We start from the raw sequence: 55,128 nt of genomic DNA on the forward strand, positions 1-55,128 counted from the left end.
CCGCCCACCAGCGACAGCCCGTACTCCCGCACGAACGTCTCCTGCGCGTCGGCGAGCTCGGGAGCGGTCAGCGGATAATGCGCCCCGTCCTTCGTGAGCACCGGCAGGCCGGCGTTGGGCATGCAGGAGAGCGGGATGCGGGCATTGCGCGCCAGATAGCGCAGGTGCTCGCTCATCTCCGCCGGACCCGTCGCGCAGTTCAGGCCGATCATGTCGATGCCCAGCGGCTCCAGCGCCGTCAGCGCCGCGCCGATCTCCGAACCCAGCAGCATCGTCCCGGTGGTCTCCACCGTCACCGAGCAGATCAGCGGGACGGTGACGCCGAGCGCCTCCATGGCGCGGCGGGCCCCGATGACCGACGACTTCGTCTGCAGGAGGTCCTGGGTGGTCTCCACCAGCAGCGCGTCGGCGCCGCCGGAGAGCAGGCCCTCGGCGTTGACCTGGTAAGCATCACGGATCTTCGCGTACGTGATGTGACCCAGCGTCGGCAGCTTCGTGCCCGGGCCCATCGAACCCAGCACCCACCGCTGCTGCCCGGTGGAGACCGTGAACTCGTCCGCGACCTCACGCGCGATCCGCGCACCCGACTCCGACAGCTCGAAATTGCGCTCCGCAATGTCGTACTCGGCCAGCGCCGCGAAATTCGCCCCGAACGTATTCGTCTCGACGCAGTCCACACCCACCGCGAAATACGCCTCGTGCACCGTCCGCACAATGTCCGGACGCGTCACATTCAGAACCTCGTTACAGCCCTCCAGCTGCTGAAAGTCCTCCATCGACGGATCCTGCGCCTGCAGCATCGTCCCCATGGCTCCGTCGGCGACGACCACACGGGTGGTCAGCGCCTCTCGGAGGGCATCGGCCCGGGTCTGGGTGTCTGCGGGCGGGTTCGGCAACGAGGCCATGGGCGAGCTCCCTGGAATGCGACGGCTGTCGGCTTTGCACCCCTCCGTGTCAAGGGTGCACGCGGCCAGAGTAACCGCGAGGCCCCGGCCCCGGTGAGGCTGTCCCACGTGGCGGACTGCATTCTGTGCGCGGGGGTCCGTACGGGGTCGGGCCGGCCGCGCCGCCCCGGAAAGCGCCCACGCATGCAGAAGGTCGGCATCGGCCGATAGTGTTCAGCATTGTCGAACTACGTCAGCAGGAGGCTGCGCCATGGCACGGAACATCCAGTCGCTCGAACGAGCCGCTGCGATGCTGCGACTCCTGGCGGGCGGGGAGCGCCGTCTGGGTCTTTCGGACGTGGCCTCCTCCCTCGGCCTGGCCAAGGGCACGGCGCACGGGATCCTGCGCACGCTGCAGGCCGAGGGCTTCGTGGAGCAGGACCCCGCGTCCGGCCGCTACCAGCTGGGCGCGGAGCTGCTGCGCCTGGGCAACAGCTACCTGGACGTGCACGAGCTGCGTGCCCGCGCCCTGGTCTGGACGGACGACCTGGCCCGGGCGAGCGGCGAGAGCGTGTACGTGGGGGTGCTGCACCAGAGCGGGGTGCTGATCATGCACCACGTGTTCCGGCCCGACGACAGCCGCCAGGTGCTGGAGGTCGGGGCCATGCAGCCGCTGCACTCCACGGCCCTGGGCAAGGTGCTGTCGGCCTACGACCCGGTCGCGCACACGCAGGCGCTGGAGGTGGAGCGGGAGGCGTTCACCCCCCGTACGGTCACCGACGGCGCGGGCTTCGAGGAGATCCTCAGCCTGACCCGGGCACGCGGCTGGGCCGCCGACGTCGAGGAGACCTGGGACGGCATCGCCTCGGTGGCCGCGCCCATCCACGACCGGCGCCGGATGCCCGTCGGCGCGGTGGCCGTCGCGGGGGCCGTGGAGCGGGTCTGCACCGAGTCCGGTGAGCCGCGTCCGGCCCTGGTGGCCTCCGTGCGGGATTGCGCAAGGTCGGTTTCACGCGATCTCGGCGCGGGCCGGTTCTGAGCTTGACCTGAGCCATCCGATCCACCCAGTGGCCACCTCGTGTGCCATTTGGGTGGATTTTGTCGTTTTCTGATCGCCGACTGGCCTGATTTGGGCGATCGTCCCGAGTGGTAACGATCCGGTTCTTTGACCTGGTCGACCCTTGACGCGTTCTTCACCTAGGCGGAAAACTGCCGTTCATCGGTCGGCATTGTCGAACACCTACCGGCAATACGCGTTAGGGTGTGACGAGGCCAAGGACCGGTGCAGCACTCACCGAGTGCGAGGACCACCGGAGGGACCCGGTGTCCGCCCACCCCTGGACGTACGTAAGGAGTCGCGGGTGTCCAGCTCCGACATCTTCATCGGCGAGACCATCGGTACCGCCCTGCTCACACTGCTCGGCGGTGGCGTCTGCGCCGCCCTGACGCTCAAGAGCTCCAAGGCCCGCAACGCGGGCTGGCTCGCGATCACCTTCGGCTGGGGTTTCGCCGTACTGATCGCCGCATACGTGGCCGCCCCGCTCTCCGGCGCGCACCTCAACCCGGCCGTCACCGTCGGCCTGGCCATCAAGAACAGCGACTGGAGCGACGTACCGGTCTACTTCGCGGGCCAGCTGCTCGGCGCGATGCTCGGCGCGGTCCTGATGTGGATCACCTACTACGGCCAGTTCCGGGTGCACCTGGCGGACCCGGAGAACATCCGTGACGCCAAGCTCGGCCCGGAGGACCCGCACCCGCACGACCAGGCGGGCCCCGTGCTCGGGATCTTCTCCACCGGCCCCGAGATCCGCAACGTCGTCCAGAACCTCACCACCGAGATCATCGGTACGTTCGTCCTGGTCCTGGCCATCCTGACCCAGGGCCTCCAGGACGGCGGCAAGGGACTCGGCGTCATCGGCGTCCTGATCACCTCGTTCGTGGTCGTCGGCATCGGCCTCTCGCTGGGCGGTCCGACCGGCTACGCCATCAACCCGGTGCGCGACCTCGGTCCGCGCATCGTGCACGCCCTGCTCCCGCTGCCCAACAAGGGCGGCTCGGACTGGGGGTACTCCTGGATCCCGGTCGTCGGCCCGCTCGTCGGTGCCGCCATCGCCGGCGGTCTGTACAACATCGCGTTCGCCTGATCAGTTTCGGCCCGCTTCGTAAGATCCGCACCGCATCCTGATTCCGCCTACTCATAGACCTGCCAGGAGCAGCCACATGACCAGCAGCACCGGCCCCTTCATCGCCGCGATCGACCAGGGCACCACCTCCTCCCGCTGCATCGTCTTCGACCGCGACGGCCGCATCGTCGCCGTCGACCAGAAGGAGCACGAGCAGATCTTCCCGAAGCCGGGCTGGGTCGAGCACGACGCCGCCGAGATCTGGACCAACGTCCAGGAGGTCGTCGCCGGGGCCATCGCCAAGGCCGAGATCACCTCCGCCGACGTCAAGGCCGTCGGCATCACCAACCAGCGCGAGACCACCCTCCTGTGGGACCGCCACACCGGCGAGCCGGTCCACAACGCGCTGGTCTGGCAGGACACCCGCACCGACGCCCTGTGCAAGGAACTCGGCCGCAACGTCGGCCAGGACCGCTTCCGCCGCGAGACCGGCCTGCCCCTGGCGAGCTACTTCGCCGGCCCGAAGATCCGCTGGATGCTCGACAACGTCGAGGGGCTGCGCGAGCGCGCCGAGGCCGGCGACATCCTCTTCGGCACCATGGACTCGTGGGTCATCTGGAACCTCACGGGCGGCGCGCAGGGCGGCGTGCACGTCACCGACGTCACCAACGCCTCGCGCACCATGCTGATGAACCTGCACACCCTGGCTTGGGACGAGAAGATCGCCGAGTCCATGGGCGTCCCGCTCAACGTCCTCCCGGAGATCAAGTCCTCCGCCGAGGTCTACGGCCACGTCAAGGACGGCGTCCTGGCCGGCGTCCCGGTCGCCTCGGCGCTCGGTGACCAGCAGGCCGCGCTGTTCGGCCAGACCTGTTTCGCCGAGGGCGAGGCGAAGTCCACGTACGGCACCGGAACGTTCATGCTGATGAACACCGGCGACAAGATCATCAACTCCTACAGCGGGCTGCTGACCACGGTCGGCTACCAGATCGGCGACCAGAAGCCGGTCTACGCGCTGGAGGGCTCCATCGCCGTCACCGGCTCGCTCGTCCAGTGGATGCGCGACCAGATGGGCCTGATCAAGTCCGCGGCCGAGATCGAGACCCTGGCCTCCTCGGTCGAGGACAACGGCGGCGCCTACTTCGTGCCCGCCTTCTCCGGCCTGTTCGCCCCGTACTGGCGCTCCGACGCCCGCGGTGTGATCGCCGGCCTCACCCGGTACGTCACCAAGGCGCACATCGCCCGTGCCGTCCTGGAGGCCACCGCCTGGCAGACCCGCGAGATCACCGACGCCATGACCAAGGACTCGGGCGTCGAGCTCGCCGCCCTCAAGGTCGACGGCGGCATGACCTCCAACAACCTGCTGATGCAGACGCTCTCGGACTTCCTGGACGCCCCCGTGGTGCGCCCGATGGTCGCCGAGACCACCTGTCTCGGCGCCGCCTACGCCGCCGGCCTGGCCGTCGGCTTCTGGCCCGACACCGACGCCCTGCGCGCCAACTGGCGCCGCGCGGCGGAGTGGACCCCGCGGATGCCCGCCGAGCAGCGGGAGCGCGAGTACAAGAGCTGGCTCAAGGCCGTCGAGCGGTCCATGGGCTGGGTCGACGACGAAGACGCCAGCTGACCTCACTCAGCTGACGCTATCGACGAGGAGCTAAGAGAGATATGAGCAGCCTGCAGAGCGTGACCGCACTGGGCACGCACCCGACCGCCGGTTCGAACGCGAGCCGCGCCGAGACCCGTGAGCAGCTGGCGAAGGCCACGTACGACCTGCTGGTCATCGGCGGTGGAATCCTGGGCACCTCGGTGGCCTGGCACGCCGCGCAGTCGGGTCTGCGGGTCGCCATGGTGGACGCCGGCGACTTCGCCGGCGCCACCTCCTCCGCCTCCTCCAAGCTCGTCCACGGGGGCTTGCGCTACCTGCAGACCGGCGCGGTCAAGCTGGTCGCAGAGAACCACCACGAGCGCCGGGTGCTGGCCAAGGACGTGGCCCCGCACCTGGTCAACCCGCTCACCTTCTACCTGCCGGTCTACAAGGGCGGTCCGGTGGGTGCGGCCAAGCTGGGCGCGGGCGTCTTCGCCTACTCCGCCCTCTCGGCCTTCGGCGACGGCATGGGCAAGGTCATCTCCCCGGCCCGTGCCGCCGCCGACAACCCCGGCCTGAAGACGGACAACCTCAAGGCCGTCGCGGTCTACTACGACCACCAGATGAACGACTCCCGGGTCGCCGTCATGACGGTCCGCGCGGCCGTCGAGTCGGGCGCGGTCGTCCTCAACCACGCCGAGGTCACCGGCCTGCGCATGACGCGCGGCCGGGTCAGCGGTGCCGAGCTCAAGGACCGCCTCGACGGCACCGAGTTCGGTGTCGACGCGCGCGTCGTGCTCAACGCCACCGGCCCGTGGGTGGACCACCTGCGGCGCATGGAAGACAAGCACTCGATGCCGTCGATCCGCCTCTCCAAGGGCGCGCACATCGTCATGAAGCGCAAGTCGCCGTGGAAGGCCGCCATGGCCACCCCGATCGACAAGTACCGCATCACCTTCGCCCTTCCGTGGGAGGACCAGCTCCTCCTCGGCACCACCGACGAGGTGTACGAGGGCGACCCGGCGGACGTGCGTGCCACCGAATCCGACATCCAGCAGATCCTGGACGAGGCGGCCTTCTCGGTGAAGGACGCGGACCTCGACCGCTCGCTGATGACCTACGCCTTCGCGGGCCTGCGGGTGCTGCCCGGCGGCCCCGGCGGCGTCGAGAAGGCCAAGCGCGAGACGGTGGTCTCCGAGGGCGCGGGCGGCATGCTGTCGGTGGCCGGCGGCAAGTGGACGACGTACCGCCACATCGGCCGCGTGGTCATGGACAAGCTGGCGAAGCTCCCGGGCAGCCCGCTGACCGAGGACATGGAGCCGGTGAAGTCCCTGGTGCGCCGGATCGCGCTGCCCGGAGTCGCCAACCCGAACGCGGTCGCGCACCGGCTGCTGGTGGACCGCGAGCCCGGCACGCGGATGGACCCGCTGACCGCGCGCCACCTGGCCTCGCACTACGGCTCGCTCGCCTTCGACATCGCTCGGATAGCGAACGAGGACCCGGCGCTGGCCGAGCGCATCCACCCGGACGGTCCGGAGATCTGGGCGCAGGTCGCCTACGCCCGGGACAACGAGTGGGCCGAGACGGTCGACGACGTGCTGCGCCGCCGCACGACGGTGACCGTCCGCGGTCTGGACGACGAGGCCGTACGGGCCCGGGTCCAGGAGATGCTGAGCCACAAGGCATAGCGCTCACGCAGGTGGGGAAGAGGGGCGGTTCCGAGGGGAACCGCCCCTCTGTCGTGGGCTGTGGCCGACGTCCCTTCAAGGCTTAGGCTGACCTGTGTACGCAAGGGGAACTTCGGAAGGAGACCTGGGTGATCGAGCTTGAGGGCGTGCCCGAGCTGATCGACCCGGTCATGGTGGCCGCGTTCGAGGGCTGGAACGACGCGGGTGACGCGGCCTCCGGTGCGGTCGCACACCTGGACCGGGAGTGGAAGGGCGAGGTGTTCGCGGCGCTCGACGCCGAGGACTACTACGACTTCCAGGTCAACCGGCCGACGGTGTGGCTGGACAACGGGGTACGGAAGATCACCTGGCCGACGACGCGGCTGTCCGTGGTCCGGATCGGCGGCGCCAAGCCGCGGGACCTGGTGCTGGTGCGCGGGATCGAACCGTCCATGCGGTGGCGGTCGTTCTGCAACGAGATCCTCGGCTTCGCGCACGAGCTGGGCGTGGAGATGGTGGTCGTCCTCGGGGCGTTGCTCGGGGACACGCCGCACACCCGGCCGGTGCCGGTGAGCGGAGTCACCTCGGACGCGGACCTGGCGCGGACGATGGACCTGGAGGAGACCAAGTACGAGGGCCCGACCGGGATCGTGGGCGTGCTCCAGGAGGCCTGTACGCACGCGGGCGTCCCCGCGGTGTCGCTGTGGGCGGCGGTGCCGCACTACGTGTCACAGCCGCCGAACCCGAAGGCGACGCTGGCGCTGCTGAACCGGTTGGAGGATCTGATCGACATCCGGATCCCGCTGGGCGAACTCCCCGAGGACGCACGGGCTTGGCAGCTGGGCGTGGACCAACTGGCCGCCGAGGACAGCGAGGTGGCGGAGTACGTCCAGACGCTGGAGGAGGCCCGGGACACCGCCGACCTGCCGGAGGCGTCGGGCGACGCCATCGCGCGGGAGTTCGAGCGGTACTTGCGGCGCCGGGATCCCGCGGCGGGCCCGGCCGCGGAGCCGGGTGACCCGTCGAAACTGCGGGACACCTCCGGCGGGCTCCCCCGCGGCCCGAAGCGGCGGCCGGACGTCTCCGGCGAGGAACCGCCGCCGTCCCCCGACGAGGACGACAGCCCTCCGGAGGCCGAGGCCTGATCTGGCCGTCGCCCGCACCCCGGTCGCCGAGCGGACCCCCTGTCCCCGGGCCTCCTGTTCCCGAACCTCCTGTCAGGGAGCCGTGTTTCGATACGGGTCCCGCACGCAGGAGGGGCAGCGTGGCCCGCACGACGGACGCGCCCCGGTGGTGCCGGAGGTCGCGGACCTGGCCGGGACCGCGACCCCGCCGGACTGGCGGCGCCGCCCGGTTCGCCCGGTTCGCCCACCGTGCACGACTGCTCGGTGGGCGGGCCGTGACGCGGTGGAACGGCGAAGCGCGCCCCCGGCACCGGGCCGGGAGCGCGCTCCTTCGGAACTGCTCCGTACTGCTCCGTACTGCTTCCTACTGCCGCCGGTGCCTAGAGCGCCACGCCCAGCAGCGCGTCCACGGTGCGGGAGACCAGACCGGGGGCCGACTCGTCGTCGCCGTCGGTGGCGTTCTGGAGCTCCACCCAGCGGTCCACGGCCGCCAGTGCCGCAGGGGCGTCCAGGTCGTTCGCCAGGGCCTCGCGGACCTCCTCGACGACCGCGTCCGCCGCGATGCCGTCCGGCCGGGACACCGCCGCACGCCACCGCTCCAGCCGGGCCACCGCCTCGGCGAGGACGTCGTCCGTCCACTCCCAGTCGGCGCGGTAGTGGTGCGAGAGCAGGGCCAGGCGGATCGCCGCCGGGTCGACCCCGGCCCGCCGCAGCGCCGAGACGAAGACGAGGTTGCCCTTCGACTTCGACATCTTCTCGCCGTGCAGGGCGACCATGCCGGCGTGTACGTACGCCTTGGCCATCGGGAACTCGCCCGTCAGTGCCTGCGCGTGCGAGGCGCCCATCTCGTGGTGCGGGAACGCCAGGTCGGAGCCGCCGCCCTGGATGTCGAAGCCCATGCCCAGGTGGTCGAGGGCGATCGCCACGCACTCGATGTGCCAGCCCGGCCGGCCGCGGCCCAGCGAGCCGCCGTCCCAGCTCGGCTCGCCCGGACGGGCGGCCATCCACAGCATCGGGTCCAGCGGGTTCTTCTTCCCGGGCCGGTCGGGGTCGCCGCCCCGCTCCGCCGAGAGCAGCCGCATCGCCTCGGCGTCGAGGTTCGAGACCGAGCCGAAGTGCGGGTCGGCCTCGACCGAGAAGTACACGTCGCCTTCCAGCTCGTAGGCGGCGCCCGCGTCCCGCAGCCGCTCGACGAGCGGCACGATGCCGGGTATGGCTTCGACGGCTCCGATGTAGTGCTGCGGCGGCAGCATGCGCAGAGCGGTCATGTCCTCGCGGAACAGCGCCGTCTCGCGCTCGGCGAGCTCGGTCCAGTCGTGTCCGTCGCGCAGCGCCCGCTCCAGGAGCGGGTCGTCCACGTCCGTGACGTTCTGGACGTAGTGGACCTGCCGCTTGGTGTCGAGCCACACGCGCTGTACGAGGTCGAACGCGTTGTAGGTCGCCGCGTGACCGATGTGGGTCGCGTCGTACGGGGTGATGCCGCAGACGTAGATACGGGCGACGGGACCGGGGGCGAGGGTGATCGTCCCCTGGGTCGCGGTGTCGTGGATCTTGAGGTCGCGGCCCTTGCCAGGAAGGGCGGGGACCTCAGAAGCGGGCCAGGCATGCATGTGTCGAGCCTAACCGGACGGATGTTCCGGAAACGAACCGGACCTGCACTGTTGTCCTGATCAGTACTCTTGCGGTCTGGCCGGATCTGTGCGTACGGCTCGTGGCCGGTTCACACCGGCGGCCAGGGGATCGACGGCCACTGCCCGGACGGCTCCGGATGGATCCCGGTGCGCAGCAGCTCCGCCACCCGGCCCCGTACGGCGGCCAGCTCGACCGCGGTGATCAGCTGGGCCAGCCGGGTGGCGAGCGGGGCTCCCTCGGCCAGCTCGGCGGCCAGCGAGGTCAGTACCTCGCGCGCCTCGTCCGTCAGCGGCTCCCCGGCCCAGCCCCACAGCAGGGTCCGCAGTTTGTCCTCGGCGTGGAAGGTCACGCCGTGGTCGATGCCGTAGAGGCGGCCGTCGGGCCCGGGCAGCAGGTGGCCGCCCTTGCGGTCGCCGTTGTTGATCACGGCGTCGAGGACGGCCAGCCGGCGCAGCCGCGGGTCGTCGGCGTGCACGAGCAGGGCGGTGCGGCCCTCGCCCACGTCGGCGAGGGCGACGGGCTTCCAGCCCTCCCCCGCCTCCTCGCCCTCGACGAGCGCGAGCAGCCCGGCGCCGGGTTCCGTGCTCCCGGGCGTCTCGATCCACCGCTGGACCATGCCCTCGCCGTACGGCCCCTCACGGAGCACGGTGGCGGGCACCAGGCCCCAGCCGGTGGCCTCGGAGACCAGGTAGGCGGCGACCTCGCGCTGGGCGAGGTTCCCGTCGGGGAAGTCCCACAGCGGGCGCTCGCCCTTGACCGGCTTGTACACGCAGTCGGCGCTCTCGCCCCCGTACGTGACGGTGCACACCAGGACGGCGTTGGACGCCTCCCGGATCCGGCCGACGACGGTGAGCTCGCCCTCGGCGAGCAACTTCTCGATCTCCCCCGTGGCGGTCACACCTGGCGCCGGTAGCCGTTCTGGCGCGGGCAGACGTGTCCCTCCGGGTCCAGCGGCAGACTGCACAGGGGGCACGGCGGGCGGCCCGCGTTGACCACGTCCAGGGCCCGCTTGGCGAAGGCCCGGGCCTGGGCGCCGGTGAGGCGGACCCGCAGCATCGGCGGGCCGTTCTCCTCGTCCTGGAGCAGCCGCTCCTCCGCCTCGGCGAGGTCCTCGTCCGATTCGGCGTCGAGTTCGACGAGGGCCTGCGCCTCGACGATCATGCGCTGTTCCTCGCCGTCCCAGGCCAGCGCCATGGTGCCGACGCGGAACTCCTCTTCGACGGGTACGTCCAGCGGCGCGGTGTCGGCGGCCTCGGCCGGCGCGACGGCCGGGACCGGGGCGTTGCCGCCGGTGCGCCGTACGACCTCGTCCAACAGCTCGTCCATCCGCTCGGCCAGCGCCGCGACCTGGGTCTTCTCCAGGGAGACGCTGGTGACGCGGGGGCCGGAGGAGGCCTGCAGGAAGAACGTACGGCGTCCCGGCAGACCGACCGTGCCGGCCACGAAGCGGTCCGGGGGGTCGTAGAGGAACACCTGACGGGGCACGTCCGTCTCCAAGTCTCGGCGCAGGGCGGAGCCGCGCGTGTGCGGGCTCATCCACCCTACTGCGCCGTTCGATCACGCCGCGCCCGCGCCGCCCCCCACGACCGCGTTCCCGCCGTCCTCCACTGCTTTGTCCGGCGTCGCGGAGCGCGGCACGAGCGAGCCGAGGTCCCCGGTGTCGCCGAGCCGGAACACGAACGGCCGGGTGGGCGTGTACCGGACGGCGGTCACGGAGCAGGGGTCGACGTGGATGCGCTGGAAGAGGTCCAGGTGCATGCCGAGGGCGTCGGCGACGAGGGACTTGATGATGTCACCGTGGGAGCACATCAGGAAGACGGCGTCGCTCCCGTGCTCCTCCTCGACCCGCGCGTTCCAGTCCCGTACGGCCTCCACCGCGCGCGCCTGCATGGCGCGCATGGACTCGCCGCCGGGGAAGGCGGCCGCCGACGGATGCTGCTGGACGATCTTCATCAGGGGTTCTTCGGCGAGCTCGGAGAGTTTGCGGCCCGACCAGTCGCCGTAGTGGCACTCGCCGATCCGCTCGTCGGTGTGCACCTCCAGGTCCGGCCGGGCGGCCAGCAGTGGTGCGAGGGTCTCACGGCAGCGTTGCAGCGGGCTGGTGACGGCGGCGGCGAGCGGTACGCCCACCAGCCTCCCGGGCAGGGCGGCGGCCTGCTCGGCGCCGCGCTCGTCGAGGGCCACTCCCGGGGTCCATCCGGCGAGCAGCCCAGCGGTGTTGGCGGTGGACCGCCCGTGTCGTACGAGGATCAGCGTGGCCATGGCGCCAGCCTATGTGCTGGGGGCGGTGGTGCGGGCGGGCCGCGGGCAGAGGAGAATGCCCCGCGTGATTGTGGACTGCGCGATTTACCGGGACGGCCGCCGAACCGAGGGACCCGAGGACCTCTCGGACGCCCTGGACGAGGCACGGGCGACCGGTGACGCCTTCCTCTGGGTCGGCATGCACGAGCCGTCGGAGAAGGAATTCGACTACGTCCGCAGCGAGTTCGGTCTGCACGCGCTGGCGGTGGAGGCCGCGCTGACCGCGCACCAGCGCCCGAAGCTGGAGGTGTACGACGATTCGCTGTTCGTCGTCCTCAAGCCGGTGATGTACGACGAGGACACCGACACGGTGACCGCCGGCGAGCTGATGGTCTTCATCGGCGACTCCTTCGTGGTCACCGTCCGGCACGGCGAGGGGGCCCCGCTGGCCGCCGTACGGCGCCGGCTGGAGCAGGAGCCCGACGTGCTGCGGCACGGCCCGACGGCGGTGCTGTACGCGGTCTCCGACGCGGTGGTGGACCACTACATCGAGGTGGCGGCCGAGCTGCAGGCGGACCTGGAGGAGCTGGAGGCCGACGTCTTCGCCCCGAACGCCTCCGACACCAAGAACACCGCCTCCAGGATCTACGGCTTCAAGCGGCAGGTGCTGGAGTTCCGCCGGTCGACGAGCCCGCTGCTGCAGCCGATGAACCGGCTCGCCTCCGGGAGCGTGCCCTTCGTCCACGGGCATTCCCAGCCGTTCTTCCGCGACGTCGCCGACCACCTGACCAAGGCGAACGAGTACATCGAGGGCCTGGACCGGCTGCTGTCGGACGCGCTCGCCGCGCACCTGGCGCAGATGGGCGTCCGGCAGAACGACGACATGCGCAAGATCTCGGCCTGGGCGGCGATGGCGGCCGTCCCCACGATGGTGGCGGGGATCTACGGGATGAACTTCGACGTGATGCCCGAGCTGCGGCACGCCTGGGGCTATCCGGCGGTGATCGCGGTCATGGCGGGCGCGTGTCTGGGCCTGCACCGCATGTTCAAGCGCCGGGGCTGGCTGTAGCGAACGGCGTCCGGTCTCCTGCCTCCGCTCCGGCTTCCGGCCTCCGGCCTCCGGACCGGGGCTACGCGAACTCGGGCGAGGTGAGCGGCGCTCCGCCCAGGGCGTCGCGTCGTTCGGGCATGGTGAGGCTGACCATCCGGTGCCAGCGGCTGAACCGCTCGTAGGCGTACATCCCGCGGATGCCGGCGGCGAGCGCGGTCGCCTTGGGCGCGGGCCAGCGCAGCAGCCGCCCCATGTGGTCCATGACGGCGAGGCTCACGTCCCGGTAGACGGCGATCTCGACGAGCGCGCTCTCCCGCAGCACCCCCTGGATGGTGCGGCCGTGTCCCTCCCGGGCCAGGCGCAGCAATTCCTCGTGACAGTAGGCGAGGTGGTTGCCCTCGTCCCGGCTGATCATGCGGATGGCCTTGCCGACCTCGGGGTGGTCGCCGAAGTTCCTGACCAGCATGTCCATCTGGTCGGCGGCGCGCTGTTCGGTGACCCGGCTGTGCGCGAGGTAGACGACGATGTCGCGCTCGGTCAGCGGTTCGTCGCCGCGCAGCTTCTCGTGCGCGAGACCGATACCGCGACGTTCCAGCAGCATCGTGTAGTCGGTCTCGGGCGGTACGGGGACGGGCGGCAGGCCGCGCTTGCGGAGCAGCGCGTTGAAGATCCGCCCGTGCTTGTCCTCGTCGGCCCCGTGCCGGGTGATCTTGGGTGCCAGACCGCGCATCGAGTCGGGTACGAGGGCCGCGATCCGGGCGTTCTCCCAGCCGCCCTGGGACTCCCCGCTGGCGGCGATGGAGCAGAACAGCTGGAAGGCGTCGTCGTGGTCGACGATCTCCTGGAACAGGCTGCGGGCAGAGAGCATGCAACGAGTCAAACTCCGGTGACCGGGCCGGGCAACCGATGGGACGCGCTACTCGTCCGAATGAACGAACCCCCGGGATGGCCCACGGCGCGTAACCCGGGGGCCGCCCGTCGCGTTGTTGGCTGTGTCGGCCGTGGCGGGGAAGACCCCCCGAGCCCCCACCACGGCCGCAGACCTTCCTTCCCCGGCGCCGCCTGCGGGTTGCTCCCCGTCAGCGGGCTCCGGGATCCGGGATCAGGCGAGACCGGCCAGCTCCATGGCCTCCGTGCCGGCCCGCAGGGCGGCGATCCGCTCGTCCAGGGTGAATCCGGCGGGGGCCAGCGTGAGGGTGGTGACTCCGGCCTCCGCGTAGGCCCGCATGCCGTCCGCGATCCGCGCGACCGGGCCGAGCAGCGTGGTCGAGTCGATCAGCGAGTGCGGGACGGCCGCGGCCGCGCCGGTCTTGTCGCCCGACAGGTACTTGTCCTGGATCTCGGCGGCTTCCTTCTCGTAGCCCATGCGCTGGGCCAGCTGGTTGTAGAAGTTCTGCTTCCGGCTGCCCATGCCGCCGACGTACAGGGCGGTGTACGGGCGGAACACGTCGGCGAGCGCGTTCACGTCCTCGCCGAGGGCCAGCGGTACGGTCGGGCAGACGTCGAAGCCGTCCATGGTCAGCCCGGCCTTCGCGCGGCCCGCCCGGATGTGGGTGAGCGCGGTGGCCTCCAGGTGCTCGGCGGCCGGGAAGATCAGCAGCGCGCCGTCCGCGATCTCGCCGGTCTGCTCCAGGTTCTTGGGACCGATGGCGGCGATGTAGAGCGGGATGTGCTCGCGTTCGGGGTGCACGGTCAGCTTCAGCGGCTTGCCCGGGCCGCCGGGCAGCGGCAGGGTCCAGTGCTCGCCCTCGTACGAGAGGCGCTCGCGGCTCATCGCCTTGCGGACGATCTCGACGTACTCCCGGGTCCGCGCGAGCGGCTTGTCGAACTTGACGCCGTACCAGCCCTCCGAAACCTGCGGGCCGGAGACGCCGAGGCCGAGCCGGAAGCGGCCCTTGGTGAGGGAGTCGAGGGTGGCCGCCGTCATGGCCGTCATGGCGGGCTGACGGGCCGGGATCTGGAGGATCGCCGAGCCGACGTCGATGCGCTCGGTCTGGGCGGCGACCCAGGCCAGCACGGTCGGGGCGTCGGAGCCGTAAGCCTCGGCCGCCCAGCAGACGTCGTAGCCGAGGCGGTCCGCCTCCTGCGCGACGGCGAGGTTGTCGGCGTCCATGCCCGCACCCCAGTAGCCGAGATTGATGCCGAGCCGCATGTGTCGTCCCCTTACCGAATTTACCGATCAGTAACGTGCATGTCCGGGGACTGTAGCGTGCCAGGAGCCCATCCGTCAGCGCCCCAGTAGTCTCAGCGCTCATGGAGCAGAGGCATCTCGGCCGCACCGGACTGCGCGTTTCCCGGATCGGCCTCGGCACCCTGACCTGGGGCCGCGACACCGGCGAGGAAGCCGCCGCCGAGCAGGTGAAGACGTTCTGGGAAGCGGGCGGCACGCTCGTCGACACGGCCGACGTGTACGGCGGCGGGGAGGCGGAGTACCTCCTCGGGCAGCTGGTGGGCGGCCTGGTCCCACGCCGCGACCTGGTGATCGCGACCAAGGCGGGCAGCGTGCCGGATCCGGACCGGCGCTTCGACGGCTCGCGCGGGCACCTGCTGGCCGCGCTCGACGCCTCGCTGGACCGGCTGGGCACCGACTACGTCGACCTCTGGCAGGTCCACGCCTTCGACCCGGCGACCCCGCTGGAGGAGACCCTGCAGGCGCTGGACCTCGCCGTGAGCAGCGGCCGCGCCCGGTACGCCGGCGTGGCCGGCTTCAGCGGCTGGCAGTTGGCGAAGGCGGCCACCTGGCAGCTGGCGGTCCCGGGCGTGCGGACCCGGCTGGCCTCGACCCAGATGGAGTACTCGCTGCTCCAGCGGGGCGTGGAACGGGAGGTGCTGCCGGCCGCGCTGGACCTGGGCGTCGGGCTCCTCCCCTCCTCCCCGTTGGGGCGCGGGGTCCTGACGGGCAAGTACCGGGCAGGCACCCCCACGGACTCCCGGGGCGCCTCTCCGACCCTGGCCGCCCTGGTGGACCCGTACCTGGACGAAGCCGCGGGCCGCATCGTGGACGCGGTGGTGACGGCGGCCCAGGGGCTGGCGGTGACCCCGCTCCAGGTGGCCCTGGCGTGGATCCGGGACCGGCCGGGGGTGGTCGCGCCGATCGTCGGTGCGCGGACGTCGGCGCAGCTCGCGGCGGCTCTGTCGGTGGAGGCCCTTAGGCTTCCGGAGGAGATCTGCCGCGCACTGGACGACGTTTCGGCGCCCGTCCACCGCTACCCCGATCAGGACTGGAGCACGCTGTGAGTACGGACCGCCAAGCCGAGCACGCCACCTCGGAGGAACCGGCCGAGCCGCAGCCCGCCGCCGACGGCGCGCCCGGTACCGGCTCGGGCGAAGCCCCGACGGCCGGGCCGCAGGCCGCCTCCGACGGCGAGGCCGAGCCGGGCCACACCCGGGAGAACGAAACCCGGGAGAACGAAGCCGGGGAGGACGAAACCCCGGGGGGCGAAACCCCGGAGGACGGCGGGCAGGCCGCGGCTGATGCGCCGGAGGGCGGCGGCGAAGCCGGGGAGCAGGCTGCGGAGCAGGCCGGGGAGCAGGCTGCGGAGGCGGGCGCCGGGGCCGGGCTCAGCGAGGCGCAGGCCGAGCTGGCCGCGCAGAAGATCGAGCGGGAGCGGATCGCCCGGCGCAAGGCCGAGCGGGAAGGGCCCGTCGAGGCCGGGGCGAAGCTCAGCGGGAAGGCCGCGGACCTGCTCGCCGCCGTTCGGGCCGTGGAGAGCGGGGCGAAGCCCCCCGCCGTGTACTTCGACGAAGCCCCGGCCGCGCCGCGCAAGGCGGCCCCCGCGCCGCCCGCGCCGCCCCGCAGAACGGCGGAGGCCCCGGCCGCCGCCCCGGCCGCCGACACCGTCGACGGGGTACGGGCCGTCCTGGCCCGCGGCGGCGCGCCCGAGGCGCTCGCCGCCCCGGCCGCGGCCGCGCTCGGCGACGACGCCACCGGCCGGCTCGCCGGGAACCCCTGGCTGCTGCTGTCGGTCCCCGCCGTCCGCCCGGCCCAGGCGGACGGGTTCGCACGGGCCCTGCTGGGCCCCGAGACCGGTCCGGGCGACGAGCGCCGCACGGCCGCCCTGGTGGGCTGGCTGCTGGTCCAGGCCGGACTCAAGGGGCACACGGCGCTGGAGGCGCCGGTCCTGGAGAAGGCGCTCGCCCAGTACGGCGTACCGGAGCCCGCCGAGGCCCTGGAACAGGCCATCGCCGAGGGCTCGGTGCTGGTCTTCCACGAGCCCCTCGGCCCATCGGCCGGCGAGAACGGCGAGGACGGCGAGCAGCCCGTACGGATCCTCGTGGGGCTCGAGGGCGCGGCGATGGCCGAGGAGAGCCTGGCCGACGGCCTGGCCCGGATCGCCAGTACCTTCGACGCCCCGGCCGACTGGGAGACGGCCGCCACCGGCCCGGGCGCCGAGCTGATCCGCGCGGTCGCGGGCCACGGCCTGGTCGCCCACACCGGCGGCGAGGCCGCCCGCGCCGAACCGCTCGCCCTGCTCGCCGCCGCCCGGGAGTCCGGCCTGCGCGCCTGCCTGGCCGCGCACGTCCCCTCCGCCGAGGGCGTCACCGTGGCCGGGCTGCTCACCGGGGCGGAAGGGCCCGGCCGGGACGCCGACGGGCAGTTCGCGCTGGACCTGCTCATCGTGCTGGACGCGCCGCAGCTGGATGTGGAGGCCGCCGCCGCGCTGGTGGAGTGCGTCCCGGACGGCGCCCGGCTCGTGCTCTCCGGGGATCCCGCGGTGCTCGGCTCCGCCGGGGCCGGTCGGGTGTTCGCCGATCTGCTGGCGGCTCGTACCTGTCCCCAGGTGGTCTCCCGGATCCCGGACCCGGGCCCCCTGGGCGAGCTGGTCTCGGGAATCGGCATCGGGGAACTGAATCAGGTCGAGGCGCCCGGCAAGGAGGTCGTCATCGTCCCGGTGCAGGACGCCGGGGAGGCCGTGCACCGTGCCGTACAGCTGGTGGCCGAATCGGTGCCGCGGGCCTTCGGGATCCCGGCTGACAGCGTGCAGGTGATCACCCCGGGCCACGGCGGCTCGGCGGGTACCCGGGCGCTGAACGCCGCCCTCAAGGAGCGGCTGAACCCCGGTCCGGGCCGGTTCGGCGGCTTCGACCCCGGGGACCGGGTGGTCCACGTGCCCTCGCCCGGGCGGGCCCTGCCGGCCCGGGTGGTGTCGGCCGACGCGCAGGGCCTGCACCTGGACCGCGCGGGCGAGCGGGTGGTCGTACCGAAGGAGCTGGTGGAGTCCCGGGTGCGGCACGGCTGGGCGGTCACCGCGCACCAGGCGGTGGGCGCGCGCTGGCCCGCGGTGGTCGTCGTACTGCCGGGTGACGCGGCGCAGGCCCTCTCCCGGGACTGGGTGTACACCGCGTTCGGGCGGGCCGAGCGGCACCTGTCCGTGGTGCACGGCGTGGACCAGGCGCTGCCGCGCGCGGTGGCGGAGGTCCTGCCGAAGCCGCGCACGACCCGGCTGACGGGGCTGCTGTCCGCCCTGGCCACGGCGGGCGCACGGCCGGAGTGAACGGACGCGTGGTCCCCGCCCCGGCGGGGGCGGGGACCACGCGTCGGGTCAGGGGTCAGGGAGCAGGGAGCAGGGTCAGGGATCAGGCCCTGGTCAGCCCGGGCTCCGTGGTCTCGCCCGCGTCCTCGCCCTCGTCCTCACCGTCGTCGAACTCGTCGGCGTCCTCGTCGAATACGGTGCTGACGTCGAACCGGTGCAGCACGTCCTCCGGATCGGTGTGCCCGAAGGGCGAATTGAGCCACTCCCCCGGTTCCGCGACTTCCTCCGAGGCGGCGATCCACAGGGTGGAGTCGCCCTCCTCCAGTCCGAACTCCTTGTAGCGGGAGGCGATCTCGTCGGGCTCGTACTCCCCGAAGAGCACGCCCAGCGCACCGGCGGTGCCACCGTCGTCGACGAGTTCGGCGTCCCGGTCGTGCGCGGCGACCCGCTCGGCCTGGGCGATCAGCCGCGGCGGCTCGACCACGGCGTAGTCGCGGCGGATGAGCACGCTGAAGGCGGCGGGCTCGGCGGGACCGGTGTACGGGACGCCGTCCTCGGGGGTGGGGATCTCGAAGGGGGTGACCTCGTCGTAGCGGTCGTAGAGGAGTTCGTCGTACTCCTCGGCCGCGGCGGCGAGTTCGTTGAAGGCGGCGTAGACGTCCGGGTCCTCGTCCCCGGACCTGCGCTCGACCGCGGCGTGGTGGCGGTCGAGCGCGGCCTTGACCGCCTCGGCGGCGGCGCGTACCTCGGCAACAGTGGGCAGAGCGGCATCAGACATAGAGCAGACGCTATCCGTAGCAGGGCTCTGCCCGCACAATAGATGCGATGCCGGAATACGAATTCGTCGACGTGTACGTGCCCCGCGGCGTCCCCCGCAAGGAGGCGACCCGCCTGCTGACCGATCATGCCGAGTACGGGAACTGGGAACTCGACCGGCTGACCCTGCACCGGGACGGCAGCCGCCGTGTGCGACTGCGTCGCCGGATCATCCGCCAGGTCCGCGCGACCTGGTGACGCGGGCCCCGGGACAGGGGCCCGCGCCGTGAGCAGCCGTCAGGCGGCGTTGCGGGCGCGCCGGTAGAGCACGACGCCGCCCAGCAGGAGGCCGCCGGCGAGCGGGAGGCCCGCGGTCAGGACGTCACCGCCGCCGGTGGCGGCGAGAACGGCCGGCCCCGACGGTCCGGGGGCGACGGACCCCTGGGCGGGGTGCGTGGCAGGCGTGACGGAGCCCGAGCCCGGGCTGGTTTCCGTGCGCGGGGTGGCGGGCTTGCCCGGCGTGTGACCACCGGGCAGGCCCGGGGTGCCCGGGTTGTCCGGGTGGTCGTCGCACGGCTCGTCGTCGCCGCCTCCCGGGTGTCCGGGGTGACCCGGGGTGCCCGGGTTCCCGTGCTGACCCGGGGTGCCCGGGTTCCCGTGCTGACCCGGAGTGCCCGGGTTCCCGTGCTGACCCGGGGTGCCGGGGTTGCCGTGGTGACCCGGGGTGCCCGGGTTGCCGTGGTGGTCGGGCGTACCCGGCTGGCCGGCGTGGTCGGGACCGTTGGAACAGCGGTTCCCGAAAGCCGGGTTCAGCAGGCCGATGACGTCGATGGTGTTGCCGCAGACGTTCACCGGCGCGTCCACGGGAGCCTGGACGTTGTTCCCGGACAGCAAGCCCGGGGAATTCGCGGCCTGGCCGGAGGCTCCGGAGTCCGCGTGCGCGTACCCCCCGCCCATCGCGAGGACACCCCCCGCGGCCGCCATCGTGATCAGGGTCTTCCTTGTGACCTGTACCGGTCGTCGCATTGTGAACTCGTCCCCTGGTGTGTGCGTCGGTACTCCGGCTCCCCTGCCGGATGCGCCGAAGATGATCGATCGGGCCGAAAAAAGGCCAGCGGCCCCGGAGCGCTGGAATGCGCTCCGGGGCCCAAGACTTCAGACGCGTCAGGCGTTGACGCAGGTGTTGCCGAAGGCCGGGTTCAGCAGGCCGATGACGTTGACCGTGTTACCGCACACGTTCACCGGGATGTGAACGGGGACCTGGAGCACGTTGCCCGACAGGACACCGGGCGAGCCGATGGCCGCACCCTGGGCACCGGCGTCGGCGTGGGCCAGGCCCGCGCCCGCGAGAACCAGGCCACCGGTAGCAGCCGCAGCGGCGACAACCTTCTTGATCATTGTTCCTCCTAGTAGGCAAGTGCGGTCCCAGCCGCGGACCGCACCACCTGTAACGAGGAAGGATCACCAGGGCTACGAGCGTATGAGTGCATTCACTCTTCTCAGTGGTTTGCGCACACCTCTGCGAATCTCAGGCGTTGTCGATGAATCGGTCGAGGACGCGCACGCCGAACTTCAGCCCGTCGACCGGCACCCGCTCGTCCACGCCGTGGAACATCCCGGCGAAGTCCAGCTCGGGCGGCAGCTGCAGCGGCGCGAAGCCGAAGCAGCGGATGCCGAGGTCGTCGAAGGACTTCGCGTCCGTACCGCCCGAGAGCATGTACGGGACCGCCCGCGCGATCGGGTCCTCGGCCTTCAGGGCGCCCTGCATCGCGTCGACCAGGCGGCCGTCGAAGTCCGTCTCCAGGGCCTTGTCCCCGTGTACGTCCTCCCGCTTGACCCGGGGGCCGAGGATGCGGTCGAGGTCGGCGAAGAACTCGTCCTCGTAGCCGGGCAGGAAGCGGCCGTCGACGTGGGCGGTCGCCTGGCCGGGGATGACGTTGACCTTGTAGCCGGCGCCGAGCATCGTCGGGGCGGCGGAGTTGCGCAGCGTCGCGCCGACCATCTTGGCGATGCCGCCGAGCTTGGCCAGGGTGGCGTCCATGTTGTCCGGGTCCAGCGGGGTGCCGAGCGCGTCCGAGAGCTCGTCCAGGAAGCTCCGTACGGTCTTGGTGACGCGCACGGGCCACTGGTGGCGGCCGAGGCGCCCCACGGCCTCGCAGAGCTCCGTGATGGCGTTGTCGTTGTTGGTCATGGAGCCGTGTCCCGCGGTGCCCTCCACCGTGAGCCGCATCCAGTGCATGCCCTTCTGGGCGGTCTCCACGAGGTAGAGCCGAAGGTTCTCGTTCACCGTGAAGGAGAAGCCGCCGACCTCGCCGATGGCCTCGGTGACGCCCTCGAAGAGCTCCGGGTGCTTGTCGACGAGGTACCGCGCCCCGTACAGACCGCCGGCCTCCTCGTCGGCGAGGAAGGCCAGCACGATGTCGCGCGGGGGCTTGCGTCCGCTGCGCATCCGGTCGCGCACGACCGCCAGCGTCATCGCGTCCATGTCCTTCATGTCGACGGCGCCCCGGCCCCAGACGCAGCCGTCGGCGATCTCGCCCGCGAACGGGTCGTAGGTCCAGTCGGCGGCGTTGGCCGGAACCACGTCGGTGTGCCCGTGGATCAGCAGCGCGGGCAGCGAGGGGTCCTCGCCCTCGATCCGCGCCACCGTCGAGGCGCGTCCCTTGTGCGACTCGAAGATCTTCGGCTCCAGCCCGACCTCCGCGAGCTTCTCGGCCACCCACTCGGCCGCCTTGCGTTCGCCGGGGCCCGAGTGGTCTCCGTAGTTGCTGGTGTCGATCCGGATGAGGTCCCGGCAGAGGTCGACGACCTCGTCCTCGCCGGAAACGGTCCTGCCCGCGCTCGACTCGCTCACGCTGCTTCCTCCCACTGATCGGTACCGAACTGCCCCCATCCTCCCGCTCCGGGGCGTTCTCCCCAAGGGAGATCCCCGGCCACCCGGGGGTGTGATCGAGGACCCCGGAATGTTTGGTAATGTTTTCCACGTCGGAACGGCCCGCGAGGGACGCGAGACAGACACCTTGTCCGGGTGGCGGAATGGCAGACGCGCTAGCTTGAGGTGCTAGTGCCCTTTATCGGGCGTGGGGGTTCAAGTCCCCCCTCGGACACAAGAGAAGGACCCCGCTTCGGCGGGGTCCTTTTTCGTTGCCCGCCCGTGTGCGGGACGGCTGACGCGTGCGGGAACGGCGACGGGGCCCCGCGTGCGGCGGGGCCCCGTGGCCGGGCGGACGGCGGGAAGGTCAGTTGCGGGCCGCGGTGAGCGCGGCCACGCGGCGGCGGACCAGGAACCAGCCGCCGACCAGGGCGGCGCCGATGACCGGGACGAACATGACCGTGGTGCGGCCCACACCGCCGTCGCACCACATCAGGACCAGCACCGCGACGAGGAAGACCAGCGTGACGATCTGGGTGTACGGGGCCCAGGGCAGGCGGTAGGCGGGGCGTTCCACCCGGCCCTGCTTCGCGCGGCTCCAGAAGAACAGCGAGCAGATCATGACCATCGCCCAGGTGCCCAGGATGCCGAGGGAGGCGAAGTTGAGGACGAGCTCGAAGGCCTCCTCCTCCATGAAGTAGTTCAGGACGACACCGGCGACGCCGAAGGCGGCGGTGAACAGGACCCCGCCGTAGGGGACCTTGCCCTTGTTCATCCGGGCGGTGAACTTCGGCGCGGAACCGGAGATGGCCATCGAGCGCAGGATCCGGCCGGTGGAGTAGAGGCCGGAGTTCAGACTGGAGAGGGCCGCGGTCAGCACGACCAGGTTCATGACGCCCGCGGCGCCGGGGACGCCGAGCTTGTCGAAGACGGTGACGAAGGGGCTCTGGTCGGAGCTGTACTCGGTGTACGGGAGCAGCAGCGCGAGCAGGACCACGGAGCCGACGTAGAAGAGGCCCACGCGCCACATGATCGAGTTGATGGCCTTCGGCATGATCTTCTCGGGGTTCTCCGTCTCGCCGGCGGCGACGCCGCAGAGCTCGACGGAGGCGTACGCGAAGACCACGCCCTGGATCACCAGGAGCATCGGCAGGACGCCGGAGGGGAAGATGCCGCCGTTGTCGGTGATGGAGGCCAGGCCCGGGGTGTGGCCGCCGATCTCGTGGCTGGTGGCGACGAGCCAGATGCCGACGATCAGGAAGATCACCAGGGCGGTGACCTTGACCAGGGAGAACCAGAACTCCATCTCGCCGAAGTACTTCACCGAGATCAGGTTCGCGGTGAGGACGACGGCGAGGGCGATGAAGGCGAGGACCCACTGGGGGACGTCGGTGAACATCGACCAGAAGTGGGCGTAGGTCGCGGCGGCCGTGATGTCGGCGACGGTGGTCGTGGACCAGTTCAGGAAGTACAGCCAGCCGGCCGTGTAGGCGCCCTTCTCGCCCATGAACTCGCGGGCGTAGGAGACGAAGGCTCCGGAGGAAGGGCGGTAGAGCACCAGCTCACCGAGGGCCCGGACGACGAAGAAGGCGAAGACTCCGCACACCGCGTAGGCGATGGCGAGCGAGGGGCCGGCTCCGGCGAGGCGGCCGCCGGCGCCGAGGAACAGGCCGGTGCCTATCGCCCCGCCGATCGCGATCATGTTGATGTGGCGGGACTTGAGGTCCTTGCTGTAGCCCTCGTCACCGGCGTCGACATGGCGGGAGGACGCCGGGGCGGGAGCCTCGGCCAAGGTGCGGTCACTCATCTACGACTTCGCCTTCGTGGGGGTCGGACAGGCAGGCCGGGACCGTGCGCAGGGAAGCCGGATGGTGTCCCCTGTGCAGCGGTTCGGCCGTTTTGATCGCCCCAGGAGACCATGGGGGTCCGCCACCCGCCAAAATGGACCTGCACGCACCGAAGCCCCCGACGACCTTGGAAAGGGGTGTCGAGGGCTTCGTGAACGCTGGAAAGCCAGGTTTCCGGCTCAGTCGGCGATGGTGGCCTCCGCCACCTGGTCGAGGCGGAAGGCCTCGTTGCCCAGGCCGATGCGGGCGTGCACCTCGGGGCGGCGGCGGCGCAGCACCGCCCCGTAGAGCAGGCCGCCCACGACGGCCGCGCCGATGATGCCGGGCAGCGCCCAGCTGAGCGCGGAGCCCTTCTCGGCGCCGACCAGGACGCCGAAGTCCTTGACGGTGTAGACGGCGATGGCGAGGAGCGCGAGACCTGCGGCGCCGGCCGCGACGAGCCGCCACACCTGTGCCCCGGCGGTGCCGCGGCGGACGAAGAACGCGATGACGGCGAACGAGGCGGCGGCCATGAGGAGGGTCACACCGAGGGCGCCGACGCTGCCCATCCAGGTGAACAGGTGCAGCACGGGGGCGGTGGGGTCCCCTGCGGGCAGGTCGTCGGTGACGGCGAAGGCGATCACGACGACGGCGGAGACGGCGGTCTGGAGGAGGGAGCCGGTGCCGGGGGCGCCCGTGCCGGCGTTGGTCCGGCCGAAGGCGGCCGGGAGCAGGCCCTCGCGGCCCATCGCGAAGGCGTAGCGGGCGACCACGTTGTGGAAGCTGAGCATGGCCGCGAACATGCCGGTCACGAACAGGACGTGCAGGACGTCGGTGAAGGTGGCACCCAGCCGGTCCTCGGTGAGCTGGAAGAGCAGGCCGGGACCGGCCTCGGCGGAGGTCTTGACGACCTCGGCGGGGCCGGTGGCGACGGTGAGGGCCCAGGCGCTGAGGGCGAAGAAGAGGGCGACGAAGCCGACGGCGAGGAACATCACCCGGGAGACGACGATGTGCGGCTTGCTGGTCTCTTCGGCGTACACCGGGGACTGCTCGAAGCCGACGAAGGCGGCGATGCAGAAGCAGAGGGCGGTGCCGAGGCCGGGGCCGCTGAGGGTCTCCGGGTTGAAGGCGTGCAGCGAGAGGCCTTCGGCTCCGGGCTTGCCGAGGGCGGCGGCGTCGAAGACGACGACGAGGGCGCACTCGATGAGGAGGAGGACGCCGAGGACCTTGGCGTTGAGGTCGATCTTGAGCCAGCCGAGGGCGCCGGTGGCGGCGACCGCGAGCAGCGCCGGTATCCACCAGGCGAGTTCGATCTTCAGGTAGGTGGCGAAGAGGCCGGATATCTCGAAGCCGAGGATGCCGTAGACGCCGACCTGCATGGCGCTGTACGCGACGAGGGCGACGAGGGAGGCGCCGGCGCCCGCGGTGGGGCCGAGGCCGCGGGCGATGTAGGCGTAGAAGGCTCCGGCGTTGTGGACGTGGCGGCTCATCTCGGCGTAGCCGATGCTGAAGAGCGCGAGGACGGCGCCGAGGATGACGAAGAGCAGCGGCTGGCCCACGATGCCCATGACGCCGAAGGTGGTGGGCATCACGCCGGCGACCACCATCAGGGGCGCGCTGGCGGCGAGTACGGACAGCAACAGGCCGGCGGTGCCGAGGCGGTCCGCGCGCAGGGCGCGGTCCTGGCCCTTGTACGTGCGGATCTCGGCCGGGTCCTGGAGCGTGGTGGATCTGCCCGTCGGCATGGCGGCGTCCTTTCGGGGATGCGGGTGGGGCGGGGGCGTGCGTCGGGGGCGTGCGGGGTGCGTCGGGGGGTGCGGGGTCAGGCCGTGCCGAGCGCGGCACTGCGCGCGGCCAGGAAGGCCTTGTGCGGGTCGAGGTCCGGGTAGGACCAGGGGGCGCGCGTGGCGTGGCTGCCGATGCGGTGGAAGAGGGCGGCGGCCTCGGCGGGGCGGCCCTCGCAGAGCTTGGCGTGGGCGAGGAAGTTCAGGTCGACGCGGTTGCGGGGGTGGTCCTCGCGCTCCCACTCCAGCCACCAGTCGAAGGCGGAGCGCAGCACCTGGCGGGCCCGGCGGCCGGACCAGTGGGCGGCGGCGCTCTGGGGGGTGTGGCCCTGCGTGGCGGCGAGCACCCGGTAGCGCTCGGCGTGCGCGATGACGGGGAGCACGGCGAGCGGGGAGTCCGCCGGGGACTCCTCGGCGGCCCAGGCGGCGAAGTCGTAGACCTCGTGGAGCGGGTCCTGGCCTGCGGCGGGGGTGCGTTCGGCCAGTGCGGCGACCATCAGGTGGTGGGCGTGGTGGTGCTCGCGGTGGCGCGCGCGGACCTGGTCGAAGTGGCGGCTGAACTCCTCCTCGCTGCCGAAGGCCTTGGACAGGAGCAGCAGGCCGAGCCAGGGGGTGGGGTCGGCGGGGAGCAGGGTGGCGGCCCGGCGGCAGGCTTCCTCGGCGGCGGCCGGTGTGCCCTTGCGGCGCAGGGCGGTGAAGACGGCGGCGCAGGCGAGGAGGGTGGCGGCGTCGGCGCTCTCGGGTTCGGCGAGCAGCCATTCGCGGGCCCAGGCGGTGGCCGCCGGGGTCTCGGCGAGAACCACGACGCGGTGGCCGCGGCGGTCCCAGTCGTCGCCGGTACCGACGAGCAGGGACCGGGCCCGGGACCACCGGCCCTGGGTGAACTGGGTGCGCACGTCGACGAGTTCGGCGTCGCAGAGGGCGGGGTCGAAAAGCTGGGCGTCGCGCTTGCGGGCGCGGCCGAGGGGCGGCGGAGGCGGGGACATCCGCGGGTTTCCCTCCAGGACGCGGGCGGGCACGGTGCGAACGATGGCCGGAACAGGTTCATGGTGCACGGAAGTTGTCCGGCCGGGTGGTGCGGGATGGGACCGGTGGTCAACCGGATGATCACGCACAGCAAACCGGTACGCACAGCTCCACGTCAAGGTCCGGTCCACTCGGTGGCGGGTTTCAACTGGTATCGCCCATAGCCCAGTTGGCCGTGGCGGCGGCGGCGAGCGGCGCGAAGACGACGGGCGCCGGCCTGGTCGCGGCGCCCGGGGCGGGGGGACGGGGCCGCGTCACTGGCTGAATCGCGCGCCTCGCACGAAGTGACGGGAGGGCCGCCGGGGGCCCGGGCGGAGGCCCGGGGCGGGGCGGAGGCCCGGGGGGCAGGGCGGAGGCCCGGGGGGCAGGGCGGAGGCCCGGGGGCAGGGCGGAGGCCCGGGGGGCAGGGCGGAGGCCGACCCGAGGACAGGAGAGGGCAGGACCCGACGGCCCGAGCAGCGCTACCGCAGCGGCGGATGGGCCCGGGGACAGGGCAGGGCCCGACGGCCCGAGCAGCGCTACCGCAGGGGCAGATGGGCCCGGGGACAGGGCCGGGCCCCGGCCCGGGCGGCACGACCGGCAGCAGCCGAGGCGGGCCCGGGGACAAGACGAAGCCCGGCCCGGCCGGAGGACCGGGGCTCCGGGCGGGACAGGCACGACGACCCGGGCGGCGCTACCGCAGGGGCGGCGGCGGGTCCGGGCGGGGCGGGGCCGGTCAGCCGACCGCCCGGGCCGCCGCCCGGCCCGCCGCCCGGCCCGAGAAGACGCAGCCGCCCAGGAAGGTGCCCTCCAGGGCCCGGTAGCCGTGGACCCCGCCGCCGCCGAAGCCGGCCGCCTCGCCCGCCGCGTAGACCCCGGGCAGCGGTTCGCCGCCCGGGGTCAGGACGCGTGAGGAGAGGTCGGTCTCCAGGCCGCCCAGGGACTTGCGGGTCAGGATGGACAGCCGCACCGCGATCAGCGGACCGGCCTTCGGGTCCAGGATCCGGTGCGGTGCGGCCGTGCGGATCAGCTTGTCGCCGAGGTACTTGCGGGCACCGTGGATGGCCGTGACCTGGAGGTCCTTGGTGAACGGGTTGGCGATCTCGCGGTCCCGGGAGGTGATCACCTCCCGCAGGGCGGCCTCGTCGATCAGGTCCTCCTTGGTGACGGCGTTCATTCCGCGGACCAGGGCGGACAGGTCGCGCTCCACGACGAAGTCCACGCCGTGGTCCATGAACGCCTTGACCGGGGCGGGTACGGCCTGTCGCGCGCGGGAGATGACGTCGCGGACCGACTTGCCGGTGAGGTCCGGGTTCTGCTCGGAGCCGGAGAGGGCGAACTCCTTGCCGATGATGCGCTGGTTGAGCACGAACCAGGTGTGGTCGTGGCCGGTCTTCATGATGTGGTCGAGCGTGCCGAGGGTGTCGAAGCCCGGGAAGAGCGGCACGGGCAGTCGCCTGCCGGTCGCGTCCAGCCAGAGGGAGGAGGGGCCGGGCAGGATGCGTATGCCGTGCCGGGACCAGATCGGGTCCCAGTTCTCGATGCCCTCGGTGTAGTGCCACATCCGGTCCTTGTTGATGTGGCTGGCGCCCGCCTCCTCCGCGATCCCGAGCATCAGCCCGTCCACGTGCGCGGGGACCCCGGAGAGCAGGCGCTCGGGCGGGGTGCCGAGCCGGGCGGGCCACTGCCGGCGTACGAGCTCGTGGTTGCCGCCGATGCCGCCGCTGGTCACGATCACGGCCTGGGCCCGGAGGGAGAAGGCTCCGGTGGCCTCGCGGCTGCTCGCTGTGCCCCGTACGGCGTCGGAGGGCTCCAGGATCTCGCCCGTCACGGTGTCGACGGCGCCCGCGGTCCGGGACAGCCCGGTCACCCGGTGGCGGAACCTCAGCTGGACCAGGCCGCGGGCCACGCCCGCGCGGACGCGCCGCTCGAAGGGCTCGACCAGGCCGGGGCCGGTGCCCCAGGTGATGTGGAAGCGGGGGACGGAGTTCCCGTGGCCGCCGGCGTCGTAGCCACCGCGCTCCGCCCAGCCGACCACCGGGAAGAAGCGGACGCCCTGCGCGTGCAGCCAGGAGCGCTTCTCGCCCGCGGCGAAGTCCACGTAGGCCTCGGCCCAGCGGCGCGGCCAGGTGTCCTCCTCGCGGTCGAATCCGGCGGTGCCCAGCCAGTCCTGGAGGGCGAGCGCGTGATTGTCCTTGATCCGCATCCGGCGCTGCTCGGGCGAGTCCACGAGGAACATGCCGCCGAAGGACCAGTGGGCCTGGCCGCCGATGGACTGTTCGGGCTCCTGGTCGAGCAGGATGACCTTGCGGCCCGCGTCGACGAGTTCGGCGGTGGCCGCGAGTCCGGCCAGTCCGGCGCCGATCACGATCACGTCTGCGTCGTACGTCATGCGATACCCGTCCTCCGTCGGTGGTGGGGCGATCTTTGGCTACGGAGCGGTAACCAGTCAACAGCGGTGATGGGATGAATGACATGGGTGCTGCTGATGAAGTGCTGGACGTGGTGGACCGGGACGACCGGGTGACGGGGCAGGCCGCGCGGGGCGAGGTGTACGCCCGCGGGCTGATCCACCGCTGTGTGTTCGTGCAGGCCAGGGACGCGCGGGGGCGGATCTTCGTCCACCGGCGGACCGCGTCGAAGCTCGTGTTCCCCTCCCGCTACGACATGTTCGTGGGCGGGGTGCTGGGCGCCGGGGAGAGCTACGGGGAGGCCGCCCTGCGGGAGGCCGAGGAGGAGCTCGGGGTCCACGGGCTGCCGCAGCCCGTGCCTCTGTTCAAGTTCCTGTACGAGGGTCGGGCCGGAGCCTGGTGGTCGTACGTGCACGAGGTGCGGTGCGAGCTGCCGGTGGCCCCGCAGGAGTCGGAGGTGGACTGGCACACGTACCTGACGGAGGAGGAGCTCGACCGGCGCGTCGCGGAGGGGTCGTGGGCGTGGGTGCCGGACGGGCTGGAGGCGTACCGGAGGCTGCGGGAGTTCCGGGGGGCGCGCCAGTAGATTGACCAGGTGATCGACTTCGTCAAGGACCTGCGCCTCTGGTTCGCGCCGTCGCGCCTGAGTGACGAGGGCGAGACCCCCGACTACCGCTTCTCGCTGGCCAACGAGCGGACCTTCCTGGCATGGATCCGGACCGCTCTGGCGCTGGTGGGCGGCGGTTTCGCCGTCGACCAGTTCCTGCCGGACCTGCGGTGGGGGGTGCGGGTCGGGATGGCCTTGGTGCTGCTCGCGGTGGGTGCGGCCTGTGCGCTGAGGGCCGTGAACCACTGGGTACGGTGCGAGCGGGCGATGCGGCGGGGCGAGGACCTGCCGCTGTCGCGGTTCCCGGTGGTGCTGAGCCTGGGGGTCGGGCTGGTCGCGGTGGCGATGATGGCGGTCGTCCTGCTGGGCTGGACGTCGGGGCGGTGAGCACCCCCGGCGAGGTCCGCGACGCAGGGCTGCAGCCCGAGCGGACCCGGCTCGCGTGGCGGCGTACGACGCTGGCGTGCTCGGTCGTGGCGGTGCTCGCCCTGCGGCAGGTGCTCCGCGGGTCCGGCAGGCCGGTGGAAGTGGCCGGGGCGGCGCTGACCGCACTGATCTGGCTGGCGTTCCTGTGGGTGGCGCACCGGCGGATCCGGGCGCTGGCGGCCCGGCCGCCGCGGGTGCTCGGTCCGCGGTCGGCGCTGGCGGTGGTGGCGTGCACGGTGGCCCTGGCGGTGTTCGCGGTGGCCGTGATCATCTGAACTGCCGATCGGATGATCGGGCTTCCTCGCGCCATCGCGACATAACGGGCAACAGTGGGCGATCCGCACTAGCCTCGGCGGCATGACGACCATGCATCAGGAACACGCCACGCACGAGCACACGCACGGCGCCGGCTGCGGACACCAGGCGGTCCCGCACGGCGATCACGTCGACTACGCGCACGACGGCCACCTGCACCGGGAGCACTCCGGGCACTGGGACGAGTGCGAGAGTCCCGGACACACGACCCACGCCGGACACGCCCACTCCCACGGTCCGGACTGCGGACACGAAACGGTCCGGCACGGCGACCACGTCGACTACGTGCACGACGGGCACCGGCACGCCGCGCACGACGGGCACTACGACGACCACTGAGCCCCGGACGCACTGACCGAGGATCCGGTCGGTGACGTGAGGTCACGAGCGGGACCCGCCCTCCCCCGGCGCCGCGACGGCTGGCAGGATGCCGACCGCCCGTCAAAGCGACCCGGGGAGAGCGCAGATGACCGTCGATGAGCCTTACCTCGTCCAGCCCGCACCAGGGGTGTACGCCTACGTCCAGCCGGACGGCGGCTGGTGCCTCAACAACGCCGGCTTCGTCAGCGACGGCGGCAGGACCCTGCTCGTGGACACCGCCGCCACCGAGCGGCGGGCCCTCGCCCTGCGTGAGGCGGTCGTGGCGGCCGGGGTGCCGCTCCCCCGCACCGTGGTGAACACCCATCACCACGGAGACCACACCTACGGCAACGGGGTGTTCGCCCCGGGGGCGCTGGTCCTCGGTCACGACAACGCGCGGGCCGAGCAGCTCGCCGCCGGGCACCAGCTGGAGATGATCTGGCCCGCGACGGACTTCGGCGCGATAGACATCACGGCGCCCGACCTCACGTACAGCGACCGGATGACGCTGCACGTCGGAGAGACGGAGGTGCGGGTCATCCACCCCGGTGTCGCGCACACCACCGGCGACTCGATCGTCTGGCTGCCCCGGCAGGGGGTCGTGTTCACGGGCGACCTGGTCTTCGCCGAGGGGACGCCGTTCCTCGCGATGGGCTCGCTGGCCGGCTCGCTGCGGGCACTGGAGCTGCTGCGCTCGATGGACGCGCAGACCGTCGTACCCGGCCACGGGCCCCTGACCGACCCGTCCGCCTACGAGGCCACCGAGCGCTATCTGCGGTACGTGGCCGAACTGGCCGCCGAGGGCCACGCGAAGGGGCTGCCCCCACTGGAGACCGCCCGGCGGGCCGATCTCGGCGAGTTCGCCGCCTGGCGGGAGAGCGAGCGGCTGGTGGCGAACCTGCACCGGGCCTACGCGGAGCTGGCCGGGGAGCCGGAGGGCGTCCCCCTGGACATCCTGGCGGTGCTGCGGGACATGACGGTGATGAACGGCGGGACGCCGATCCTCTGCCACGCCTGACCGTCGGGCCCGGGGGCCTTCCCCTCCGGCCGCGCCCCACTCCCCCGGGGCGCGGCCGGGGGAGTTCTTTCGGCCCGCCCTATGGACGGCATACCGACTGGTCGGCATGATGGCCTCGAGCAGTCAATCAGCAGTCGGTCAGTCGGTCGGTCGGTCGGTGACCGTCCACCCCGTACGGAGGTGCCCACCATGACCCCAGCCCCGGACGATCCGCGAGGCCTCGATCTGGAGCGGCTGCGCGGCCATCTCGACACGGCGCGGCCCGGGCTCGTGGCCGGGCCGCTGAGCGGCCGGCTCATCGAAGGGGGCCGGTCGAACCTGACGTACGCGGTCACCGACGGCGCCGCCCGCTGGGTCGTGCGCCGTCCCCCGCTCGGCCACGTCCTGGCCACCGCGCACGACATGCGGCGCGAGCACCGGGTGATCGCGGCCCTGCACGGGACGGCCGTGCCGGTGCCCGAGCCGCTGCTCCTGTGCGAGGACGAGGCCGTACTGGGGGCGCCGTTCTACGTCATGGAGTACGTGGAAGGGGTGCCGTACCGCACTGCGGGCGAGCTCGCCGCGATCGGCCCCGAGCGCACCCGGCGGGCGGTGCTGGGCCTGGTGGACACGCTGGTCGATTTGCACGCGGTGGATCCGGCGGCGGTGGGGCTGGGCGACTTCGGGAGGCCCGAGGGATTCCTCGACCGGCAGCTGCGCCGCTGGGGCAAGCAGCTCGCGGCCTCGCGGGGCCGCGAGCTCGCCGGGATCGACGAGCTGCACGGCGCGCTCGGCCGGGCGCTGCCCGACTCCCCCGCGCCGACCGTGGTGCACGGGGACTTCAGGCTGGACAACGTACTGATCGGCGGGCCGGACGACACGATCCGGGCGGTGCTGGACTGGGAGATGTCCACGCTGGGCGATCCGCTGACCGATCTCGGGCTGCTCGTGATGTACAGCTCGGACCTGGGCCTGACCGAATCTCCGGTCAGTACGACGAGCGGGGCGCCGGGGCATCCGGCTCCCGCCGAGCTGGTGGAGCGGTACGCCGCTCGCTCCGGACGGGACACCGGCGCGATCGCCTGGTACACGGCCTTCGCCTGGTTCAAGCTCGCGGTGATCCTCGAAGGCATCCACTACCGCTACACGCTCGGGCAGACCGTCGGCGCGGGCTTCGACCGGATCGGCGAGCTGGTCCCGGTCTTCATCGAACACGGTCTGACCACCCTCCAGGCCCCCCACACGTTCTAAAACCGCCAGGAAGGCTGAGGCACCTCACTCATGGATTTCGCATTCGACGCCCGGACCGAGGAACTCCGCGAACGGCTGCTCGCGTTCATGGAGGAGTACGTCTACCCGGCGGAACCCGTCGCCGCCGAGCAGCGCGCGCGGCTGGCCTCGCCCTGGGACACCCCGGCCGTCTTCGGTGAACTGAAGGCCGAGGCGCGCCGCCAGGGCCTGTGGAACCTCTTCCTCCCGGATGCCGAGTACGGCGCCGGGCTGACGAACCTCCAGTACGCCCCGCTCGCCGAGATCACCGGCCGCAGCCCGCACCTGGCTCCGACGGCGACCAACTGCGCGGCCCCGGACACCGGGAACATGGAGCTGCTCGCTCAGTTCGGCAGCGAGGAGCACAAGAAGCAGTGGCTGGAGCCGCTGCTGACCGGGGAGATCCGCTCCGCCTTCGCGATGACCGAGCCGGACGTGGCGTCCTCGGACGCGACCAACGTCGAGACCCGGATCGAGCGGTCCGCGGACGGGGCCGAGTACGTCGTCACCGGGCGCAAGTGGTTCATCTCCGGCGCCATGAACCCGGACTGCAAGATCTTCATCGTGATGGGCAAGACCGATCCGGAGGGCGCCGACCCGCGCCGCCAGCAGTCGATGATCCTGGTACCGCGCGACACCCCCGGGGTCGAGGTGCGCCGGGCCATGACGGTGTACGGGTACGAGGACCACGAGCACGGCGGCCATGCCGAGGTCGTCTTCGACGGGGCGCGGGTCCCGGCGGCGAACCTGATCGACGAGGAGGGCACGGGCTTCGCCATCGCCCAGGCGCGGCTCGGCCCGGGCCGCATCCACCACTGCATGCGGCTGATCGGCATGGCGGAGCGGGCCATCGAGCTGATGTGCCGGCGGGCGGTGGACCGTACCGCCTTCGGCAAGCCGCTGGCCGCGCAGGGGGTCGTGCAGAACTGGATCGCGGACGCCCGGGTCACGGTGGAGCAGCTGCGGCTGCTGGTGCTGAAGACGGCCTGGCTGATGGACACGGCCGGGAACCGGGGCGCGCACACCGAGATCCAGGCCATCAAGATCGCGACCCCGCGGGCCGTGGTGGGGATCCTCGACCAGGCGGTGCAGCTGCACGGCGCGGGCGGGGTCAGCCAGGACTTCCCGCTGGCCGAGCTGTGGGCGGCGGCGCGGACACTGCGGCTGGCCGACGGTCCGGACGAGGTCCACCAGCGCTCTCTGGCCCGCCGCGAGCTGAAGCGCTACATGTAGGGACGGGCCCGCTCGCCGGGTCCGCACGCCGGGTCCGGACCCGGCGTGCGGCCGACGGCGCTCTGGCGGCCGACGGCGTTGCGGGGGCCGCACGCGCGGGCTCGGCCCGCCGCCGCGTCGACGACGTCGGCGTCGTCCGGCCGGGCGGGCGGGCGGGCGGCTGGGCGGGCCGGATCCGCCGCCCGCGGTGCCTGGTCCACGTCCGCGGGGCGGAGCGCTGCACCGGCCACCGCACGCCGGAGCCCCTCAGGGGCGCAGTGCGCGCAGCAGCAGGTCGGCCAGGTGATCGGCGACCTGCTGCGGCGTGAGCGGCCCGTCCGCGCGGTACCAGGTGGACAGGTGGTGCACGGACCCGAAGTGGTAATCCACCACCAGGTCGGCGGGGGTGGCGTCGGAGAACACGCCCGTACGCTGCCCCTCCTCGATCAGCGCCCGGAAGCGCTCGTGGTAGCGCCGGCGCTCCGCCCGCACCTGCTTGGACTTCTCCGGGCTGAGCTGGTGCATCGACCGGAAGAAGATCGCCGCGTCGTCGAGGTTCTCGATGGTGGTCACCACCACGTCGGCGGCGGCCGCCCGCAGGCGCTCCTCGACGGGCGCGTCGGATCCGGCCACCGCGTCGAGCCGCTGCTGCTGCAGGCGCAGCATCCGTGCGTACACCTCGTGCAGCAGGTCGTCCTTGGACCCGAAGTAGTGGTAGAGCGCGCCCTTGGTGACCCCGGCCGCCTCGACGATCTCCTGCACGGACGTGCGGTCGTAGCCGCGCTCGGCGAACAGCCGGGTGGCGACGGCCAGCAGCCGCTGCGGTACCGGGGCCTCGTGCGCACCGTCGGGTTCCGTGGTCCTGGCAGCCATGGCGCCGACCTTCCTTCCCATTCCTCCTGTACGACCGTCCGACTGTTTTCAGCCGCGATCGCGCAGTTCCCGTCGCAGGATCTTGCCACTGGTGGTCTTCGGAAGGACAGGCAGGATCTCCACCTGGCGCGGGTATTTGTAGGCGGCGATCCGCGAGGCGCAGTGGGCGGACAGCTCCGCCGGCTCCACGGAGGTGCCGGGGCGGAGGCTGACGTACGCCTTCACGTTCTCCCCGCGGTAGGGGTCCGGGACGCCGACCACGGCCGCCTCGCGGACGGCGGGGTGGGTGTAGAGCACGTCCTCGACCTCGCGCGGCCAGACCTTGAAGCCGGAAGCGTTGATCATGTCCTTCTTGCGGTCGACGACGTAGAGCCAGCCGCCGGCGTCCATGAACCCGACGTCCCCGGTGCGCAGTTCGCCGTCCGGGAACGCCTTGGCGGTGTCGGCGGGCAGGCCCCAGTAGCCGGGCACGACCTGGGGGCCGCGGACGGCTATCTCGCCGGTCTCGCCGAAGGGGACCTCGGCGCCCCCCTCGTCGAGGATGCGCACGACGGTCTCGGCGCCGGGCAGTCCCACGGAGAGGGTGCCGGAGGCCGGGTCGACGGGGGCTTCGAGGTGCGGGGGGACGGAGGCGCAGGGGGCGGTGCACTCGGTGAGGCCGTAGCCGTTGCGGAGGTAGAAGCCGAAGGCGGCGCGAAGGCGTTCGACGAGCGCGGGCGGCAGCGGGGCTCCGCCGGAGGAGATCACCTGGAACGAGGCGAAGTGGTCCCGGGTGACGGCGGGGTGCGCGGCCAGCGCCATGAAGGCGGTGGCCGGTCCCACGGTGTAGGCCGGGCGGTGCTCCAGGAAGGCGTCGAGGACGACTCCGGCGTCGAAGCGGTGCGCGAGGACGAGGGTGCCGGCGTTGGCGAAGCAGGCGGCGAGCTCGCACACCATGCCGGTGATGTGGAAGAGGGGCGCGAGGGCGAAGTAGGCGGCGCCCTCGGGGACGGGGTGCGCGGTGACCTGGCGGACGGCGTTGTACGTGAGCGCGCCGTGTGGGTTCATGGCGCCCTTGGGGGTGCCGCTGGTGCCGGAGGTGTAGCTGATGAGGGCGGTGTCGGCGGCGGTGAGGTGCGGATCGTCCGGCGCGGGGTGGCCCCGGCGGGCCACGGTGGTGAGGTCGGCGGCCTCCGGGGCCGCCGGCCCGGCCACGGAGTCCGGGGCGGGGTTCGGCACGGAGTGCGGCGCGAGGTCCAGAGCAGAGGCCGGGGCAGCGGCCGGGGCGGGGTGCGGCGCGGGGCCCGGCTCGGGATCCGGGGCCCGGCGCTGGTCCGGTACGGGCGCCGGGGCGAAGAGCCGCGCGTCGTCGCGGGTCTGGAAATCCCGGTCGCGGGCCGTCAGGGCGACGCGTACGCCCGTACCGCGCGCTGCCTCGCGCACGTACGCCGTCCACGCGCGGCCGTCGCAGACCAGCGCGACCGCCCCGGAGTCGCGCAGGATGTGCCCGACCTCGCCGGCCTTGTACATCGGGTTGAGCGGGACGACGACGGCCCCGGCCTTCCAGGCGGCGAGGACGGCGAGCACGAAGTGCGGGGTGTTCTGCAGCATGACGGCGACCCGGTCCCCGCGGCCGACGCCGTGCGCCGCGAGGTGACCGGCGACGGAGTCGGACAGCGCGTCGGCCCCGGCGTAGTCGGTGCGGCCGTCGAAGTAGGCGAGCGCGGTGCGCCCCGGGGCCCGGGCCACGGCCTCGCGGAAGAGGTGCAGCACGGTCGGCGACGGAGCGACGGGCGCGCGCTGGGCCGGGCTGAGCAGCCCGAGCCAGGGCATGGCGGCGTACGCGGAGCTCACCGGGTCTCCCATTTCTGCTGGATGTGGTTCATTCCGCTCAGCCAGCGGTCCGGCTCGGTGGCGCGGGCGGCGTAGAAGTCCGCGACCTCGGGGTGCGGGAGGATCAAGAACCGGCCCTTCTCCATGCCGTCGAACAGTGCGTCAGCGACCGCTTCCGGCTCGATCGCGGTCGGCGCGAGGACGAGGTCGCCCGCCGATCCCGCGGCCGTCAGCATGTCGGTGCGCACCCCCTGCGGGCAGATGGCATGGACCTGAACACCGCGGTGGCGGTAGGTCAGCGAGAGCCATTCGGAGAAGGCGAGCGCACCGTGCTTGGTGACACTGTACGGCGCCGCCCCGATCATGGTCAGCAGTCCGGCGGCGGAGACGGTGGACACGAAGCGGCCGGTCCCCCGCTCCAGCCAGTCGGGCAGGAGCAGCCTGGCCGCGCGGACGTGGGCCATGACGTTGGTGTCCCAGGCCGCCTCCCAGACGGCCTCGTCGGCGAACGCGTCGCCGCCCGAGGCGAGTCCGGCGTTGGCGCAGTAGACGTCGATGCCGCCGCCGAGGGCGTCCCGGGCCTCGGCGACGATCGCCGACGCGTCCCCCGGCACCGCGATCGCCCGGGCGCCGATGGCGCCCGCGACCGCGGCGGCCTTGGCCGCGTCGAGGTCGTTGACCACCACCGTGGCGCCCTCGGCCGCGAAGCGGTGCGCGAGGGCGGCGCCGATGCCGCCGCCCGCGCCGGTGACGACGACGCGCTGGTCCTGGTACTCGCTCACGGGGATCACCTCTCGTGCGGCCGGGTACCGGCCGGGCAGACTGGATGGCGGGCAGACTAACCGGTCGGTATGTCCGGGCGGAAGGGGTTGGCCTCGTAGCGTGGCCGGATGACGCTGTCGCGACGCGGGGTACTGGGACTGGCGGGGGCCGTGGGGGCGGCCGGGGCCGTGGGGCTGGCGGGGGCTGCGGGGGCCGTGGGACTGGCGGGGGCTGCGGGGGCCGTCGGGGCTGCAGGGGCCGTGGGTGCGGCCGCCCCACGCGCGGGGCGGGTGCGGACCGGTTTCGAGCGGCTCGCGGCGGGCGGGTACGCCGAACTCGCCGGGCAGCGGGTCGGGGTGGTCACCAACCCCACCGGGATCACCGCCGACGCCCGCCACCTGGTCGACGTGCTCCACGCGGACGAGCGGGTGGACCTGGTCGCCGTGTTCGGGCCCGAGCACGGGTTCCGCGGGACGGCGCAGGCGGGCGGCTCCGAGGGGGCCTCCCGGGATCCGGCGACCGGCCTGCCCGTCCACGACACGTACGGCAAGAGCGGGCAGCGGCTCGCGGACGTGTTCACGGCGGCCGGGGTCGACACGGTCGTCTTCGACATCCAGGACGTCGGGGCGCGCTTCTACACCTACATCTGGACGCTCTACGACTGCATGCGCGCGGCCGCCCTCGCGGGCAAGGCGATGGTCGTGCTGGACCGCCCCAATCCGGTGGGCGGCCGGCGGGCCGCGGGGCCGGTGCTGGACCGGTCGTACGCGAGCTTCGTGGGGCGGGAGCCGATCGCGCTCGCGCACGGGATGACGGCGGCCGAGCTGGCCCTGCTCTTCAACGGCGAGTTCCTGGCCGGCGGTCCGGTCAGGCTGCGGACGCTGGCGATGACCGGCTGGCGGCGGGGGTCCTTCTTCGGCGAGACCGGACTGCCCTGGGTGCCGCCGAGCCCGAACATGCCGACCCCGGACACGGCCCTCGCCTACGCCGGCACGTGCCTGTTCGAAGGGACGAACCTGTCCGAGGGGCGCGGGACGACCACGCCCTTCGAGGTGGTGGGCGCGGAGGGCGTAGACCGGCGGTGGGCCGAGGCGGCCAACGCGCTGGAGCTGCCCGGGGTGTGGTTCCGCGAGGCCTACTTCACGCCCGCGTTCTCCAAGCACGCGGGGAAGCCGTGCGGCGGGGTCCGGCTGATCGTGCACGACCGGGAGGCCTTCGATCCGGTCCGCGCGGGGATCGGGCTGCTGGTCACCGCCCGGCGGACGTGGAGCGGCTTCGCCTGGCGCGCGGACCACTGGATCGACAAGCTGACGGGTTCGGACCGGGTGCGCGGGCTGGTGGACGCGGGGGCCGGGGTGGAGGAGGTCGTGGGTGACTGGGCGGCGGGGCTGGCCCGGTTCGAGGCGGTGCGCGGGGAGTACCTGCTCTACGGGTGAGCGGCGCGCCGGTGTGCCGGTGAGCGGCGTGCCCGTGAGGCGGTGAGCGGCGTGCCCGTGAGGCGGTGAGCGGCGTGCCCGTGAGGCGGTGAGCCCGTGAGCGGCGTGCCGGTGAACCCGCCCGGCCGGATTCGCCGCTTCCGTGACGTCACGGGTCTGGCCGGGCGGGGGGATCAGCAGGATGCTGGGTCCACCGGAGGGACGGCGTGGAGGGGGACGTCATGGCGGACATCGCGGTGCGAGGCGCAGCCGGGATCGGGGTCGGGCCGTACGCGGAGCTGACCTTCGACTCCGAGGGGGACGCGGACCCGGCCGCACAGGGCGCGGTGTCCCGCATGGAGGCCACGGACCTGCTGGTCTTCGCGCACGGCTGGAACAGCGACCGGTCCACCTCGACCCGGCTCTACGACCGGTTCTTCGCCCCTTTCCCGGGGCTGGTGGGGCCGGGGGTGCGGCTCGGGTACGTGGGCGTCGTGTGGCCTTCGATCCGCTTCTCCGACGAGCCGATTCCGGACTTCGAGCCTCCGGGCGCGCTCGCGGAGCCCGGTTTCGGGACGGCGCTGGACCCCGGCACCCGGCAGGCGCTCGGGGAGTTCTGGCCCGGGCGGCACGCGGAGCTCGACCGGGTGGCCGAACTGCTGGAGGAGCGGCCGGAGTCGGAGTCGGCGTTCATCGAGTTCGGGGCCCTCGTACGGGAGCTGGCCGGGGTGGACGCGGTGGCGGCGGCCGCTGTGCCGGAGGTGCCCGCGCTCTTCACCGAGGACGTCCTGGAGGTGTGCCGGGCCCTGACGCGCGCCCTGGCCGAGGCGGGCGCGCCGCCCGGGGCGGCGGCCGAACGGGACCTGGCGCCGGACGGCGTACCGCGCACCCTGTGGAACGGGGCCAAGGAGCTGCTGCGGCAGGCGACGTACTACCGGATGAAGAAGCGGTCGGGAGTCGTCGGCGAGCGCGGCCTCGGCCCGGTGCTGGCGGAGCTGGCGCGGCAGCGCCCGCAGCTTCGGGTCCATCTGATCGGGCACAGCTTCGGGGCGCGCCTGGTCTCCTTCTCGCTGCGCGCCGTGCCGGACGGCGCCCGGTACGTGAGGTCCCTGACCCTGCTCCAGGGGGCCTTCTCCCACTACGCGTTCTGCGACCGGCTGCCCCACGACAAGGGCCGCGGCGGGGCCCTGGGAGGCCTCCAGCGCAAGGTCGACGGACCAGTGGTGGCCTGCCATTCCCCGCACGACACCTCGCTGCGGGTGTTCTACCCGCTGGCCTCCCGGATGGCGGGGGATTCGGCCGGACTTCTGGGTTTCGACGAGCGCTGGGGCGCCGTCGGGCACGACGGGGTGCAGGCCGTACCGGGTGCGCCCCGGCTGGCCCTCGACGCGGCCCTGCGCGAGGGGGTGCCCGCGACGGGCTGTGTCAGCGTGGACGCGGGCTCGGTGGTACGGCGCGGCGGCGCCCCCTCGGGGGCGCACAGCGACATCTGCCACGAGGAACTGGCCCGGCTGGTGGTGGCCGCGGGGCGCATGGGGCGCTGAGTTCCGGCCAAGTGCCACCCGCACGCCTCGTCCGCCCCCGCATGCGCCCGGCCCCGGCCGGGCATGTTGGGCACATCGGCGGAGGTGAAGGTGCGATGGCGGGATTCCGGAGTCTGGCTTACCAGGTGCGCGACGCGCGCAACGACCGGGCTCTGCGGCGCCATTCCCTGCGCCGCTGCCTGGAGCGGTTCGCCCCTTACGGGCACCGGGCCACGTGGTGGCACCTGTGCGACCGGCACGGGATCGCCCCCGAGGACCGGGGGGCGGATCCGCTGCGGCTGGTCGCCGCGCTGGAGGAGCTGGAGGACGCGCGGGCGGTGTGGCTGGAGTACGAGCGCCAGTTCGCGGAGCGGCGCAGACGGGAGAAGCACCACGGGCTGCGGCGGCCGGAGTGGGCGTGGGGCGGGAGCGGGGACGCGGTGGTGCGGTGCGCCGATCCGGGGGTGCGGCCGGAGGGGGCGCTGGGCGAGGTGCTGCGGCGGCTGGTGAACGCACTGGAGTCGGCGCCGGGGACGGCGTGCCCGGTCTGCGGGGAGGAGGAGCTGCGGTGGCCGGCCGCGGCCGCGGTCGGCTCCTGGGAGGGGGCCTGGGCCTGGGACGGTCCGGTGTGCGGGGGCTGCGGGATCGTGGTGCCCAGACCCGCGCTGGCCGACACTCCGACGGCGGGGGCCGCGTGAGACCTGCGCCGGCGGTGTCGCTGAACGGCGCCCGCAGCGCCGCCGACGGCCCGGCCGTGCCGATGTCCCCGCAGGACCTGGCGGAGGCGGCGCTGGCCTCGGTCACCGCCGGGGCCGGGGAGGTACTGGTGCATCCGCGGACCCCGTGCGGCCGGCAGAGCCTGTCGCCCCGGGTGGTCGGGCCGGTGCTGGAGGCGCTGCGGGGCGCGGGGGTCGGCGTACCGCTGTGCGTGGACGCGAGCGTCTCGGCCGAGCCCGGACCGGCGGGGCGGCTGGAGCGGGTCCGGTCCTGGTCGGTGCTGCCGGACCGGGCGGCGGTGAGCTTCGCGGAACCGGGGGCCGGGGAGCTGGCCGAGGCGCTGCTGGCACGAGGGGTCGCGGTGGAGGCGGTGGTGCCGCTGGGCGGACCGGCCGGGGCGGAGCCGATGGCACGGTTCCTGGCCTGGCCGGTGCGCGCCCCCGGGCGGGTCCGGCTCGCGGTGGAGCTCGCGGCGGCCGATCCGGCCCTGGTGGCCGGGCTGCGCGGGCTGCCGCTCGTGCCGTTGCTGCTGTACGGGCGGGAGGCCGCCGCCTGGCCGGTGCTGCGGCTGGCCGCCCGGTGCGGTACGGGCGGGCGGACCGGCGTGGGGGACGTACTGCACCTGCCGGACGGGCGGCCGGCCCGGTCGAATGCCGAACTGGTGGCGGCGGCCCGGGCGGTGTGGGAGCGGGAGGCCCGGGCCGGGACGGGCCCTGGGTCCTGTCATCGAAGTGGCGTCGCGGGCCAGGCGCCACTTTGACGACAGGGCCTACAGCCGCGAGCCGGTGAGCTCCTCGCCGAAGACGTCGTCCGGGTTGGACAGTGCGCAGTTCTCCAGCGAGAGGCAGCCGCAGCCGATGCAGTCCGTCAGGTGGTCGCGCAGGCGCGCGAGTTGGGCGATCCGCTGGTCGAGCTCGGCGCGCCAGGCCTCGGAGAGGCGGGCCCAGTCCTCGCGGTTGGGGGTGCGCTCCTCGGGCAGCCGGGTCAGTGCGTCGCGGATGCTGGCCAGCGGGATGCCCACGCGCTGGGCCGCGCGTACGAAGGCCACCCGGCGCAGCGCGTCGCGGGTGTAGCGGCGCTGGTTGCCGGGGGTGCGGCGGCTGCTGATCAGGCCCTTGGACTCGTAGAAGTGGAGCGCGGAGACGGCTGCGCCGCTGCGGGCGGACAGCTGGCCGACGGTGAGTTCGTGGATTTTCTCGGGAATCTGCGGCACCCCGCCGAGGGTAGCCGGAGGTCCGTTGACATACACATACGGTCCCAGCATGCTGAGCAAGCGCTTATTCGCCCAGCGCAATCCGTGAGTGAGAGGCAGGAGCAGGGCATGGCCGAGCCGAGGATCTTCACGTCCGCCGAGGAGCTGCGCGCCGGGACGGGCGAGCCGCTGGGGCCCAGCGGATGGCTGGAGGTGGACCAGAAGCGGATCGACCTCTTCGCGGACGCGACCGGCGACCACCAGTGGATCCACGTGGACCCGGAGCGGGCGGCGACCGGACCCTTCGGTTCCACGATCGCCCACGGCTACCTCACCCTGTCCCTGCTGCCGAGCCTGGTGCCGCAGATCATGCGGGTCGAGGGCATGAGGATGGGCATCAACTACGGGACGGGCAAGGTGCGCTTCCCGGCGCCGGTGCCGGTCGGGTCGCGGCTCCGGGCCACCGCCGTGATCACGGAGGTCACGGAGGCCGGGGGCGGCGTCCAGGTCGCGGCGACCGTCACGGTCGAGCGCGAGGGCGGGGACAAGCCGGTGTGCGTCGCGGAGTCGGTGTCCCGCTACTACTTCTGATTCCGGACTACTCCTGGCTCCGGGGGCGCGAGCCCACCATGCGGAGCACGAGGTCGGCGTAGAGCGCGCCGACCTCGTCGGGCGTGCGCTGCCCGGCCACGCTGAACCAGCGGGCCACGTCGATGCAGAGCGACAGTACGGCGAGGGTGGTGCCCGGCACGTCGGGGACGTCGAACTCCCCCGCCGCGACCCCGTCGGCGAGGATGCGGCGCACGGCGGCGTCGCTCTGCCGGCGCAGTGCCACGATCTCGGAGCGGTGCTCGGGAGCGAGAGCGTCGAGTTCGTACTGGACCACGCGCGCGGTGGTGTGGTGGGCCGCGTGCCACAGCACGAAGGACCGTACGGCGGCGTCGAGCCGCTCGGCGGCGCTGCCGGGGCCGTCGGCCGCGGTGGTGAGGATCTCCAGGGCCTTGTCGTGGCCGATCCGGCTGATCCGGTGGAGCAGCTCTTCCTTGGTCTTGTAGTGGATGTAGAGCGCGGCCGGGCTCATGCCGGCGCGGCCCGCGATGTCACGTGTGGTGGTGGCGTGGTACCCGCGCTCGGCGAACGCGTCCACGGCGGCGACGAGCAGCCGCCGCGCGGCGTCGGGGGTGACCTCCGACCACGGCCGGTAGCCGCCGACCGTCTCCTCCGCGCTGTCCATCGCTCGCACTCACCCTCTTCGCCGTGTCGGAGTGAACACCTTACCGGAGGGTGAGCAAGCGCTTAGGGCTTCGGCTGGAAGGGGTCGTACTCGGCCAGGATCTTCTCCATCCTGGCCTGGTCGACCCTGCTGACGATCTGGCCCGCCTCCTGCCGGTCGCGGACGACCTTGGCGAGGGTGAAGGCCGAGGTGGTCAGATAGAGGACGGCGATGCCGAGGAAGCCCCGCACCCACGCGTCCGCGTCGAGGTTGTAGATGCCGACGGCCACGGCGCTCAGCGCGACGCCGAAGGAGGCGACGGCCTGGCCGTAGTACGCCCCCGTGTTCTGCTGCTTGACCGGTGTCTCGTTCATGGCCACAGCATCCGGCGGACGTGGCGGGGCCCACATCCGCACGGGTACTCATGCGCGTACTCAGAAGGCGGAGACTCCGGTGCGCGCCCGGCCGATCAGCAGCTTCTGGATCTGGCTGGTGCCCTCGTACAGGGTCATCACGCGGGCGTCGCGCAGCAGTTTCCCGGCCGGGTACTCGTCGATGTAGCCGTAACCGCCGTGCACCTGAAGGGCGTTGCCCGCGGCCCGGACGGCGGCCTCGGAGGCGAAGAGCTTCGCGGTGGAGGACTCGGTGGCGAACGGCTGCCCGCGGTCGATGAGGTCCGCGACCCGCCAGGTGAGCAGGCGGGCGGCGTCCACGTCGACCGAGATGTCGGCGATCAGCTCCTGGACCAGCTGGTGGTGGGCGATCGGCTTGCCGAACTGCTCGCGCTGGGCGGCGTACGAGACGGCCGCGTCGAGCGCCGCCTGGGCGATGCCGACACAGCCGGCGGCGACCGACATCCGGCCCTTGGCGAGCGCGGACATGGCGACCGAGAAGCCCTTGCCCTCGGGGCCGAGCATCGCGGAGGCGGGGACGCGGACGCCGTCGAGGGCGAGTTCGGCGGTGGCCTGGCCGCGCAGGCCGAGCTTGCCGTGGATCTCGCGCCGCGTGAGGCCGGGCGTGTCGGTGGGGACGAGGAAGGCGGAGACGCCGCGGTGGCCGGGCACGTCTGCGGTGCGGGCGAAGAGCAGGACGACGTCGGCCCAGGTGCCGTTGGTGATGAACATCTTGCTGCCGCTGACGAGGTACGAGTCCCCCTCGCGCACCGCGCGGGTGGTGAGGCTGCCGGCGTCGGACCCGGTGCCGGGCTCGGTGAGGCCGAAGCAGCCGAGTGCGTCCCCGGAGCACAGGCGGGGCAGCCAGGCGTGCTTCTGCTCCTCGGTGCCCCAGGCCGCGATGGTCTTGGCGACCAGACCGAGGGAGACGGAGACGATGCCGCGCACGGCGGAGTCGCCGCGGCCGAGCTCCTCGGTGACCAGGACGTAGGAGAGGTGGTCGCCGCCGGAGCCGCCGTACTCCTCGGGGACGGTCAGGCCGAGGAAGCCGAGGGACCCGAGCTTCTTCACGATGGCCCGGTCCACGCTCTCGGCGCGGTCCCACTCGGCCGCGTACGGGGCGACCTCGCGCTCGGTGAATTCGCGGGCGAGTCGGCGCACGGCCTCCTGCTCCTCGCTCAGCTCCATGTTCACCGGGCACCTCCGGGCGTCTGGTCCGGCCGTTAACTAGCACCGGTAGTTTAGGGCGGGCAGGCCTACTATGTGGCGCATGGCCAGACCGCGCAAGCCTCTCCTCAGCAGGACCCGCATCGTCGAGGCGGCGGCCGCGCTCGTCGACGCGGAGGGGCTGGAGGCGGTCTCGACGCGGCGGCTGGCGGCCGCGCTGGGGGTCAGCGGACCGTCCCTGTACAACCACTTCCGCACGAAGGACGAGATCCTGGAGGCAGTGGCGGACGCGGTGAGCGCGCGGGTCGACCTGTCGGTCTTCGAGACGTGCGGCCTGGACTGGCGGGGCGCTCTGCACGCCTGGGCCCACTCGTACCGGGACGCCCTGTCCGACCATCCGAACATCGTGCCGGTGCTGGCGCGGGGACCGGGCCGCCGCCCGGCGGGCCTGCGGCTGGCGGACGCGGTGTTCGGAGCGATGACCGCGGCCGGGTGGCCGGCCGCGCACGCGACCCGGATCGGCGCGCTGATGCGGTACTTCATCCTCGGCTCGGCGGTGGCTTCCTTCGCCCGGGGTTTCGTGGACGACGAGGCGGCCTACGACCCGGCGGACTACCCCCACCTGGGCCAGGCCCATCTGCTGGCCGAGCGCCAGCGCGAGGTGGACGAGGGCGCCTTCGAAACGGGCCTGGCGGCTCTGCTGGACGGGCTGTCCCTGCAGTACGAGGCGCTGGCGCGCGACGCTTCCTGAGGCCGGGCGGCGTCCCGCGACGCGGGACGGGAGCCCGCGGGACGGGAGCCCCCCGACGGGCAAGACCGGTGCGGGGAGGCCCGGGGCGGGGCGCGCCGCGGCCGGGAGGACCGCGGTGCGGGGAGGCCCGGGGCGGGGCGCGCCGCGGCCGGGCGGGCCGCGCCAAGCGGGGACGCGGGGCGGGTCTAGAAGACGATCAATGAGCGGCCGCCCTTGCCCGCCAGCATGGCGTCGAAGGCCGCCGGGATGCCGTCGAGCGTGATGCGGTCGGTGACCAGGGCTCCGAGGTCGAGGCGGCCCGCGCGGACGTGTCCGGCGATCACCGGGAGATCGCGGGCGGGGTCGCTGTTGCCGTAGACGCAGCCGGTGAGGGTGCGGGCGAAGTGGAAGATCTCCAGCGCGTGGAAGGTGACCTGCTGGTCCTTGCCGCCGATGCCCACCACCGTGGTGCGGCCGCCGCGGCGGGTGGACTCCCAGGCGCCGCGGATGGTCTCCGCCCGGCCGACGCATTCGACGGCGACATCCGCGCCGTGGCCGCCCGTGAGCGACCGGATCTGCTTGGCAGTGGTGTCGGAGGCGAGCACGAACTCGGTGGCTCCCGCCGCCCGGGCCAGTTCCTCCTTGGCCGGGGACACGTCGACGGCGATCACCGGGCCCGCCTGTGCGATCCGGGCGGACTGGAGGGCGGCCAGGCCGACCCCGCCGACACCGAAGACGGCGACGGATTCGCCGGGGCGGACCTGGGCGCTGTGGTGGACGGCGCCGTAGCCGGTGAGGACCGCGCACCCCAGCAGGGCGGCCTCGGCGAGCGGGATCCCGGCGGGCGCGGGCAGCACGCAGTTGGCCGCGACGACGGTCTCCTCGGCGAACGCGGCCACGTTCAGCCCCGGGTGCAGCTCGGTACCCCGCGCGTCGTGCGCGTAGACGGCCCCGACGCCCGTGAGCGCGTTGGCGCAGAGCCAGACCTCGCCGATGGAGCAGTGGTGGCACTCCCCACAGGACGGGGCCCAGTTGAGCACGACTCCGTCGCCGGGGGCGACGTGGGTCACGCCTTCCCCGACGGCGAGGACCGTACCCGCTCCCTCGTGTCCCAGGACGGCGGGAACGGGGACCCGCATGGTGCCGTTGGTGAGGGAGAGGTCCGAGTGGCAGACCCCGGCTGCGGTCAGCCTGACCCGGACCTGCCCGGGACCGGGATCGGGCAGCACGATCTCCCGTATTTCCAGCGGGGCCCCGACAGCGGGCAGGATGGCGGCGCGGACCATGGTCGTCTTCTCCGGATCGGGGCGGCTCGGAACGGGCAGGACAGCTTAGAACTGCAAGGACTTGGTCTGGAGGTACTCCGCCAGACCGTGCGCACCCAGCTCGCGGCCGACGCCCGACTGCTTGTAGCCGCCGAAGGGCGCGAGCACGTTGAAGCGGCCGCCGTTGATGTCCACCTGGCCGGTGTCCATGCGGCGGGCGAAGGCCACGGCGGTCTCCTCGTCCGCGGCCCAGACGGCGCCGCCGAGGCCGTACACGGTGCCGTTGGCGATGCGCAGGGCCTCCTCCTCGTCCTCGTAGGAGAGGATCGACAGCACCGGGCCGAAGATCTCCTCCTGGGCGATGGTCATGTCGGGTGTGACATCGGCGAACACGGTCGGGGCGACGAAGTAGCCCCGACCGTGCGGAGCGTCGGGGCCGCCGGCGACGAGGCGGGCGCCCTCCTCGATGCCCTTGGTGATGTATCCGCGCACGCGTGCGTGCTGCTTGGCGTTGACGACGGGGCCGAGGCGGGTGGCCGAGTCGGTGGGGTCGCCGGTGGGGTAGGTGGCGACGGCGGCGGCCGCGAGCGCGACGGCCTCCTCGTACTGGTCCCGGTGGACGAGCATGCGGGTGAGCGCGTTGCAGCTCTGGCCGGTGTTGTTCATGACGTGGCGGACGCCGGTCGCGACGGCCTTGGCCAGGTCCGCCCCGGGCAGGATGACATTGGCCGATTTTCCGCCCAGTTCGAGGGCGACCCGCTTGACGGCGGCACCGGCGGTGGCGCCGATCTGCTTGCCGACGGCGGTCGAGCCGGTGAAGGAGACGAGGTCGACCCCCTCGTGCGCGGCCAGCGCCTGGCCGGCGACCGGACCGGTACCGGTCACCAGGTTGAAGACTCCGGCCGGGATGCCCGCCTCGTGCACGGCTTCGGCGAAGAGCTGTGCGGTCAGCGGGGTGTCCTCGGCCGGCTTGAGGACGAGGGTGCAGCCGGCGGCGAGAGCGGGCGCCACCTTTGCAACGACTTGGTGCAGCGGGTAGTTCCAGGGCGTGATGGCTCCGACCACACCGACCGGCTCCAGCAGCACGGTGGAGTTCCCGATCCGCTCCTCGAAGGCGTACGAGGCCGCGAGCTCGGCGTAGGAGGAGGCCACGGCGATCGGCGAGCCGACGTGGACCATCTCCGCGAAGCCGAGCGGGGAACCGAGCTCCGTGGTGATGAGCTCGGCGATCTCGCTCTTGCGGGCGACCAGCACGTCGCGGAGCGCGCCGATCAGCGCGGCGCGCTCGGCCGGAGCCGTGGCCGCCCAGCCGGGGAAGGCCGCGCGGGCCGCGCGTACGGCGGCGTCCACGTCCTCGGCGGTGCCGGCCGGAACCGCCGCGACGACCAGTTCGTCGGCGGGGTTGACGACCTCGATCCGGTCGCGTCCGGCGGCGGGCCGCCACGCGCCGCCGATGTACATCCCGTCGTGGGCCTTCATGGCATTCCTCCCGAGCACGCACGAGCGCGTAGACCTGACGTCGCGAACACCCTACAAACTAGCGTCGGTAGTTTTTGGCCCGCCAGGGGCGGCCGGAATCAGATGATGCCGAAAAGCATCCCCGCCGCGAGGACGACCAGCGAGGTCAGGGCCGCCCATTTCACGGTGAAGCGGGTGTGGTCGCCGAACTCGACCCTGGCCATGCCGACGAGGACGTAGACGGCCGGAACCAGCGGGCTCGACATGTGCAGGGCCTGGCCGACCAGGGAGGCGCGGGCGATTTCGAGCGGGGAGACACCGTGGGCGGCTCCGGCCTCGGCCAGCACGGGGAGCACGCCGAAGTAGAACCCGTCGTTGGACATGAAGTAGGTGAGCGGCAGGCTGAGCAGGCCGGTGACCAGGGCCATGTGGGGACCCATGCCCTCGGGGATGGCTCCGACGAGCCAGTCGGCCATGTGCTTGACCATGCCGGTGCCGGTGAGGACGCCCGTGAAGACGGCGGCGGCAAAGACCATGCCGGCGACGTTGAGGACGTTGTCGGCGTGGGCGGCGATCCGGGCCTTCTGCTCGGGCATGTGCGGGAAGTTGACGGTGAGGGCGAGAGCGGCGCCGAGCAGGAACAACACCGGGATGGGCAGCAGCTCCATGATCATCGCGGTCAGGAGGGCGATGGTGAGGCCGGCGTTGAACCAGTACAGGCGCGGGCGCAGGGTGGCGCGATGGGGGTCGAGGCCCTGGAAGCCGTCCTCGGGGACGCCGGGGGCGGACTCGGAGCCGCCCGCGGCATGGCGGTCGGCCGTGGCGGCGGAGCCGTCGGCCGCAGCGCCCGGCACACCGGCGGCCGGACCGGCGGAAGCGCCGGTACCGGCGGCGACCAGCGCGGCGGCGGTCTCCGTCGCGCGCACCTCCTGCGCACCCGTGTCCTCGTACGCGTCCTTGTCCTTGTCCTTGTCCTTGTCCTTGCCCTCGTCCTTGTCCTTGTCCTTGTCCGCGGGAAGGGTGAGGAGGCCGACCCGGCGGCGCTCCTTCAGACCGAGGACGTACGCCAGGACGAACACGAACAGCAGGCCCATCGCGAGGGCCGGGATCATCGGGACGAATATGTCGGCGGCGTCGAGCTTGAGGGCGGTGGCGGCGCGGGCCGTGGGTCCGCCCCAGGGCAGGGTGTTCATGACGCCGTTGGCAGTGGCCGCGACGCCCGTCATGACCACCAGACTCAGCCCGAGGCGCTTGTACAGCGGATACATCGCCGAGACTGTGATCATGAAAGTGGTCGAACCGTCGCCGTCGAGCGAGACGATGGCGGCGAGGACGGCGGTACCGACGACGACGCGCATCGGGTCGGCCTTGCAGAAGCGCAGGATGCCGCGCACGACCGGGTCGAAGAGGCCGACGTCGATCATCACGCCGAAGTAGACGATGGCGAACATCAGCATGGCGGCGGTCGGCGCGAGCTTGCCGACGCCGTCGATGACGTAGTCGCCGAGGTGCGCTCCCTTGCCTGCGAACACGCAGAAGAGCGCGGGAATGAGGACGAGCGCCGCGATGGGCGACATTTTCTTCATCATGATCAGGACCAGGAAGGTCGCGATCATGGCGAAGCCGAGGAAGGTCAGCATGGGGGGAAGGTAGGCGCCGCCTCCTTACGCCAACAAGACGTCTACGTGTGAGCAATACGAGCAAAACCCCAGCTCAGGGCAGGGGTGTGAGCTTGACGGGGAAGCCGTTGAGTACGGCGGTGCCCGACAGCCGGTCGAGCCGGGTGCCGTCGAGCAGCTGATTGACGTTGGCGCCGGGGGTGGCGGAGGCGACCGAGAGCCGCGCCCCGGCGCGGTCGTGGCCCCAGCCGTGCGGGAGACTCACCACTCCGGTGCGGACGGCGTCGGTGACCTCGACGGGAACCTCCAGGCTGCCGCCGTCGGCGGTCACCCTGGCCCGGCCGCCGTCGGCCAGCCCCAGCCGGTCCGCGTCCTGGGGGTGGATCTGAAGTGTGCAGCGGTTGGAACCTCCGGTGAGGGCCGGGACGTTGTGCAACCAGCTGTTGTTGGACCGCAGATGGCGGCGGCCCACGAGCACCAGGGCGGCGGGGCGGTCGGCGAGCGCCGCGCGCATCCTGGGGAGTTCGGCCGCGATCGGGTCCGGGAGCAGCTCGATCCTGCCGCTGCGGGTCTTCAGCACGCCCGGGAGCCGGGGCCGCAGCGGGCCCAGGTCGATGCCGTGCGGGTTCGCGAGCAGCCGCTCCAGGCTGAGCCTGCGCGTGGCCGCCTCTCCCTCGGCGTCCGCGCCGGTGCCCGCGCCGGAGCCCGCGCCGGTGCCGGTGCCGGAGCCGGAGCCGGTGCCGGTGCCGGTGCCGGTGTCGGTGTCGGTGTCGGTGTCGTCAGCCTCGTCAGCACGGGCGAACCGGTCTCCGTACGGCCCGAGTCGGAGCATCAGGTCGAGGCGCCGCTCGGGGCCGCTCCCGCCTGCGAGCAGGCCAGCGAGGTCCGCCGGGTCCTGCCCGTGTACCGGGGAGCAGGGGTCCGCGGTCTCCTTGGCGAGGGTGGTCCGAATGGCCAGTTCGTCGACGGCGTCCGGGGTGGCGGAGCCGTGCATGCCGGAGACGGCGAGCACGAGACGGGCCTGGATCTCGCATTCGTCCATCCGCCCCTCGTCCAGCGGCACGACGGCCGGCGAGAAGCGCGCCTGGTTGCGCACGGCGAACCCGTTGAACGCGAAGTCGAAGTGCGCGCTCTGGGAGGGCGGCGGCGGGGGCAGCACGACATGGGCGTGACGTGAGGTCTCGTTCAGGTACGGGTCCACGGAGACCATGAAGTCGAGGCCGGCCAGCGCCCGGTCGAGACGGTCGCCGTCAGGGGCGGACAGGACGGGGTTCGCGGCGATGGCGATCAGGACCCGTACCCGCCCTTCGCCCGGGGTCTCGATCTCCTCCGCGAGGGCCGCGATGGGCAGTTCACCCTTGGCTTCGGGGTGGCCGCTGACCCGGCTGGACCAGCGGCCGAGGGCGAACCCCTTGCCGGGGCGGGCGGGCCGAGGCGCGGGAGCCGTCGCGGACAGCGGGAAGAGAGCCCCGCCCGGCCGGTCCAGGTTGCCGGTGAGGATGTTCAGCACGTCGACCAGCCAGCTGGCGAGCGTGCCGTACTCGACGGTGCAGCTGCCGATCCGTCCGTAGACGGCGGCGGTGGGCGCGGCCGCGAGGTCGCGGGCGAGGGTGCGGATCTCGGCGGCCGTGAGGTCGCAGGCGGGGGCTACGGCCTCAGCAGTGAAACTCGCGAGCGCGGTGGCGAGTTCCCCGAGGCCCTCGGTGTGTTCCTCCAGCGTGCCCGGCGCGGCGAGTTTCTCGGCGAGCAGGGTGTGTGCGAGCGCGGCGAGCAGGAGCGCGTCGCTGCCGGGGCGCGGCGCGAGGTGGCGGTCTGCGAGCCGGGCGGTGCGGGTGCGGCGCGGGTCGACGACGACCAGGGTGCCGCCGCGGGCACGCAGGGCCTTGAGCTTGCTGGGGAAGTCGGGGGCGGTACAGAGGGAGCCGTTGGATTCGACCGGGTTGGCGCCGAGGAGCAGCAGGAAGTCCGTGCGGTCGAGGTCGGGCACCGGGATGGCGAAGGGATCGCCGAAGAGCAGCCCGCTGGAGACGTGTTTGGGCATCTGGTCGAGGGTGCTGGCGGTGAAGAGGTTGCGGGTGCCGAGTGCCTTGAGGAGCAGCGGCGGGTAGAGGGCGCCGGCCATGGTGTGGACGTTCGGGTTGCCGAGGACGACCCCTGCCGTCTGCGCACCGTACTCCCCGACGAGGGCGGGGACGGCGGCGGCGATGGCGTCGAAGGCCTCCTCCCAGGTGGCCTCCTGGAGCTTGCCGTCACGGCGGACGAGGGGGGCGCGCAGCCGGTCGGGGTCGGAGTCGATCGCTCCGAAGGCTGCGCCCTTGGGGCAGATGAAGCCGTGGCTGAAGACGTCCTCGCGGTCGCCGCGGGCGCCGGTGACGGCGGTGTCCTCGACGGTGAGGGTGAGGCCGCAGGTGGCTTCGCACAGGGGGCAGATGCGCAGGGCGGTGCGGGGCATGGGGCCCTCCTGGGGGCTGCTGGCTGCGGCACGGGCACGCGGGGGCACCGAGCATACCGACCGGTAGGGACGGTGGGGAGGGGTCTGCGGGAGGAGGATTCGAGACGGAACGGCCGACCGGGCGGCGGAGGCCGGCGGCCCGGACGCGGCTTGCGAGGGGCGGGACGGACAGCGGTCTGCGGCCGGGCGGCCGGACCGGGGCCTGTGTGCCGGGGCGCCGGACCTCGGCCTGGGCCGGACGAGTACGGCCTGGGCGGCCGGAGCGCGGCTGCGCGGGTCGGCCTGCGCGGGCTGGCCTGCGCGGGGCCGGACCTCCCGGCCTGGGCCGGCCGGAGCGTGGCTCGGGCCCGGGCGGGGCTCAGTCCAGCACGCGGGAGAGGTAGGCCTGCATCATCGCCCGGGTCTCGGCGACGATGCCGGGATCCCCTGCCGGGTCGGTGCGGAAGGCCAGCTGGATCAGCGCGTCGGTGGCTTCGACGGCGACCAGTACGGCCCGCTCCAGGGTGGCCTCGGGGGTCAGGCCGAGGTGGGTGCAGAGCAGGTCGGTGAGACGGGCCGCGACCAGGTGGTTGGGGTCGGCCTCCGGGCCGTCCGGCGGCGGCGCGGGCACGCCGAAGTCGACGAGCGCGAAGCCGGGGACGCTGCGCTTCATGGCCAGGTACTCGTCCAGCACCGCGTCGACGACGGGCCGCCAGTCGGTGGCGGGGAGGTCGGCGAGCCGGGCGGCGATGCCGTCGGCGTAGCGGTCCAGGTTGCGGTGGGCCAGGGCGGTGGCCATGGCCCGCTTGTTGCCGAAGAAGCGGTAGACGGAGCCGATCGGCACGCCGGCCCGCAGGGCGACGGCGCGGGTGCTGAGGTTCTCGTACCCGGTCTCGTCGAGCAGCTCGGCGCAGGCGTCGAGGATCCGGGCGAGCCGGTCGGCGCTGCGCTGCTGGATCGGAGTGCGGCGCAGGGAGTGGGCGGGAGGCACGGGGTCCATCATGCCGTTCCTCGCTTCTCTGTCGAGCGGGGGCGCCGGCCTCAGTTCAGCAGGAGGCTCAGCCCGCCGATGGTGTACGTGATCATCAGGGCGAGGAGCGGCAGTTGGCCGGCCACCGCCTTCGCGGGCGGAAAGAGGCGTACGGAGCGGTCGTGGGCGGCGACGACGCCGAGTACGTGGCCGGTGACGACGGCGACGACCTGGAGGGCGGCGAGGCCGCCGGGACCCAGGAGCGGAGCGGGTCCGGAGGCGTTGTCAGTGCCGACTGCCATGATGACTGTGCGTGGTCCTTCGACTACCAGGAGGGAGAAGTAGTGGGCGATGAGATAGCCGAGCGCGATCGGCACGAGTGAGTGCGCGAAGGCCGTCAGCGGGCGGGGGTGCGGTCCGCTGACGAGGCGGGTGGCCGCGGCGCACAGGCAGTACAGGGTGGCGACGAGGGCGACGGAAGCGAGAAGTCCGAGGGTGGCCGTGGGGGTGCGGCCGAGGGGGGAGGTCTGCAGGGTGTTGATCCACGAAGGGTTGTCGGAGAACCCGTCGTAGGCGGTGGATCCGAGCAGGACGCAGACGGTGGCGACGAGTCCGGGCCGCTCGGGTGTCGCGTCGAGTCCGTGGAAGGGGTTACGGAGCACCAGGCGGCCGTCGCTGCGACGGCCGAGGGGGGAGAGGCGGGCCAGGAGGGCGGAGTACGCGTCGAAGGCGTCTCCGTCGTCGAACCAGCCCTCGCCGAAGCGGGCGGCGAGCAGGAGCTGGGCGGTGCCGTAGACGGTGAGGGCGATGAGGAGGGTGGTGGTGGATGCGGGATCGGGAGCGACGAGTTCGAGCCAGGTGAAGGCGAACAGCCCGGCGGCGGCGGGCCATTGGCCGAGACGCGGGGGGAGGGGGTGGTCGGGGCCGGGGCGGCGCCGGGTGCGGCGGAGCAGGCGGTGCAGGGTGCGGAGCGGGTTGAGCAGGCGCCAGACGGGGCCGAGGAGGAGGGAGGCGGGGACGAGTCCGACCCAGAACAGGACGTAGACGGCGCCGGGAGCGGGGTTGCGTGCGGGGTCGTCGGGACCGAGGAGGAGGTGGAGGAGGACCGCGAGGGCGGCGGCGAGCCCGAGTCCGCGCAGGGTGGTGCGGGTGGCCGGCGCGTCGGCCACCCGCTGGAGGGCGGCGGGCAGGGCACGACCCGAGCGGTCGCCGTGGAAGCGGGAGGTGGACCAGAGCAGGCCGAGGGCGAGGAAGGAGATGAAGAGCGCGGCGAAGGCACCGGCGAAGGCGTAGAAGGGAGAGATCGGCAGATCGTGCTGGGAACCGATCCCGTGCGCGAGCGAGGTGAGCGGATCGGCCGGGTTGGAGACCACGCCCTGGCCGCCGCCGCCACCGCCGCCGCCGCCCGGGGCGGCGCCCGGCCCGACGGGGGTCACCACCGGCCCGCCCGGGGCGGTGTCCTGCGCAGGCCTCGGCCTGGCATCCCGGACGTGGGCCCGCGTCCGGGGGGCCGGGCGGAGCCGGCGCGGGCCGCGGCACCTTGGGCTGCTCCCCCGGCGGAGGCGGTCCGGGCGACCGCGGTGGCGGGCCGCCCCGGGAGCGGCTCCGAAGGAGCGTCGCCCGCCCAGCGGGCGGGGCCACCCGGCCCGGCGGGACGTAGACGGTACGACCCGGGGGCGGACCCGGCGCCGCGTGACCGGGCGGCTACCTCGCGGGGGGCCGGCCACGGGGCCTGGGCACCAACCACGGCCACGGCCACGGCCCCCGCCCCGGCCGGAGGCACCGTCGGCAGCAGGTGCGACGCCGACAGCCGCAGGTGCGACGCCGCCGTCGGCCGCGGGTGCGTTGCGGACAGCCGCAGGTGCGACAGAGTCGGCCGCGTCATCGCGGGCCGTGGCGGCGTCGGCCGCCGTGTCGCGGGCGCGGGCGGGGGCGGGGTCATCGGACGAGGAGCTGGGTCAGGACGAG

General features: G+C 72.9%; 52 protein-coding genes and 1 tRNA gene (1 of these 53 only partly in view). 23 read left to right on the top strand and 30 right to left on the bottom strand.

What is annotated here, in order from left to right; translation table 11 throughout:
• Nucleotides 1-905, bottom strand: a 905-nt coding sequence (locus tag ACFCZ1_RS19185; protein WP_376679454.1) for a homocysteine S-methyltransferase family protein, incomplete at its 3' end; no start/stop codon positions are given.
• 250 nt (nucleotides 906-1,155) lie between these two features.
• Here ACFCZ1_RS19185 and ACFCZ1_RS19190 point away from each other — a divergent pair.
• From ACFCZ1_RS19190 to ACFCZ1_RS19210, 5 genes are all read left to right on the top strand, one after another.
• Nucleotides 1,156-1,923, top strand: a complete 768-nt coding sequence (locus tag ACFCZ1_RS19190; RefSeq protein ID WP_376679455.1) for an IclR family transcriptional regulator — start codon at nucleotides 1,156-1,158, stop codon at nucleotides 1,921-1,923.
• Between the two features lie 322 nt (nucleotides 1,924-2,245).
• Nucleotides 2,246-3,028: an MIP/aquaporin family protein gene (locus tag ACFCZ1_RS19195; protein ID WP_376679456.1), complete on the top strand. Its 783-nt coding sequence runs from the start codon at nucleotides 2,246-2,248 to the stop codon at nucleotides 3,026-3,028.
• 76 nt (nucleotides 3,029-3,104) lie between these two features.
• Nucleotides 3,105-4,631, top strand: coding sequence for a glycerol kinase GlpK (glpK, locus tag ACFCZ1_RS19200; protein WP_376679457.1), 1,527 nt, complete (start codon nucleotides 3,105-3,107; stop codon nucleotides 4,629-4,631).
• A gap of 41 nt (nucleotides 4,632-4,672) precedes the next feature.
• Nucleotides 4,673-6,280, top strand: coding sequence for an FAD-dependent oxidoreductase (locus ACFCZ1_RS19205; RefSeq protein ID WP_376679458.1), 1,608 nt, complete (start codon nucleotides 4,673-4,675; stop codon nucleotides 6,278-6,280).
• A gap of 128 nt (nucleotides 6,281-6,408) precedes the next feature.
• The gene (locus ACFCZ1_RS19210) at nucleotides 6,409-7,404 is read left to right on the top strand and encodes a PAC2 family protein (RefSeq protein ID WP_376679459.1); all 996 of its coding nucleotides are present in this window, start codon (nucleotides 6,409-6,411) and stop codon (nucleotides 7,402-7,404) included.
• 359 nt (nucleotides 7,405-7,763) lie between these two features.
• Here the strand turns inward: ACFCZ1_RS19210 and mshC are convergent, their stop codons facing one another.
• The 4 genes from mshC to ACFCZ1_RS19230 form a co-directional block, all read right to left on the bottom strand.
• The gene (mshC, locus tag ACFCZ1_RS19215) at nucleotides 7,764-8,993 is read right to left on the bottom strand and encodes a cysteine--1-D-myo-inosityl 2-amino-2-deoxy-alpha-D-glucopyranoside ligase (protein WP_376679460.1); all 1,230 of its coding nucleotides are present in this window, start codon (nucleotides 8,991-8,993) and stop codon (nucleotides 7,764-7,766) included.
• Nucleotides 8,994-9,103: 110 nt separating this feature from the next.
• Entirely contained in the window at nucleotides 9,104-9,946 is an 843-nt protein-coding gene (locus tag ACFCZ1_RS19220; protein ID WP_376679574.1) for an SCO1664 family protein, read from the bottom strand.
• A complete protein-coding gene (locus tag ACFCZ1_RS19225; RefSeq protein WP_376679575.1) occupies nucleotides 9,910-10,500 on the bottom strand; it encodes a DUF3090 domain-containing protein in 591 nt (196 codons plus the stop codon). The genes ACFCZ1_RS19220 and ACFCZ1_RS19225 overlap by 37 nt, the downstream gene beginning before the upstream one ends.
• A 72-nt stretch (nucleotides 10,501-10,572) precedes the next feature.
• Nucleotides 10,573-11,277: a histidine phosphatase family protein gene (locus ACFCZ1_RS19230; RefSeq protein WP_376679461.1), complete on the bottom strand. Its 705-nt coding sequence runs from the start codon at nucleotides 11,275-11,277 to the stop codon at nucleotides 10,573-10,575.
• Nucleotides 11,278-11,332: 55 nt separating this feature from the next.
• Here ACFCZ1_RS19230 and ACFCZ1_RS19235 point away from each other — a divergent pair, with 55 nt between their 5' ends.
• A complete protein-coding gene (locus ACFCZ1_RS19235) occupies nucleotides 11,333-12,325 on the top strand; it encodes a magnesium and cobalt transport protein CorA (RefSeq protein ID WP_376679462.1) in 993 nt (330 codons plus the stop codon).
• 61 nt (nucleotides 12,326-12,386) lie between these two features.
• Here the strand turns inward: ACFCZ1_RS19235 and ACFCZ1_RS19240 are convergent, their stop codons facing one another.
• Both ACFCZ1_RS19240 and ACFCZ1_RS19245 read right to left on the bottom strand, forming a co-directional pair.
• Nucleotides 12,387-13,175, bottom strand: a complete 789-nt coding sequence (locus ACFCZ1_RS19240) for a ferritin-like domain-containing protein (protein WP_376679463.1) — start codon at nucleotides 13,173-13,175, stop codon at nucleotides 12,387-12,389.
• A 234-nt stretch (nucleotides 13,176-13,409) separates the two neighbouring features.
• Nucleotides 13,410-14,459: an LLM class F420-dependent oxidoreductase gene (locus tag ACFCZ1_RS19245; protein ID WP_376679464.1), complete on the bottom strand. Its 1,050-nt coding sequence runs from the start codon at nucleotides 14,457-14,459 to the stop codon at nucleotides 13,410-13,412.
• Between the two features lie 101 nt (nucleotides 14,460-14,560).
• Between ACFCZ1_RS19245 and ACFCZ1_RS19250 the strand changes: the two genes are divergently transcribed.
• Entirely contained in the window at nucleotides 14,561-15,544 is a 984-nt protein-coding gene (locus ACFCZ1_RS19250; protein ID WP_376679465.1) for an aldo/keto reductase, read from the top strand.
• Complete coding sequence (locus ACFCZ1_RS19255) at nucleotides 15,541-17,802, top strand: ATP-binding domain-containing protein (RefSeq protein WP_376679466.1); 2,262 nt, start codon at nucleotides 15,541-15,543, stop codon at nucleotides 17,800-17,802. The genes ACFCZ1_RS19250 and ACFCZ1_RS19255 overlap by 4 nt, the downstream gene beginning before the upstream one ends.
• Nucleotides 17,803-17,884: 82 nt before the next feature.
• Here the strand turns inward: ACFCZ1_RS19255 and ACFCZ1_RS19260 are convergent, their stop codons facing one another.
• Nucleotides 17,885-18,559: a hypothetical protein gene (locus tag ACFCZ1_RS19260; RefSeq protein WP_376679467.1), complete on the bottom strand. Its 675-nt coding sequence runs from the start codon at nucleotides 18,557-18,559 to the stop codon at nucleotides 17,885-17,887.
• A gap of 47 nt (nucleotides 18,560-18,606) precedes the next feature.
• Here ACFCZ1_RS19260 and ACFCZ1_RS19265 point away from each other — a divergent pair, with 47 nt between their 5' ends.
• Nucleotides 18,607-18,795, top strand: coding sequence for a DUF5703 family protein (locus tag ACFCZ1_RS19265; protein ID WP_031146791.1), 189 nt, complete (start codon nucleotides 18,607-18,609; stop codon nucleotides 18,793-18,795).
• A gap of 39 nt (nucleotides 18,796-18,834) precedes the next feature.
• Here the strand turns inward: ACFCZ1_RS19265 and ACFCZ1_RS19270 are convergent, their stop codons facing one another.
• From ACFCZ1_RS19270 to ACFCZ1_RS19280, 3 genes are all read right to left on the bottom strand, one after another.
• The gene (locus ACFCZ1_RS19270; RefSeq protein WP_376679468.1) at nucleotides 18,835-19,521 is read right to left on the bottom strand and encodes a chaplin family protein; all 687 of its coding nucleotides are present in this window, start codon (nucleotides 19,519-19,521) and stop codon (nucleotides 18,835-18,837) included.
• A gap of 180 nt (nucleotides 19,522-19,701) precedes the next feature.
• Nucleotides 19,702-19,935 carry a chaplin gene (locus ACFCZ1_RS19275; RefSeq protein ID WP_376679469.1) on the bottom strand — a complete coding sequence of 78 codons (234 nt, stop codon included), beginning with the start codon at nucleotides 19,933-19,935 and terminating at the stop codon, nucleotides 19,702-19,704.
• Between the two features lie 130 nt (nucleotides 19,936-20,065).
• Entirely contained in the window at nucleotides 20,066-21,391 is a 1,326-nt protein-coding gene (locus ACFCZ1_RS19280) for a M20/M25/M40 family metallo-hydrolase (protein ID WP_376679470.1), read from the bottom strand.
• Nucleotides 21,392-21,559: 168 nt separating this feature from the next.
• On the opposite strand from ACFCZ1_RS19280, the gene ACFCZ1_RS19285 reads away from it, so the two are divergent.
• A tRNA-Leu gene (locus ACFCZ1_RS19285) sits at nucleotides 21,560-21,644 on the top strand.
• Between the two features lie 132 nt (nucleotides 21,645-21,776).
• Here ACFCZ1_RS19285 and ACFCZ1_RS19290 read toward each other — a convergent pair.
• The 4 genes from ACFCZ1_RS19290 to ACFCZ1_RS19305 form a co-directional block, all read right to left on the bottom strand.
• Nucleotides 21,777-23,216: an amino acid permease gene (locus tag ACFCZ1_RS19290; protein ID WP_376679471.1), complete on the bottom strand. Its 1,440-nt coding sequence runs from the start codon at nucleotides 23,214-23,216 to the stop codon at nucleotides 21,777-21,779.
• 219 nt (nucleotides 23,217-23,435) lie between these two features.
• Nucleotides 23,436-24,980 carry an APC family permease gene (locus ACFCZ1_RS19295; protein WP_376679472.1) on the bottom strand — a complete coding sequence of 515 codons (1,545 nt, stop codon included), beginning with the start codon at nucleotides 24,978-24,980 and terminating at the stop codon, nucleotides 23,436-23,438.
• 77 nt (nucleotides 24,981-25,057) lie between these two features.
• A complete protein-coding gene (locus tag ACFCZ1_RS19300; RefSeq protein WP_376679576.1) occupies nucleotides 25,058-26,005 on the bottom strand; it encodes a hypothetical protein in 948 nt (315 codons plus the stop codon).
• A gap of 755 nt (nucleotides 26,006-26,760) precedes the next feature.
• Nucleotides 26,761-28,416: an FAD-binding dehydrogenase gene (locus tag ACFCZ1_RS19305; RefSeq protein WP_376679473.1), complete on the bottom strand. Its 1,656-nt coding sequence runs from the start codon at nucleotides 28,414-28,416 to the stop codon at nucleotides 26,761-26,763.
• A gap of 83 nt (nucleotides 28,417-28,499) precedes the next feature.
• On the opposite strand from ACFCZ1_RS19305, the gene ACFCZ1_RS19310 reads away from it, so the two are divergent.
• The 7 genes from ACFCZ1_RS19310 to ACFCZ1_RS19340 all read left to right on the top strand — a co-directional run bounded on the left by ACFCZ1_RS19310 (nucleotide 28,500) and on the right by ACFCZ1_RS19340 (nucleotide 33,642).
• Nucleotides 28,500-29,021 carry an NUDIX domain-containing protein gene (locus tag ACFCZ1_RS19310; protein ID WP_376679474.1) on the top strand — a complete coding sequence of 174 codons (522 nt, stop codon included), beginning with the start codon at nucleotides 28,500-28,502 and terminating at the stop codon, nucleotides 29,019-29,021.
• A gap of 9 nt (nucleotides 29,022-29,030) precedes the next feature.
• A complete protein-coding gene (locus tag ACFCZ1_RS19315) occupies nucleotides 29,031-29,429 on the top strand; it encodes a YidH family protein (RefSeq protein WP_376679475.1) in 399 nt (132 codons plus the stop codon).
• Complete coding sequence (locus ACFCZ1_RS19320; RefSeq protein ID WP_376679476.1) at nucleotides 29,426-29,743, top strand: DUF202 domain-containing protein; 318 nt, start codon at nucleotides 29,426-29,428, stop codon at nucleotides 29,741-29,743. The genes ACFCZ1_RS19315 and ACFCZ1_RS19320 overlap by 4 nt, the downstream gene beginning before the upstream one ends.
• Before the next feature lie 82 nt (nucleotides 29,744-29,825).
• On the top strand, nucleotides 29,826-30,122 hold the full coding sequence (locus ACFCZ1_RS19325) for a hypothetical protein (protein ID WP_376679477.1): 297 nt from the start codon (nucleotides 29,826-29,828) through the stop codon (nucleotides 30,120-30,122).
• 127 nt (nucleotides 30,123-30,249) lie between these two features.
• A complete protein-coding gene (locus ACFCZ1_RS19330) occupies nucleotides 30,250-31,161 on the top strand; it encodes an MBL fold metallo-hydrolase (RefSeq protein ID WP_376679478.1) in 912 nt (303 codons plus the stop codon).
• A gap of 189 nt (nucleotides 31,162-31,350) precedes the next feature.
• Nucleotides 31,351-32,391, top strand: coding sequence for a phosphotransferase family protein (locus ACFCZ1_RS19335; protein WP_376679479.1), 1,041 nt, complete (start codon nucleotides 31,351-31,353; stop codon nucleotides 32,389-32,391).
• A gap of 30 nt (nucleotides 32,392-32,421) precedes the next feature.
• Nucleotides 32,422-33,642, top strand: coding sequence for an acyl-CoA dehydrogenase family protein (locus ACFCZ1_RS19340; RefSeq protein ID WP_376679480.1), 1,221 nt, complete (start codon nucleotides 32,422-32,424; stop codon nucleotides 33,640-33,642).
• Here the strand turns inward: ACFCZ1_RS19340 and ACFCZ1_RS19345 are convergent.
• Genes ACFCZ1_RS19345 through ACFCZ1_RS19360 form a run of 4 tightly spaced genes read right to left on the bottom strand, consistent with a single transcriptional unit; the run spans nucleotide 33,633 to nucleotide 37,097 of the window.
• On the bottom strand, nucleotides 33,633-33,872 hold the full coding sequence (locus ACFCZ1_RS19345) for a hypothetical protein (protein WP_376679481.1): 240 nt from the start codon (nucleotides 33,870-33,872) through the stop codon (nucleotides 33,633-33,635). The genes ACFCZ1_RS19340 and ACFCZ1_RS19345 overlap by 10 nt on opposite strands.
• Before the next feature lie 16 nt (nucleotides 33,873-33,888).
• Nucleotides 33,889-34,494 carry a TetR/AcrR family transcriptional regulator gene (locus ACFCZ1_RS19350; RefSeq protein WP_376679482.1) on the bottom strand — a complete coding sequence of 202 codons (606 nt, stop codon included), beginning with the start codon at nucleotides 34,492-34,494 and terminating at the stop codon, nucleotides 33,889-33,891.
• A 48-nt stretch (nucleotides 34,495-34,542) separates the two neighbouring features.
• The gene (locus ACFCZ1_RS19355; protein ID WP_376679483.1) at nucleotides 34,543-36,339 is read right to left on the bottom strand and encodes a class I adenylate-forming enzyme family protein; all 1,797 of its coding nucleotides are present in this window, start codon (nucleotides 36,337-36,339) and stop codon (nucleotides 34,543-34,545) included.
• A complete protein-coding gene (locus ACFCZ1_RS19360; RefSeq protein ID WP_376679484.1) occupies nucleotides 36,324-37,097 on the bottom strand; it encodes an SDR family oxidoreductase in 774 nt (257 codons plus the stop codon). Before ACFCZ1_RS19360 ends, ACFCZ1_RS19355 begins: the two co-directional genes overlap by 16 nt.
• Before the next feature lie 99 nt (nucleotides 37,098-37,196).
• Here ACFCZ1_RS19360 and ACFCZ1_RS19365 point away from each other — a divergent pair, with 99 nt between their 5' ends.
• The 4 genes from ACFCZ1_RS19365 (at nucleotide 37,197) to ACFCZ1_RS19380 (ending at nucleotide 41,483) form a co-directional block, all read left to right on the top strand.
• Entirely contained in the window at nucleotides 37,197-38,504 is a 1,308-nt protein-coding gene (locus ACFCZ1_RS19365) for an exo-beta-N-acetylmuramidase NamZ domain-containing protein (RefSeq protein WP_376679485.1), read from the top strand.
• 221 nt (nucleotides 38,505-38,725) lie between these two features.
• Nucleotides 38,726-40,027, top strand: coding sequence for a serine-threonine protein kinase (locus tag ACFCZ1_RS19370; protein ID WP_376679486.1), 1,302 nt, complete (start codon nucleotides 38,726-38,728; stop codon nucleotides 40,025-40,027).
• Between the two features lie 95 nt (nucleotides 40,028-40,122).
• On the top strand, nucleotides 40,123-40,704 hold the full coding sequence (locus tag ACFCZ1_RS19375) for a hypothetical protein (RefSeq protein ID WP_376679487.1): 582 nt from the start codon (nucleotides 40,123-40,125) through the stop codon (nucleotides 40,702-40,704).
• Complete coding sequence (locus ACFCZ1_RS19380; RefSeq protein ID WP_376679488.1) at nucleotides 40,701-41,483, top strand: 3-keto-5-aminohexanoate cleavage protein; 783 nt, start codon at nucleotides 40,701-40,703, stop codon at nucleotides 41,481-41,483. The genes ACFCZ1_RS19375 and ACFCZ1_RS19380 overlap by 4 nt, the downstream gene beginning before the upstream one ends.
• 9 nt (nucleotides 41,484-41,492) lie before the next feature.
• Here ACFCZ1_RS19380 and soxR read toward each other — a convergent pair whose 3' ends face one another.
• The gene (gene soxR, locus ACFCZ1_RS19385; RefSeq protein WP_376679489.1) at nucleotides 41,493-41,936 is read right to left on the bottom strand and encodes a redox-sensitive transcriptional activator SoxR; all 444 of its coding nucleotides are present in this window, start codon (nucleotides 41,934-41,936) and stop codon (nucleotides 41,493-41,495) included.
• Between the two features lie 108 nt (nucleotides 41,937-42,044).
• Here soxR and ACFCZ1_RS19390 point away from each other — a divergent pair, with 108 nt between their 5' ends.
• A complete protein-coding gene (locus ACFCZ1_RS19390; protein ID WP_376679490.1) occupies nucleotides 42,045-42,506 on the top strand; it encodes a MaoC family dehydratase in 462 nt (153 codons plus the stop codon).
• Nucleotides 42,507-42,513: 7 nt separating this feature from the next.
• On the opposite strand, the gene ACFCZ1_RS19395 is transcribed toward ACFCZ1_RS19390, so the two are convergent.
• From ACFCZ1_RS19395 to ACFCZ1_RS19405, 3 genes are all read right to left on the bottom strand, one after another.
• Nucleotides 42,514-43,149 (bottom strand): TetR/AcrR family transcriptional regulator, encoded by a 636-nt coding sequence (locus ACFCZ1_RS19395; RefSeq protein WP_376679491.1) that lies wholly within the window; start codon nucleotides 43,147-43,149, stop codon nucleotides 42,514-42,516.
• A gap of 62 nt (nucleotides 43,150-43,211) precedes the next feature.
• Nucleotides 43,212-43,502, bottom strand: a complete 291-nt coding sequence (locus ACFCZ1_RS19400) for a YiaA/YiaB family inner membrane protein (protein WP_376679492.1) — start codon at nucleotides 43,500-43,502, stop codon at nucleotides 43,212-43,214.
• Between the two features lie 60 nt (nucleotides 43,503-43,562).
• Complete coding sequence (locus tag ACFCZ1_RS19405) at nucleotides 43,563-44,714, bottom strand: acyl-CoA dehydrogenase family protein (protein WP_376679493.1); 1,152 nt, start codon at nucleotides 44,712-44,714, stop codon at nucleotides 43,563-43,565.
• A gap of 76 nt (nucleotides 44,715-44,790) precedes the next feature.
• Here ACFCZ1_RS19405 and ACFCZ1_RS19410 point away from each other — a divergent pair, with 76 nt between their 5' ends.
• Nucleotides 44,791-45,438 (top strand): TetR/AcrR family transcriptional regulator, encoded by a 648-nt coding sequence (locus ACFCZ1_RS19410; protein WP_376679494.1) that lies wholly within the window; start codon nucleotides 44,791-44,793, stop codon nucleotides 45,436-45,438.
• Between the two features lie 185 nt (nucleotides 45,439-45,623).
• Here the strand turns inward: ACFCZ1_RS19410 and ACFCZ1_RS19415 are convergent, their stop codons facing one another.
• From ACFCZ1_RS19415 to ACFCZ1_RS19445, 7 genes are all read right to left on the bottom strand, one after another.
• Nucleotides 45,624-46,703, bottom strand: coding sequence for a Zn-dependent alcohol dehydrogenase (locus tag ACFCZ1_RS19415; protein WP_376679495.1), 1,080 nt, complete (start codon nucleotides 46,701-46,703; stop codon nucleotides 45,624-45,626).
• A gap of 45 nt (nucleotides 46,704-46,748) precedes the next feature.
• Nucleotides 46,749-48,161 carry an aldehyde dehydrogenase family protein gene (locus ACFCZ1_RS19420; RefSeq protein ID WP_376679496.1) on the bottom strand — a complete coding sequence of 471 codons (1,413 nt, stop codon included), beginning with the start codon at nucleotides 48,159-48,161 and terminating at the stop codon, nucleotides 46,749-46,751.
• Between the two features lie 98 nt (nucleotides 48,162-48,259).
• The gene (locus ACFCZ1_RS19425; protein ID WP_376679497.1) at nucleotides 48,260-49,780 is read right to left on the bottom strand and encodes a CitMHS family transporter; all 1,521 of its coding nucleotides are present in this window, start codon (nucleotides 49,778-49,780) and stop codon (nucleotides 48,260-48,262) included.
• 73 nt (nucleotides 49,781-49,853) lie between these two features.
• Complete coding sequence (locus ACFCZ1_RS19430; protein WP_376679498.1) at nucleotides 49,854-52,211, bottom strand: molybdopterin oxidoreductase family protein; 2,358 nt, start codon at nucleotides 52,209-52,211, stop codon at nucleotides 49,854-49,856.
• A gap of 358 nt (nucleotides 52,212-52,569) precedes the next feature.
• Nucleotides 52,570-53,190: a TetR family transcriptional regulator gene (locus ACFCZ1_RS19435; RefSeq protein ID WP_376679577.1), complete on the bottom strand. Its 621-nt coding sequence runs from the start codon at nucleotides 53,188-53,190 to the stop codon at nucleotides 52,570-52,572.
• A 41-nt stretch (nucleotides 53,191-53,231) separates the two neighbouring features.
• Complete coding sequence (locus ACFCZ1_RS19440; RefSeq protein WP_376679578.1) at nucleotides 53,232-54,533, bottom strand: hypothetical protein; 1,302 nt, start codon at nucleotides 54,531-54,533, stop codon at nucleotides 53,232-53,234.
• 565 nt (nucleotides 54,534-55,098) lie between these two features.
• Nucleotides 55,099-55,128: the 3' end of a hypothetical protein gene (locus ACFCZ1_RS19445; RefSeq protein ID WP_376679579.1), read on the bottom strand. 747 nt of this gene lie beyond the right edge of the window; the window shows 30 of its 777 coding nt (coding positions 748-777); its start codon lies beyond the right edge, outside the window; its stop codon occupies nucleotides 55,099-55,101.

Source organism: Streptomyces sp. NPDC056224 (assembly GCF_042267665.1).
Taxonomy (GTDB): Bacteria; Actinomycetota; Actinomycetes; order Streptomycetales; family Streptomycetaceae; genus Streptomyces.

Excerpts from the sequence above, each read along its gene's own strand:
- ACFCZ1_RS19395 (WP_376679491.1), bottom strand. The coding sequence starts at position 43,149 with ATGGACAGCGCGGAGGAGACGGTCGGCGGCTACCGGCCGTGGTCGGAG.
- ACFCZ1_RS19425 (WP_376679497.1), bottom strand. The coding sequence starts at position 49,780 with ATGCTGACCTTCCTCGGCTTCGCCATGATCGCGACCTTCCTGGTCCTG.
- ACFCZ1_RS19290 (WP_376679471.1), bottom strand. The coding sequence starts at position 23,216 with ATGAGTGACCGCACCTTGGCCGAGGCTCCCGCCCCGGCGTCCTCCCGC.
- ACFCZ1_RS19260 (WP_376679467.1), bottom strand. The coding sequence starts at position 18,559 with ATGTCTGATGCCGCTCTGCCCACTGTTGCCGAGGTACGCGCCGCCGCC.
- ACFCZ1_RS19370 (WP_376679486.1), top strand. The coding sequence starts at position 38,726 with ATGGCGGACATCGCGGTGCGAGGCGCAGCCGGGATCGGGGTCGGGCCG.
- ACFCZ1_RS19410 (WP_376679494.1), top strand. The coding sequence starts at position 44,791 with ATGGCCAGACCGCGCAAGCCTCTCCTCAGCAGGACCCGCATCGTCGAG.
- ACFCZ1_RS19335 (WP_376679479.1), top strand. The coding sequence starts at position 31,351 with ATGACCCCAGCCCCGGACGATCCGCGAGGCCTCGATCTGGAGCGGCTG.
- glpK (WP_376679457.1), top strand. The coding sequence starts at position 3,105 with ATGACCAGCAGCACCGGCCCCTTCATCGCCGCGATCGACCAGGGCACC.
- ACFCZ1_RS19295 (WP_376679472.1), bottom strand. The coding sequence starts at position 24,980 with ATGCCGACGGGCAGATCCACCACGCTCCAGGACCCGGCCGAGATCCGC.
- ACFCZ1_RS19250 (WP_376679465.1), top strand. The coding sequence starts at position 14,561 with ATGGAGCAGAGGCATCTCGGCCGCACCGGACTGCGCGTTTCCCGGATC.
- ACFCZ1_RS19205 (WP_376679458.1), top strand. The coding sequence starts at position 4,673 with ATGAGCAGCCTGCAGAGCGTGACCGCACTGGGCACGCACCCGACCGCC.
- ACFCZ1_RS19420 (WP_376679496.1), bottom strand. The coding sequence starts at position 48,161 with ATGAAGGCCCACGACGGGATGTACATCGGCGGCGCGTGGCGGCCCGCC.
- ACFCZ1_RS19355 (WP_376679483.1), bottom strand. The coding sequence starts at position 36,339 with ATGGGAGACCCGGTGAGCTCCGCGTACGCCGCCATGCCCTGGCTCGGG.
- ACFCZ1_RS19350 (WP_376679482.1), bottom strand. The coding sequence starts at position 34,494 with ATGGCTGCCAGGACCACGGAACCCGACGGTGCGCACGAGGCCCCGGTA.
- ACFCZ1_RS19435 (WP_376679577.1), bottom strand. The coding sequence starts at position 53,190 with ATGGACCCCGTGCCTCCCGCCCACTCCCTGCGCCGCACTCCGATCCAG.
- ACFCZ1_RS19305 (WP_376679473.1), bottom strand. The coding sequence starts at position 28,416 with ATGACGTACGACGCAGACGTGATCGTGATCGGCGCCGGACTGGCCGGA.
- ACFCZ1_RS19340 (WP_376679480.1), top strand. The coding sequence starts at position 32,422 with ATGGATTTCGCATTCGACGCCCGGACCGAGGAACTCCGCGAACGGCTG.
- ACFCZ1_RS19330 (WP_376679478.1), top strand. The coding sequence starts at position 30,250 with ATGACCGTCGATGAGCCTTACCTCGTCCAGCCCGCACCAGGGGTGTAC.
- mshC (WP_376679460.1), bottom strand. The coding sequence starts at position 8,993 with ATGCATGCCTGGCCCGCTTCTGAGGTCCCCGCCCTTCCTGGCAAGGGC.
- ACFCZ1_RS19240 (WP_376679463.1), bottom strand. The coding sequence starts at position 13,175 with ATGCTCTCTGCCCGCAGCCTGTTCCAGGAGATCGTCGACCACGACGAC.
- ACFCZ1_RS19415 (WP_376679495.1), bottom strand. The coding sequence starts at position 46,703 with ATGGTCCGCGCCGCCATCCTGCCCGCTGTCGGGGCCCCGCTGGAAATA.
- ACFCZ1_RS19265 (WP_031146791.1), top strand. The coding sequence starts at position 18,607 with ATGCCGGAATACGAATTCGTCGACGTGTACGTGCCCCGCGGCGTCCCC.
- ACFCZ1_RS19390 (WP_376679490.1), top strand. The coding sequence starts at position 42,045 with ATGGCCGAGCCGAGGATCTTCACGTCCGCCGAGGAGCTGCGCGCCGGG.
- ACFCZ1_RS19270 (WP_376679468.1), bottom strand. The coding sequence starts at position 19,521 with ATGGCGGCCGCGGGGGGTGTCCTCGCGATGGGCGGGGGGTACGCGCAC.
- ACFCZ1_RS19430 (WP_376679498.1), bottom strand. The coding sequence starts at position 52,211 with ATGCCCCGCACCGCCCTGCGCATCTGCCCCCTGTGCGAAGCCACCTGC.
- ACFCZ1_RS19365 (WP_376679485.1), top strand. The coding sequence starts at position 37,197 with ATGACGCTGTCGCGACGCGGGGTACTGGGACTGGCGGGGGCCGTGGGG.
- ACFCZ1_RS19230 (WP_376679461.1), bottom strand. The coding sequence starts at position 11,277 with ATGGCCACGCTGATCCTCGTACGACACGGGCGGTCCACCGCCAACACC.
- ACFCZ1_RS19375 (WP_376679487.1), top strand. The coding sequence starts at position 40,123 with ATGGCGGGATTCCGGAGTCTGGCTTACCAGGTGCGCGACGCGCGCAAC.
- ACFCZ1_RS19300 (WP_376679576.1), bottom strand. The coding sequence starts at position 26,005 with ATGTCCCCGCCTCCGCCGCCCCTCGGCCGCGCCCGCAAGCGCGACGCC.
- ACFCZ1_RS19310 (WP_376679474.1), top strand. The coding sequence starts at position 28,500 with ATGGGTGCTGCTGATGAAGTGCTGGACGTGGTGGACCGGGACGACCGG.
- ACFCZ1_RS19325 (WP_376679477.1), top strand. The coding sequence starts at position 29,826 with ATGACGACCATGCATCAGGAACACGCCACGCACGAGCACACGCACGGC.
- ACFCZ1_RS19275 (WP_376679469.1), bottom strand. The coding sequence starts at position 19,935 with ATGATCAAGAAGGTTGTCGCCGCTGCGGCTGCTACCGGTGGCCTGGTT.
- ACFCZ1_RS19235 (WP_376679462.1), top strand. The coding sequence starts at position 11,333 with ATGCCCCGCGTGATTGTGGACTGCGCGATTTACCGGGACGGCCGCCGA.
- ACFCZ1_RS19400 (WP_376679492.1), bottom strand. The coding sequence starts at position 43,502 with ATGAACGAGACACCGGTCAAGCAGCAGAACACGGGGGCGTACTACGGC.
- ACFCZ1_RS19190 (WP_376679455.1), top strand. The coding sequence starts at position 1,156 with ATGGCACGGAACATCCAGTCGCTCGAACGAGCCGCTGCGATGCTGCGA.
- ACFCZ1_RS19245 (WP_376679464.1), bottom strand. The coding sequence starts at position 14,459 with ATGCGGCTCGGCATCAATCTCGGCTACTGGGGTGCGGGCATGGACGCC.